This is a genomic window from Pseudomonas laurylsulfativorans, from assembly GCF_002906155.1.
In the GTDB taxonomy this organism is placed as follows: domain Bacteria; phylum Pseudomonadota; class Gammaproteobacteria; order Pseudomonadales; family Pseudomonadaceae; genus Aquipseudomonas; species Aquipseudomonas laurylsulfativorans.
Window position 1 is genome coordinate 1 of the sequence record NZ_MUJK01000021.1, and the last position, 53,777, is coordinate 53,777.

Here is a 53,777-nt window from a genome sequence, read left to right on the forward strand (position 1 = left end):
GTGAACGCCAAACTAATGAAATGGCTACCCCCCCGCTGCCCCCTGTGATCGCCCACTAAGCTTTCACAGAGGGCTCATCGGAGATCATTGCCATGAACAACGTAGCTATTGCCGCCATCGACCTCGGAAAACATTCCTTTCATCTTCATGCTCAAGATGATCGCGGCCACGAGGTTCACCGCAGAAAGTTTACGCGCGCAGCACTCACCCAATATCTGGCGAAACTGGAACCCTGCACCGTCGTGATGGAAGCCTGTGGCGGCGCCCATTTCATGGCGCAGGAAGTCGCCAAGCTGGGGCATACGCCCAAGCTTATTGCGCCACATCTGGTACGCCCTTACGTGAAGAGCAACAAAAACGACTTCGCTGATGCCGAAGCGATCTGCGAGGCGGCGACCCGGCCCACAATGCGCTTCGTGCACCCCAAAACCCAGGCTCAGCAGGCGCTGGCGATGCTCAATTCGGTTCGTGAGTCGTTCATCAAAGACCGTACCGCCACCGTCAATCGGATTCACGCAGCCCTGCTGGAGGTGGGTATCAGCCTGGCTCCCGGCTTCAAATCCATCAAAGAGCTTCCAGCATTGCTTGAGATGAGTTCATTTTCCGGCTCCATCAAAAAAATTCTGATGGGGTTGCATGAGCACTTCAACTATCTGGATGGGAAGGTCAAAGCGCTGGACAAGGAGGTGGAATGCCAAGCAGCTGAAGATGATCTGGCGGCTCGTTTGATGACCATGCCGTGTGTCGGCCCGATCACCTCCAGCGCCTTGGCTGCCGAGTTGGGCGATGGCAAACAGTTCAAATGCGGCCGAGGCTATGCGGCGTCGATCGGGCTGGTACCCAAACAGCACGGTACGGGCGACAAAACCGTGTTGCTCGGCATCAGTAAACGCGGCGATCGAAATCAGAGGCGCCTGCTCATCCAGTGCGCCCGTGTGTACTTGATACAACTGGAACGACAGAAAGGCGCCTTGGCGGACTGGGTCCGCCAACTATTAGCTTCCCGCCATCACTCCAATCTCGTGGTCTGCGCACTGGCCAACAAGCTGGCAAGAATCGCCTGGGCGATAGCCGCACACCACACTGAATTCGATGCGGGGCCAGCCGCGATGAACGCCTGACCCCGCTGTCACCCGAGCACCACCCACCTGGTTTTGCGATGCTGGATAACTGATGACGTGAACGGCCAACCGGCCTGACGACAACCCTGGGCTCCTACACGGCTGTAAGGCCGTTCAACTAATTAGGGTCGTTGGGCATCGATTCTCATCGAGGCGCGGGGCGACACCCCCACTCAGACGCCGGATAGATGAAAGCAAGCCAAACACGCATCAAATACAGTATTGCAGAAAAGGGGGTAACCATAGATGTAGGAGCCAGCTTGCTGGCGATGGTCTCAAGGGCGCGGCGTTTATCCAGTTCATGCGCGTTATCGTTAACGACCATCGCTGGCAAGCCAGCTCCTACAGGAGACCGCGTGTTGATCGAAATGATGTGAGGGCCAAACTGTAGGAGCCAGCTTGCTGGCGATGGACTCCAGTGCGGGGCGTTTATCCGGTTTATACGCGTTATCGTTAACGACCATCGCTGGCAAGCCAGCTCCTACAAGAGACCGCGTGTTGATCGAAATGATGTGAGGGCCAAACTGTAGGAGCCAGCTTGCTGGCGATGGACTCCAGTGCGGGGCGTTTATCCGGTTCATGCGCGTCATCGTTAACGACCATCGCTGCGATGCGGCGACCCGACAAGCCAGCTCCTACAGTTTGATTTGCGTCGGATCGCCGCATCGTCGCTCCCACAATCACGCTGCCGGTGGCGGTTTCGCCAGTTCAATCCCGGCAGCCCCCAGCCGCTTGAGAATCTCGAACAGCAGCTCGCTCTTGATCGCGCCGACCGTGCGCGGGCTGCCGACATAACCGGTGATGGTCAAGGTGATGCCTTCCGGTTTCAGCTGACTGAAGCGCAAGAATGGCGCGGGTTTATCCAGAATGGATTCATGCTCGGTGTAGCTGTCCATCAGCAGGTTTTGCACCCGCTCAGGATCGATATCCAGCGGGAACATCAGTTCGAGTATCACCACGCCCTGGGCGCTGCCGCCGAGGGTGACGTTGCGCAGGTTCTGGGAAATCAGGTGGGAGTTGGGCACGATCATGATCGAGCGGTCGGCCAGTTGTATTTCCGTGGCCCGCACGTTGATCCGTCGTATATCGCCTTCCACGCCGCTGATGCTGATCAGGTCGCCGACCTTCACCGGGCGCTCGGTCAGGAGGATCAGGCCGGAGATGAAGTTCTTCACGATTTCCTGAAGGCCGAAGCCGATGCCCACCGACAAGGCGCTGACGATCCAGGCCAGATTGGTCCACTGGATCCCCAGCGACGACAGCGTGAGCAGCACCACCGACACGTAGCCGATGTTGGCAAACAGGGTGCTCAGCGAGGCGCACATGCCCGGGTCCATCTCGGTTTTCGGCAGGAATTCGCGGTCCAGCCAGCGGCGTAGCGTGCGTATCAGGTAGACACCGATCATCAGTGTCAGGAAGGCACGCAGCAGGTTGTCCGGGACGATGTTCAGCTTGCGCAGCCCTTCACCGCCGAGAATGGCCGCGGTGCCGGTGAACAGTTGCCCGAGCGTGGTACCAACCCCACCGACAAACAATGCAATGACGCCGATCAGCATCAGGATGGCGCGGCCTGCGCCGGAAAACACGGTGCAGATCTGCTCCAGGCGCGGATTACTGATGCCCAGCAGCTGCTTGATGGCCTTGCCGGCAGGTTGGCGGGGCGAAAAAACGTAGTCGCAGGTGTCCTGGTAAACCTGTGTAAGCAGGTAGAAACCGGCAAAGATGATGAATATCCAGACCAGTTCATAGGTGATGAACCGGGCCATCGTCACATAGCCGATCACCAGCGCGAACAGCGACACCACCACGGCAGCGCCGGTAAACGTGTAGATCAGGCCGGCGAAGGTGGTGACGCCTTCGGGGGCTTCTCCGGCCACTATCAGGTCCCGGCGCGTCTTGCTGACGCGCAACAACAGCGCGCCGATCACCAGTGCCGCGACCAACGCCACGATGCCCCGTCCGAACAACACCACTTCGGCGCTCATGCCGGTGACATTGCTCATCTGCACCAGTGTTACCAGCACCAGCAGCAGGCTGGCCAGCAACCTCGGATAGGGCTCCATCGCCAGCGCCACCTGATCGGCAATGTCCGGCAGGCGCCATGAGGGGTGCTTGGTCGATAGCAGCGCGCGGCTCAAACCAGTGATCAGCACGCAGGTATAGGCCAGCTTTTCCAGATACTGCGCGAGATCGGCCAGCAGCGGGGTGTAGGGCAGTTGGCGAGTCCCGGCAAAGTGCAGCAGTTGCAGGGCGATGCCGGCGGTCAGCACCGTAGCCACTACCGATGCCAGTGCAAGGGAGCTGCGCCGCAACCGGCCTTCAGGCATTCGATGGATGCACAGCCATGCCAGAAACCGGCCGGCGAGCTTTCGCCCCACGGTCCAGATGACCAGGGCGAGCAGGAGCAGGGCAGCGGTAATCGCGCGTTGTCCGGGTTGCCAGGCGGCCCGGTGCGTGGCGTCGAGCTGCTCGATGAGCGTATTGAAACGTTGGCGGTCATCGTGCGGAAGATCGAACAATGGCGACCAGAACCCCGGATTCAAGATACTGCTGGTTTGCTGGGTCACTTCCGCTTCGATCAGGCTGCGACGAATACTGGCGATCTGGGTGATCAGCTCGGCGGCACTTATTTTCAGCGCGGCCAGGGTTTTGAGTTGGCCATCGATCTTGCTTTTTTGCTCGCTGAGGGTGTCTCGCTGGGTGGTAATGGCAGACGTTATCTGGGCGTTCTCGGCGAGCGGCACGGGCCCCAGCACGTTGAGTTGCGCCTGCAACTGCGCCTGCCCAGGCAGCAGCGATGTCGATAGGCGTTCAATATCCTGAATCAGTACCTGCACCAGGTCCTGTGAGCTTTCCAGCTGGGTGTAATTGCTCGCCTGGGAAACCTGCTGCTTGAGGCTGTTGAGCTGGTTTTGCAACCCCAGCAATTCACCGTCGGAGATGCTGATGACGGGGGCTGTGGGGGTGGGAGCAAGGGTTTCGGCTGTGGGCGCCGCCAACAGCCATCCCGGGCTGGCTAGCAGAAGCGCGAAGGCGACGCAGATCATTGACTTGAATACATTGCACATCGGCGTGCTCGACGGGTTGTTAGTCACTTAGCCAAAGAGGTTAGGTCATGACACGCACCCTGCAGCGTTGTTTTGTCGGAAGTGCCCGGGGCGGTTTTCACCCGGGCGCTACTCATGCTGTTGCCGCGCCGGGAAAAACAGTTCGAAGCAGGTGATGCCGTCGGCGCTGCTGACATGGCAGGCACCGTTGTGTAGCTGCATGATCGTCGCCACGATCGACAGGCCCAGGCCATTGGATTGGGCCGAGCGTTCGCGGGACTCATCGACCCGGTAGAAGCGTTCGAACAGCCGTGGCAGATGCTGAGCAGGGATGGTCGGGCCGTGGTTGCGCACTTGCACCTGGATGCCGTCGGTGGTCGGGTGGGCGTGGATGCACAGCTCGGAATGCGGGGCGCCGTACTTGATGGCGTTGGCGCATAGGTTGGCCAATGCACGACGCAGCAACATCGGCTCGGCCCAGATCACACCGCTGCCCCGGGCATTGATGCAGATGCCAACGTCGGTCGCCGGGCCTTCGAAATAGTCGGCCATGCGTTGCATTTCGTCGGCGGCATCCAGTTCCTGACGCTGGCGCAAGGCACTGCGTGGATCGGTGCGGGCCAGGAACAGCATGTTGTCGAGCATGCGCGCCAGGCGTTCGAGTTCTTCGACATTCGAGGCCAGCAGTTGCTGATAGGCGTCGGTGCTGCGGTTCTGCTGCAAGGCCACCTGGGTTTCGCCCAGCAGGTTGTTGATCGGTGTGCGCAGTTCGTGGGCCATGTCGGTCGATACCTGGCCCAGTTGGATGAAGCCTTTGTCCAGCCGGTCGAGCATGGCGTTGAAGGCGTCGATCATGGGCAACAGCTCCAGCGGCGCGCCCTGGCTGTCGAGGCGTTCGTTGAGGTTGCCGACGTCGATGCTCTGGGTGTGGCGGGCCAGGCGCCGCACAGGCAACAGGCCGCGATGCACCAGCACATAACCGGACAGCGCCAGCAGAATCGCCGCGACGCTGGCAAACAGGTACACATTGAAGCGGTATTCGGCGAGCACGGCGGTGCGCTCGGTCATCAGGCGCCCGGTCACCACTTGCAGGCTGCCCAGGTCACCCGAGTCGATGGTCGCCGCCAGGGCTGAAAACGGCACGCCATTGACGTTGGGCAAATGCTGCACGTCGTCCAGGGTCAGTCGATGATCCATGGCCACCGGGGTCAGCACCGGCATCTTCAGGTTGCCCGGGTTGACCACCAGCAACGGTGGCTGGCCTGGGGTGCCGATGGTCAGCAGGGCCTCGCGGTTGCCCATCATGTTCTGGAACAGCGCCGGCTTGGCCTTGATCAGGTCCAGGGTATTGCTGTCGTTGAGGAAGGTGCGCAACTGGTCGATGCGGGTGATCAGGGCAATGTCGTCGCGATGGATCAACTCGCGCTCCAGGTCGCGGTACAGCGCGACACCCAGCAGTGCCAGCGAGACAAACGCCAGCAGGGCAAATACCAGCGCCAGACGCAGGGTCAGGGAGTGGCTGAGGCGGGAGGCGGATCGCAGCGGTGTCATGGCATTCATGGGGGCGTTCAGGGTTGAGTGTCGAAGCGGTAGCCGATGCCGCGCACACTGTGGATCAGCTTGAGCGGGAACGGATCGTCGATTTTCAGGCGCAGGCGGCGCACCGCGACATCGACGACATTGGTGTCGCTGTCGAAATTCATGTCCCAGACCCGCGAGGCGATCATCGAGCGTGACAGCACCTCGCCCTGATGGGTGGCGAACAGGTGCAACAGGGCGAATTCCTTGTTGGTCAGGGTGATGCGGTTGCCGGCGCGGCTGACGCGACGCTTGAGCACATCGATCTGCAGGTCGTCGACGTGCAGGTGTTCTTCTTCCCGGGTAGGGCCACGCCGGGTCAAGGTGCGCAGGCGTGCCACCAGTTCGGCGAAGGAAAACGGCTTGATCAGGTAATCGTCGGCGCCCAGTTCGAGGCCTTTGATGCGGTCGGCAATGTCATCCCGGGCGGTGAGGAACAGCACCGGTGTGTCGGCTTCCTTGCGCAGGCGGCGCAGGACTTCCCAGCCATCCATCTTCGGCATCATCACGTCCAGCACGATCACATCGAAATCGTGCTCCAGGGCCAGGTGCAAGCCATCGACGCCGTCCCGCGCCAGGCTCACGGTGTATCCGAGTTCCTGCAGGCCGTTGAGCAGGTAATTGCCGGCCTTGGGTTCGTCTTCGACTACGAGGATGTTCATCGGGACCTGCCTGTTTCAGTCGGGCTACGGGGGCGCATCAGTGGCAAAAGTGTAGCCCGGCCAATCGTCAATACAGGCATTGGATCAGTTCTCACCAAGGCAACCCACGCCCTGGACCTGATAGTCCAGTTGGTGTTCACGACCCTGGTGGTCGAGGTAGTTGAACTGCGCGGGAACAATGCCGCACTTGCCGTTGAGGTCTGTCATGGACAGCACTTTGGCCACATCCACCGGGACATAGAAGCCGTCTTTGTCGTGGATGACCGGCGAGGTGGACTGGGTAGCGGCAAACGCCGAACCGGTGGCGAGCAGGGCGACAAAACCAGCAATCAACACTTTCATGACGAATCTCTCTCTGCAAGGGCTGGGTGGCTGCCGAAGGTTGGCCTGGCAGTGAGCTCAGGTTAACGAGGCGATCCGGACAGCCGACCAACAGCTTGATGACAAAGTTGTAATGAAACGCAGGTTGGAACACCGCACCCACTGTAGGAGCGAGCTTGCTCGCGATGGACTTAAAGGCACCGCGTTTATTCAGGTAGCACGCGTAATCGTTAGCGACCATCGCGAGCAAGCTCGCTCCTACAAGGGATTGCAGCGCTTTAAAACTGATCAACCCCCGGTTCCATGGCCTAAGCTTGTTTGCAGGCCCATGTTCGTCGAATACCTCGATGGGCAGCCGGCACCTATAAAAACAATGCAATCAGGAGATGCCCATGTCCGCCATGATCCATCGTTTCAGTCGCTGCATGGCCGCCGGTTTGACCGCAGCCGTGCTTGTCGCACCCGCCTTCGCGCTGGATACCGTGAAATTCATGGCCCCGGGTTCCGTGGGTGGTGGTTACGACCAGACCGCCCGGGTACTCGGCAAGGCCATGGTCGAAGCCAATACCGCCAAGTCCGTGACCTTCGAGAACAAGGGCGGGGCGGGCGGGACCCTGGGGCTGGCGCAATTCGCCAACAGCACCAAGGGTGACCCGAACGCATTGCTGGTGGTCGGCGCGATCATGGTCGCGGGCATCGAACAGAACAAACCGCAGATCAGCCTGAAGGATGTGACGCCCATTGCCCGGCTGTTCACCGAGTACAACGTGATCGCTGTGCGCAAGGAATCTGAATTCAAGACCCTTGATGACCTGATCAAGGCTTTCAAGGACAAACCGACAAGCATCACCTGGGGCGGCGGCTCCAAGGGGTCGGTCGATCACATCGGTATCGCCGAGCTTGCTGGCAAACTGGATGTACCAGTCAACAAGGTCAACTACGTGGCCTTTGGTGGAGGCGGCGAGGTGGTTGCCCAGGCGCTGGGCGGCCAGCTCAAGGTGATCACCGGCGGTTACGCCGAGCTTGGCCAATACATCAAGACCGGTCAGTTTCGTGTCCTGGCCATCGGGGCGCCGGAGCGCGTTCCCGGCATTGATGCACCGACCCTCAAGGAGAGTGGCTATGACGTGATCATCGGCAACTGGCGCGGCGTTTATGGTGCGGCGGGCCTCACCCCAGAACAGCGTAAAGAGGTGATCGACGCAGTCGTGGCCGCCACCAACAGCAAGGTCTGGCAGGACAATATCCAGGCCAATGCCTGGACGCCCAGCGTGCTGACCGGCGACGAATTTGGCAAATTCGTCGAGGAAGAACACGTGCGGTTGCGCGCCATGCTGGTCAAGGTCGGGCTGCTTTGAGATGGCCACACAACGCGCCGTGGTGCCGACGCAATTGGCGGTCGGCATCGGCCTGATCGCCATCAGCGTCATGTTGGCGATGGGGGCCTACCGTTTTCCGCCTGAAATGGGTTTCGTCATTCTCCCGGCCTACGTTTACCCCTATGTCGTGGCGGCGTTTCTCGGCGGTGTGGGCCTGTTGCTGAGTTATCAGGCGTTCAGCGGCGGTTTTCGCGAACTGAGTAACGACGAAACGGGCACGGTTCCCGGTGGAAAAGCCGGTGCGGCCTGGGTGACCGCGGGGCTTGTCGGGGTGGCGGTGCTGATCAACCTCATCGGTTTTGTGCTGGCCGCCGGGTTGCTGTTTGCCTGTTCGGCACGGGGTTTTGGCAGCCGTCATCCCGTGCGGGATTTGGCCATTGGCATTGCCTTGACCCTGCCGATCTACTGGCTGTTCAACGCCGGGCTCGGGGTTTCCCTGCCGCCGCTGATCAACGTCTGGATTTGAAAGGAGGGCGACACCGTGGACATTCTTTCAAGCCTGGCGATGGGTTTTGCCGCGGCGCTGACGCCGATCAATCTGATGTGGGGGTTCATCGGCTGTCTGCTCGGCACCGCCATCGGCGTGTTGCCGGGGATCGGTCCGGCGCTGACGGTGGCGCTGTTGTTGCCGATCACCGCCAAGGTTGATCCCACCGGCGCGCTGATCATGTTTGCCGGTATCTACTACGGCGCGCAGTTCGGTGGCTCCACCACCTCGATTCTGCTCAACACCCCTGGCGAATCGTCGTCGATGGTCACGGCCCTGGAAGGCAACCTGATGGCGCGCAACGGCCGGGCCGGGCCCGCGCTGGCAACGGCGGCGATAGGCTCTTTCGTCGCCGGCACCATCGCCACGATTTTGCTGACGCTGTTCGCGCCCATCGTGGCCAGGCTGGCACTGAATTTCGGCCCGACCGAATACTTCGCGATCCTGGTGCTGTCGTTCACCACCGTGTCGGCGGTGCTCGGTGCTTCCATGCTGCGTGGGTTTGCATCACTGGGCGTCGGGCTGACCATCGGTTTGATCGGCCTGGACTCGACCTCGGGCATTGCCCGCTACACCCTCGGCGTGCCCGAACTGGTGGACGGTATCGAGGTGGTGCTGGTGGCGGTCGGTTTGTTCGCGGTGGGCGAGGCCTTGTACAGCTTGCTCTATCAAACCGAAGCAAACGAAGGACGGCATCGCCTGACCTCATTGTGGATGACCCGCGCCGACTGGAAACGCTCGGTGCCTGCGTGGCTTCGGGGCACGCTGATCGGTTTTCCGTTTGGTTCGATTCCGGCCGGTGGTGCCGAGATTCCGACCTTTCTGTCCTATTCCACCGAACGCAAGCTCAGCAAATACCCCAAGGAGTTTTCCGCCAACAAGGGCGAGGGCGCCATCGAAGGCGTCGCCGGCCCGGAAGCGGCCAACAATGCCAGCGCGACTGGCTCGCTGGTACCGTTGCTGACCCTGGGCATCCCGACGTCTGCCACGGCTGCAATCCTGCTGGCGGCGTTCCAGAACTACAACCTGCAACCAGGGCCGATGCTGTTCGAAACCTCCGCCGACTTGGTCTGGACGCTGGTGGCCTCGTTGTACATCGGCAACGTGATTCTGTTGGTGTTGAACCTGCCGCTGGTGGGGCTGTGGGTCAAGCTGCTGCAAATCCCCCGGCCGTATCTGAATGCCGGCATCCTGGTATTCGCCACCATCGGCGTGTATGGCATGCGCCACTCATCCTTCGACCTGATCCTGATGTTGGCCATTGGCTGGGGCGGGGTGCTGATGCGGCGGTTCGACTTCCCCGTCGCCCCGGTGATCGTCGGCATGCTGCTGGGGCCGATGGCCGAGAAACAACTGCGTAACGCCTTGTCTATCAGCCAGGGCGACTGGACGGTGTTCCTCACGCAACCGATCTCGGCGTTCTTCCTCGGCCTGACGCTGCTGGTGCTGGTGGTGCCCCATGTGCTGCATAAACGCGGCATCAAGTTGCATGAGGATGATTGAGTCCCCCCCTGTGGGAACTGGCTTGCCCGCGAAGGCGGTGTGTCAGGCGACATTGATGTTGAATGTGAGGGCCTCATCGCTGGCAAGCCCGCTCCTACAGGGTCATGCAGTGGTTTGTGCGGTGAACCATTGCATGACCGGTGCGCAGGCCGGATGCGCCGCGGCCGAGGGTTGCAGGCACAACGAGTAAATCCCCCGGGTCTTCAATGGCTCGCCGAATGGAATCACCAGTTCGCCGCGCTGGATCGACTCGCCCGCCAGGGTCATGTCGGTCATCGCCACCCCAAGGCCCCGCGCGGCGGCATCGAGTGCCAGTTCGTCGAGGTTGAAGGGGATGTGCCGATAGTCCTGCAGCGCCTTGCCGCCGTTGGCTGACAGCCAGACCTGCCAGTCATTCTGGTCGCTTGAGCGGTGCAGCAAGGCGTACCCCGGCAAATCCTCCAGCGCCACCAATGGCCGGTCCGGGCTGCCCAGGCCCGGCGCGCACACCGGTACCAGCGCTTCCTCGAACAGGGTCAGGCAATCGGGCGCGGTGGACGGCTCAGGCAGGTAGATAATGTAGGCGTCGCTGTCACTGGCCGGCTCCACCACTTCGGTGGCCACGGTTTCGATTGCCAGGGAGACGTCCGGGTGATGCCGGTAGAAATCGCTCAGCCTGGGCAGCAGCCAGCGCACCGCCAATGACACGTGCATGCGAATGCGGAACGGGCGTTTTTGCGGCGCGAGCCGGTCTTCGAGTGTGCGCAACTGTTCGAGGATGCTGCGGGCGCTGGCCAGTACCTGTTCGCCCTCTGTGGTCAGTTGCAGGCTGCGGCTGCTCCTGACAAACAGCGGCACGCCAAAGTGGCTCTCCAGTTGCTGGATCTGCCGGCTCACGGCGCTTTGGGTCAGGCAGCGCTTTTGCGCCGCTTGGGTGAAGCTGCCCGAGTCCGCAACTTCGACCAAGGCCTGCAAGCCCTGCAGCGAGGGCACGTGGCGAATCTTGTCCATGCGTTTTCTGAATGCCTAGATGAATTAATAACGTTGGCTGTGCCTGTGAGGAGCCTTTAGATTCTAGTCATGGCTACCGTCATCGAAAACCACTCATGCGAATCATGCATGCAGCGCGGTTGATTCGCCACGGTTTGCAGAACAAGAAAACGAGGTGACGCATGGAAAATATCTGTGGCTGGATTGCGCAAGCGGGGAGTTCACCGCTGCGCGAGCAGCTAAAGAGCACGCAACAGGCCGACTGGCTGGTGATCGGCGCCGGCATCACCGGGTTGAGTGCCGCACACGCCCTTGCACACATGCATCCGCAGGCACGCATTGTGGTGGTTGACCGCCAGCGGGCTGCGCAGGGTGCATCGGCGCGCAATTCCGGGTTTGTTGTGGCCCATGAGCATCCCGCCGCTGGCGAGCTACTCGGTAGCGAAGGGTTCGCCGGGTATCAAGTGGACACGTCTATCGGCCGCGCCGCCGCCGATGAAGTGCGCAAGCAGATCGTCCGGTTGGGCATCGAATGCGACTTCAGGGAGTCGGGCTACTTCTTCGCCGTCAGCGATCCACGCAAACTGACCCACGTCGAGGCCAAGTTGCAGACCCTGCGTGCCGTGGGGGCCAGCGCGCAGTTTCTGCAAGGCGAGCCATTGATCGAGAAACTTGGCACCCGGCACTACCACGCCGGAATCTGGTGCGGTAACGGCAATGCGCTGCTGCAACCGGCCAAGTATGTGAAGGGCTTGCTCGATGCCTTGCCAGAGAAGGTCACGCTCTACGAGAACACCGATATCACGAGTATTGAGCGCCTGGGCGATGGCCGAGTTCGCGCCCGGGGCCAAAACGGCTGCGTCGAGGCCAGGCAGGTATTGGTCTGCCTGAACGCCTTCATCCCTCGCGCGGGTATCGATGACAGCGGCACATTCGCGATGGAGCTCAGCGCCAGCCTCACGCGGCCACTCAGCGATCAAGAGTTTCAAGCCCTGGGTGCACCTGCGTCCTGGGGCGTGTTGTCGACCCGGCCACTGGGCGCCACGGTGCGCCTGACCCCGGATCGCCGGGTGATGATCCGCAACACCGCGGAATACCGCTCGCGGGATTTGTCCCTGGGCGAATTGTCGACCCGCCGCCAGCACCATGTGCAGGGGTTGCAACGGCGTTTCCCGATGCTCGGCGAGCAGGACATCGAATACACCTGGACCGGCCATCTCAGCGCTTCGCGCTCCGGGCAACCGTACTTCGCAAAAGTCGAGGAGGGCGTGTTCGCCGTGGCCGGGTGCAACGGTTCGGGAGTGGCGCGCGGCACGCTGTGGGGCCGCTTGCTCGCGGAACTGGCCTCGGGCCGTGATTCACCGCTGCTGCGCTCGGTCATTGAACGGGCACAGCCCGGCTGGCTGCCGCCCAAGCTGTTGCTCGACATCGGTGCCATGCTGCGTATGCGCGTGGAAACGGTACGGGCCAGAAGCGAAATCTGACAACACCCGCTTCACAACAAGAACAAAAGCACTTCCCATCGAAGGTGATTCAACATGCGCGTCAATACGCTTTCCCTTGTGGCCCTGATCTCGACGTTTTCCGCCGCCACTTATGCCGACGAAACCGTCAACATTTCCAACTGGAACGGCTACATTGCCGACGACACCCTGGTCAACTTCAACAAGGACACCGGGATCAAGGCGACCTACGACATCCACGACAGCAACGAAGTGCTGGAATCGAAGCTGATGACCGGCAGCACCGGCTATGACGTGGTCAGCCCGTCGAACCATTTCCTGTCGCGCCTGATCAAGGCCGGCGCGATCCAGAAGCTCGACAAGAGCCAGTTGCCCAACTGGAAAAACCTCGACCCGGCGTTGATGAAGAAACTTGAAGTCAACGATCCGGGCAACCAGTACGGCTTTCCCTACATGTGGGGCACGGCGGGCATCGGCTACAACGTCGAGAAGATCAAGGCGATCTTCGGCAATACCGACGTCACCCGTTCCTGGAGCCTGTTTTTCGACGAGAACAACATCAAGAAACTCAGCGAGTGCGGCGTGGCGATCATCGACAACCCGACGCAGATCCTGCCGATCACCCTCAATTACCTGGGCTTGCCGCCCCACAGCCACGAACCGGCCGACTACAAGAAAGCCGAGCAGGCACTGCTGAAGATCCGGCCATACGTCCAGTATTTCCATGCGTCGAAGTACATCAGCGACCTGGCCAACGGCAACGTCTGCGCGGTGATCGGTTTCAACGGCGACATCGTGCAGGCCGCCGCCAGCGCCCGGGAAGCCAAGAACGGGATCGATATTGCCTACTCGATCCCGGACGAAGGGTCCACCTTGTGGCTGGACATGGTGGTCATGCCCAAGAACGCGCCGCACGAGAAGAACGGTTACGCCTACATGAACTACCTGCTGGAGCCGAAGGTGATCGCCAATATCAGCAACAGCATCCATTACGCCAACCCCAACAGCGCGGCGGATGCCTTCGTCGACCCGGTGGTGAAGCAGGACCTGGCGATCTACCCGCCGAAAACCGTGATGGACAAGCTGTTTACCGTCGAGGACTTGCCCGCAGCCATTGCCCGCCTCAGCACGCGCTTGTGGACCAAGCTGAAAACCAATACCTGATTACACACCTGTCACTGTAGGAGCGAGCTTGCTCGCGATGGCGTTATGTCAGACACCTATGATGTCGACTAACACTCCGCCATCGCGAGCAGGCTCGCTTGTATGTTTAGACTTGAAGGGGTGGGTGGGACTAAAGCTCGTCATCTGACTCTGACCAGTACAGACCGTGGGAGACTTCGTCCCACCCCTTCACCTAATGCGCCGATAAGGAATGCATCGGCTCGGACCGACGATAGAAACAAGCCAGCGCAACGGTGAACCCCAACAAGTCTTTAAACCCTAGCTCGGAGGGTGGGCCATGACAATCCTTGATTCTCAGGTGGTCGTTGGTGTGGATGTGGCGAAGGACGAGATTGTTATCTATCGATCCGACCTGGAACGAACCCGAAATGTCGCGAACAAGCGATCAGCCCTGAAGCAATGGCTCAAGACGCTACCTGCGAACAGCGCTATCGCGCTTGAAGCGACCAATATCTATCACCTTGATACAACGGAAATAGCCCATGAAATGGGCCATGACGTTTATGTCATCGATGGCTGTCGCCTCAACAAATACCGCGACGGAATAGGCATGAGGGCGAAAACAGATGCCTTGGATGCCGAACTGCTGGCGCGTTACTTGAGCAGGGAGTCCGACAGACTGAGGATCTGGAGTCCTCCGCCGAAGGCTTACACCCAACTCAAAAGCCTGCTTCGTCGCCGGGCTCAGTTGGTCCGGGGCTGTGTCGCACTCAAGCAAAGCTGGAAAAACGAACCCCTGCTCAAAGAACAGTTCAAGCAGCTTCTGGCCGCCATTGCCCAGTTCGAAAAAACGATTCAGAAAACACTCAAGGAGATTGCTGAGGACGCCGGGATGCAGGATCAGGTGAAGCGCTGCCAGGCCGTCGAGGGTGTCGGGCTCCTGACAGCCACAGCAGCGGCCACAGCGTTTTTGCGTGGAAAATTTGCTAACAGCGACGAATACGTGGCCTTCCTCGGCATGGATCCGCGGGTGAGGCAGTCAGGACAAAAGGATCAAAGGCGTCGACTCTCCAAGCGAGGAGACTCGGAGTTCCGGCGCCTGTTTCACAACAGCGCCATGGCCGCCAGCCGTTCGCCGATCTGGAAACCGTACTACGAGAGTTATCTGGCCAGAGGCCTAAAAGGTACTCAAGCCTTGGTTATCCTGGCACGCAAGCTGGCCAGAGTGATGTTCGCGTTGATGAAAAACCAAAGTGAATACAAGCCTAATTCTATGCTTGGGGGTTCCCCCCAAACATAGAATCTCCCACAGGGTCAGGCCTCGATGGCCGGGAAGTCGATGTCGGTCAGCGCGGCGTTGTTCAGGTAGTTGGTCAGCGTCTGCGACGCCACGTGGGCGATCACTTCGATGATCTTGCCGTCATCGATGCCGGCGGCACGGGCCGCGGCGATCTGATCGACCGTCAGGTGGCCACGGCTTTCGGTGACTTGGCGGGCGAGGGTGGCATAAGCGTTGAGTTCACCCTGACGCGCGCTGAGGATGTCCTGGCCCGACAGCCCGGCCTTGCCCGCGAACAGCGTATGGGCCGCCAGGCAGTAGTCGCAGCCGTTGACCTGGGACGTGGCGAGGAACACCGCTTCCTTTTCCGTGGCGCTCAGGGACGTCTTGCCCAGTGCCGCCGAGTTTTGCAGGTACGAGGCCAATACGGCCGGTGCGTGGGCCAGCACTTTGAAGACGTTGGGCAGAAAGCCGATTTTCTTCTGCACGCCTTCCAGCAGCGGGCGGGTGGTGTCGGTGGCGTGTTCCAGGTTGATTGCAGTGATGCGGCTCATGGTCAAACTCCGTCATTTGCAGCGCGGCATGCGCTGGGTACGGAGCAGATGTTAGGGACCGCGTCTGGCTTGTTGGGTGCGAATCGTCGAGGATATGCGACAGATCGTCCAGAACTGCTTTCGGGAGCCTGTCATGGATCGCTTGTCGACGTTGCTCACTCACTTCGGCGTCAATGCCGGCACCTTTCACAGCGGCACGTTTTGCGGCACCGCCGCCTACGACGGCCAGCAGGCCAGCGGTCATTTGCACCTGCTGCAGGCCGGTGAACTGCTGCTCAAGATGGGCGATCAGCCGGATCTGCAATTGACCGAACCGAGCCTGATCTTTTTCCCCCGGCCTTATCGACATCGTTTGTTCGCGTCTGAAGCGTCCGGCACACAACTGGTGTGCGCGACCCTGGATTTCGACGGCGGTGCGGGCAATGCCCTGGCGGCGGCGCTGCCGGATTACCTGGTACTCAAGCTCGATGAAATCCCGAGCCTGGCCGGGACCCTGGAATGGCTGTTCAACGAGGCGTTCGACGGTACCTGCGGGCGCGAAGCAGTGATGGATCGCCTGTTCGAACTGCTGGTGATTCTGTTGTTGCGGCACATCCTGAGCACCACTGGCCAGCAACCGGGCATGATGGCCGGCCTCGCCGATGCACGCCTGGCGCGGCCCCTGAGCCTGATGCATCAAACTCCGGCCAAGGCCTGGAGCGTGGCCGAACTCTCGGTCGCCGCCAACATGTCGCGGGCCAGTTTCGCCGAGCACTTTCGCCGGGTGGTCGGGCAGACGCCGGTGGATTACCTGGTGAGCTGGCGCATCAGCCTGGCGCAGAAGCGCTTGCGCGAGGGGCGGCCGATGGCGTTGATCGCCGAGGAGGTTGGTTATGAGAGCCCGTCTGCGCTGGCCCGGGCGTTTCGGCGCAAGACTGGGCTGAGCCCGAGGGAGTGGAAGGGCAATTGACCCACACATCCCCCTGTAGGAGCTGGCTTGCCAACGATGGCGCCCGAAAGTTCGATACACGGCTCAAGACCACTATTGCCGGTGCGTTTGCCAGTCTGACGACCGTATGTCGCAAAAAAAACAATTTGTGGGGATAGCCTTCAATTACTGCCCGATCCCGTCGATAACCTCTTGAAGCCATCCGCGCGGGGAAAACCGTGCCGTCAAACGTGCCAGAGAGGAACCACAGAGTGTCCATAAAACTGCGTTTAATATTGCTGATCGGCACCGGATTGCTCACTGCGTTGATCATGAGCCTGGTCAGTTACCTGGGAAACACCCGGATGGCCGGAGCCGTGGACGACAACAACGTCAGCATGGCCGCGCTGCGTAATCACCTCGAAGCCGACATGATGCACGACGCGCTGCGCGCCGACGTACTGTCGGCCATGCTGGTGGGCTTGAACAAAAGCGCCAGCAGCAAAGCCGAGGTGCGCAGTTCCATCGAAGAGCACGCCCAGCGCTTTCGCGAAGTGCTGGGGGAAAACCTCAAGCTGCCGGTCAACGACACCATCAAGGCCGGCCTGAACAAGATCAAACCCAGTCTGGACACCTACATCAGCACCGCCGAGCGCATCGCCGGGCTGGCGCTGGAGAACCCGGAAGCCGCGCAACAGGAAGTGGGCACGTTCAACAGCGCCTTCAGCCAGCTGGAAGACCAGATGGCCGCCCTCAGCGAGTTGATCGAAAGCGACACGCAACAGACCAGCCAAGGCACGGCGCAAGCGATCAGCAACGCCAACCTGACCCTCGGCGGCGTGCTGATCGCCAGCCTGTTGCTGCTGCTGACCCTTGGGCGTTCGGCGATCCTGAGCATCATGGGTCCGTTGCAAACCGCCAGCCGCATTGCCGAGAGCATCGCCCATGGCAACCTCAGCGAGCCGATTGTCGAGCCCACCCGCCATGATGAAGCCAGCGCCTTGATTCGTAGCCTGGCGACCATGCAACGGGATTTGCGCGGCATGATCGAGGTTGTGCGCAGCAACGCCCACGGCGTCAGCGGCATGAGCGCGCAACTGAGCAACGGTTGCCATGAAGTGGCGGGCAGCAGCCAGCAGCAAAGCGCGGCAGCCAGCACCATGGCCGCGGCCGCCAGCGAAATGACCGCGAGCATCGAGGAAATCACCCGGCATGCCGAGCGGGCGCTGGACATGGCCAATCAGGCCGAGTCGCTGGCCAAGGACGGCGGCCGTGTGATCCATCAGGTGGTCAGCGACATGGACGGCATCGCGCGTTCGGCGCAGCAGTCGGCGCAGGTGATTCGCACGCTGGACAAAGAGTCCGAAGGGATTTTCAACATCATCCAGGTGATCAAGGGCATCGCCGACCAGACCAACCTGCTGGCACTCAACGCCGCCATCGAAGCCGCCCGTGCCGGCGAGCAGGGTCGTGGTTTTGCCGTGGTGGCCGATGAGGTTCGCAGCCTGGCGGGGCGCACCAGCGCCTCCACCCAGGAAATCGCCAGCATGGTCGCACGCATCCAGCAAAGCACCCGCGAGGCGGTGATCAGCATGGAGGAGGGCGTGGCCCAGGTCGACAAAGGCATGGCCGTGACGGCCGATGTCGAGCGCGCCATCCGCGAGATCCTCGACGCCACGCTGCACACCACGCAACTGGTCAATGACATCAGCCGTACCATCGGCGAGCAAAGCCTGGCCAGCAACGAGATCGCCCATCAGGTGGAGATGATTGCCGGCATGTCCGAAGGCAACAGCAAGGTGATCGGGCAGACGGCATCGACGACCGATGAGTTGTCGAGCCTGGCGGGGCAGTTGTCGCAGTCGGTGGATCGGTTCAGGCTTTGAGATCGCAGGGCACAGTAGGAGCTGGCTTGCCAGCGATGGCGCCCGAAAGATCGATGCACGGCTCAAGACCGCTATCGCCGGCAAGCCGGCTCCTACAGGTCGGGGTTAAAGATATTTGTCTGTCACCGCACCTTCGGAGGCACTGGACACCGTCTTCGCATACTTGGCCAGCACTCCGCGCTTGTATTTCGATTCCGGCCGCACCCAGCGGCTCTTGCGCTCGGCCAGCACGGCATCGGAGACATCTACGGTGATCTGCCGGGTTTCGGCGTCGATCGTGATTTTGTCGCCGTTCTCGATCAGCGCAATGGGCCCGCCCTCAAAGGCTTCCGGCGTGATGTGACCGACCACGAAACCGTGGGAACCTCCGGAAAAACGCCCGTCGGTGATCAGCGCCACCTCCTTGCCCAGCCCCTTGCCCATGACCGCTGACGTCGGCGAGAGCATTTCGCGCATGCCAGGCCCGCCCTTGGGCCCTTCGTAGCGGATCACGATCACTTCGCCGGGCTGCACCTCGCCGTTGAGAATGCCGGCCAGCGCACCTTCCTCACCGTGATAGACCCGGGCCGTGCCTTCGAAGCGCAAGCCTTCCTTACCGGTGATCTTGGCCACGGCGCCGGTGGGCGAGAGGTTGCCGCGCAGGATGACCAGGTGGGAATCCTTTTTGATCGGTTGGTCGAACGGCCGGATCACGTCCTGGCCGGCCGGGTAGTCGGGCACGTTGGCGAGGTTTTGCGCCAGGGTCTGGCCGGTGACGGTCAGCACATCGCCGTGCAACATGCCGGCATCGAGCATGCGTTTCATCAGTGGTTGAATGCCGCCAATGGCCACCAGCTCGCTCATCATGTACTTGCCGCTGGGGCGCAGGTCGGCGACCACCGGGGAAATCTTGCCCAGTTCGACGAAGTCATCCAGGGTCAGTTCGACATCCACCGCATTGGCCATGGCCAACAGATGCAGCACGGCGTTGGTCGAGCCGGCGAGGGCGATCACCACGCGAATGGCATTCTCGAAGGCTTTGCGGGTCATGATGTCGCGAGGCTTGAGGTCGAGCTTGAGCAGCTCCATGACCTGCTGGCCGGCGCGGAAACTGTCCGAGGCCTTGTCGCCGCCAATGGCGTCCTGGGAGCTGGAGCCGGGCAGGCTCATGCCCAGTGCCTCGATGGCCGAGGCCATGGTGTTGGCGGTGTACATGCCGCCACAGGAACCGGGGCCGGGAATCGCCACTTCCTCGATCTGCTTGACCTGGATCTCGCTGATATCACCCCGGGCGTGTTGGCCCACGGCCTCGAACACGGAAATGATGTCGGTATGGCCCGCACCCGGCTGGATGGTGCCGCCATAGACAAAGATCGACGGGCGATTGAGCCGCGCCATGCCGATCAGGCAGCCCGGCATGTTCTTGTCGCAGCCGCCGATGGTCACCAGGCCGTCGAATCCCTCGCAACCGACCACCACTTCAATGGAGTCGGCGATCACCTCGCGCGACACCAGCGAATACTTCATGCCTTCGGTGCCGTTGGCGATGCCGTCGGAAATGGTAATGGTGTTGAAGATCACGCCCTTGGCGCCTGCGGCATTCGCGCCTTTTTCGGCTTCGAGCGCCAGCTTGTCGATGTGCATGTTGCAGGGCGTGACCATGGCCCAGGTCGAGGCGATGCCGACCTGCGGCTTGCTGAAGTCTGCATCGGTAAAGCCCACGGCCCGTAGCATGGCGCGTGCGGGGGCGGCTTCCACGCCGTCGATCACTTGAGAGGAGTACTTGCGCAGATCGTCTTTGTCGCTCATGACAATTCCTCAATGCCTCACCAGGGAAACCCGATGAGTATAGTCGCCCCTACGCCGGAGCCTGTAGGAGCAGGCTTGCCAGCGATGGCGCCCGAACGAACGATGCAAGGCCCAAGACCGCCATCGCCGGCAAGCCGGCTCCTACAAGTCGGGAACAGACGCGCGGGTAAGCCTTGTCGTGATATTCTTCGCGCCAACTTGGTTTGACCTATTCTGTTTGCATGTCCTCAAGACGTGCCGACCGAATCACTGTCGCTCAAGAAGCTGAAGCCAATAAAGATAAAAAGTCAGTTCAGAAGGGACATTAAACTGGGGTCGATGCAGTTCGTCGGCCTTGTGTGCCCACCCTGCAATCCTTGAGTGCCGCACCCGTGACTGCCGTGAAACATGGGGCTGTGCGCATGAGGATGGAAGGGCGGATGGCGTTTTATCATAGGTGCTACAGATGTTTAAGAAAGTGAACACGGCCCTGCTGGGGCTGGCTTTGTCGATGGGGATGACTTCCGTCCATGCGGAAGAGACAAAGAAAGTCGATGTGCTGCTGATCGGCGGCGGCATCATGAGCGCGACCCTGGGTGTCTGGCTCAATGAGCTGGAGCCTGCTACCTCGATGCAGATGATCGAGCGCCTCGATGGCGTCGCCCAGGAAAGCTCCAACGGCTGGAACAACGCCGGTACCGGCCACTCCGCCCTGGCCGAGCTGAACTACACCCCGGAAGACGAGAACGGCAAGGTGTCGATCCCGAAGGCCGTTGAAATCAACGAAGCCTTCCAGATCTCCCGCCAGTTCTGGGCCTGGCAGGTTCAGCAAGGCGTGCTGAAGAACCCGCGTTCGTTCATCAACTCCACTCCGCACATGAGCTTCGTGTGGGGCGATGACAACATCAAGTTCCTGAAAAAACGCTACGACGCCCTGCAAGCGAGCCCGCTGTTCGCCGGCATGCAGTACTCCGAAGACCCGGCCGTGATCAAGCAGTGGGTGCCGCTGATGATGGAAGGGCGTGACCCGAACCAGAAAATCGCGGCCACCTGGAGCCCGATCGGCACCGACGTGAACTTCGGCGAAATCACGCGTCAGTTCGTTGCGCACCTGCAAACCACGCCGAAGTTCGACTTGAAGCTGTCCAGCGAAGTGCAGGACATCACCAAGAACGAAGACGGCAGCTGGCGCGTCAGCTACAAGAACCTGAAAGACGGCAGCAAAACCGAAACCGACGCCAAGTTCGTGTTCATCGGCGCCGGCGGCGGTGCCCTGCACCTGCTGCAGAAGTCCGGCATTCCTGAAGCCAAGGAATACGCAGGCTTCCCGGTAGGTGGCTCGTTCCTCGTGACCGAGAACCCGACCATCGCCGAGCAACACCTGGCCAAGGCCTACGGTAAAGCCTCCGTAGGCGCACCGCCGATGTCCGTTCCGCACCTGGACACCCGCGTGCTGGACGGCAAGCGCGTGATCCTGTTTGGCCCATTCGCGACCTTCAGCACCAAGTTCCTCAAAGAAGGTTCGTACCTGGACCTGCTGACCACCACCACCACGCACAACGTGTGGCCAATGACCAAGGTCGGCATCAAGGAATACCCGCTGGTCGAGTACCTTGCAGGCCAGTTGATGTTGTCTGACGAAGACCGCATGAACGCCCTGAAAGAATACTTCCCGAACGCCAAGGCTGAAGACTGGCGCCTGTGGCAAGCCGGCCAGCGCGTGCAGATCATCAAGCGTGACGAAGCCGCCGGTGGCGTGCTGAAACTGGGCACCGAAATCGTCGCTTCGCAAGACGGCACCATCGCCGGCCTGCTGGGCGCCTCCCCAGGCGCATCGACCGCCGCACCGATCATGCTGACCGTGCTGCAGAAAGTGTTCAAGGACAAGGTCGCGACCCCTGAGTGGCAGGCAAAACTGCACCAGATCGTGCCGAGCTACGGCACCCAGCTGAACGGCAGTCCCGAGAAGGTTGCCGAGGAGTGGGCCTACACCGCCAAGGTGCTGGAACTGACTCCGCCACCAGCGGTGATCGCGCCGGCTGTGAAGCCAGTGACTGTCGATACGGATGCGAAAGCGCCGAAGGCTAGTGCTGCGAGTGATATGGCTCTGTAACCAGACGCCTGATACGAAAAAGCCCACTGAACCGGCAACGGTCAGTGGGCTTTTTTATGGTTCTTCACGCCATCCCGGGAAAGACAGATAACGCAATACCTGTAGGAGCCGGCTTGCTGGCGATGGACCCAAGTGCATCGCGTTTATCCAGTTTTCACGCGTTATCGTTGACGACCATCGCCAGCAAGCTGGCTCCTACAAGGGACCGTGACCGCCAATGACTGCCCTCGAAATACACCTGATCCCCTGTAGGAGCGAGCCTGCTCGCGAAAATCTCCAAGGCAGCGCGGTTATCCAATTTTCACGCGTTATCGTTAACGACCATCGCCAGCAAGCTGGCTCCTACAAGGGACCGTGACCACATCCAAAGGCCCCGGCTTTTTTGTGCGTGCGGCTTGTTCAAGACATCGAGGTATTGGCTGCGCTGAAGCGTTTGAGAATGTCCTGGTACATCTTTGTCCGCCGATGACCCTGGCCATATCCACCCGCGGCGGCAACGGTTCCGGCCTGGACGTGATCCAGATACTTGAAGATTTTGCCGGGCGATAGAAACACGACTTTGTAGCCAAGCCCGATCACGCGGTCTTGCAGCTCATAACCGGGCACACGATCGTCGATTTGGAAATGCAGGCCCTGTTGCTTCATCAGCCTGCAATTCCATAGGGTGCAGAAACTTTTCAGGTAAGTCTCGGTGTAGGGCTTCGGTTCTTTCGAGCGCAGGCCCAGGGACCGTTTCAGGCGGCGGAAATGGTGCTTGGCGAAGCGCGAAGTGAAGCGCCAGACGGTCCTTGGCAACCCGCGATTGAGTTGCTCGGTGCAGCCGACCGCGATGACTTTTCGATCCCTTGAGCAGTGGTCCATCATCATTGCAAAGACGTTGGCGTCGAAGACGAACGTGTCGGTGTGCATCAGGAACAGGTGATCGGTGTTGACCCTGGCCAGCGCCATGTCCAGCGCCTTGCCATGGGCGATGTGGCCCGGCTCTTTGCTGGGGGCATCGCGTTCGATCAGGTTGATCCAGTCCAGTGAGCGCAAATACTCGATGCTGGCGTCCGCCGAATCGTTATCGACCACCCAGACCGGGATTCCGGCTTTTCGTGCAGGCTCGCGTAACAGGTCCAGGCAGATCCTGGTCAGGTCAAGGGTTTTGTAATTCACCAGAACGATGCTGAACGGAGGTTTTGCCATCTTCGAAATGCTCGACTACCCGAAAGCATTGAAGATTAAAGAGGCAACCTTAGCCCAAGCTTAATTTCACACATTTACGACATAGCCCTGGATGTGGCGAGGGAGCTTACTCCCGTTGGACTGCATCCGCTGATGGTCGCGCGTCAGTTTGGCGACGACGATCACCATCTGCAGGCCTATGCGAAGTTGATGCAGTTGGCCTAAGGCACCCCTTTAACGGGTTACTGCCGGACGCCTTCGAACGTGCCTGTGCGCACTTCGCCGCTGCGCAGGTAGCGGGCGATCAGCACACCACCGGGTGTGCTGATTGAGTTCTCCAGCGTGTAGGCCGATGCCTGTGCGTTGTCGTCGAACAGGCGCTTGCCGCGCCCCAGCAGGATGGGGTGAATCATCAGCCGTAACTCGTCCACCAGGCCGGCGGCAAGTAGTTGGCGCACCAGGTCGCCGCTGCCTTGGGTCAGTAGCCGGGGACCGTCCTGGCGCTTGAGCGCGCTGATCGCGTCGATCAGGTTGCCCTCCAGCGCATGACTGTTCTGCCACTCCAGCGAATCGCCGCGATGGGTAGCCACATGCTTGGGTACGCCGTTGAACAGGTCGGCGATGCTGTGGTTGGTTGAGTCGGCCCGAATGTGCGGCCAATAGGCGGCGAAGATGTCGTAGGTACGACGCCCCAGCAGCAGCTCGAACGGCTGGGAGAACAGGTCCTGTACGGCCTGGCCGGTGGTTGTGTCGGCGTAGGGCACTATCCAGCCACCGAAGCGGAACCCGCCACTGGTGTCCTCTTCAGGACCGCCGGGCGCTTGCATGACGCCGTCCAGACTCACGAACGCGGCAACGGTGAGTGTGCGCATGTTCTTCTCCTGATAGGGGTTCTGGTTTAAGGGTTAAGGGTTAAGGCAGGGAAGTCTGCGACACCTTGAGACCGTTCCCTGAAAGATAGTCGAACCAGACGCCGTGAAATCGACAGCAAGCTGCGCGGGTTTTATTCCTTTGGGGAATGCATTGCATAAAATTAATGAATTTTTATTATCGGTTTGGGGGGCGTAGTTTGATTTGAGGACATGGAGAACCGCCGTGAAATCATCCTCTACCCAAACAGCTGAAAAATTTGATACCTCCCGGGCCAACGAGTACGCACAGCAGAGCCGTATTGCGTTGGCAGGGTATGACGCCTGCCACGACCTTGCCGCGTGCATGCTGGCGGCAAACCTGGGCAACACGCCTTCGGCCAACGTACTGGCCGTTGGCGCGGGTGGTACGGCCAGGGAAATCATTGCGATGGCCAAGCTGGAGCCCAATTGGCGCTTCATGGCCGTTGACCCTTCCGCGCCGATGCTGGAAGCCGCGACACAGCAGTTACAGGCAAACGACCTGCTGGACAGAACGGACGTGCATCTTGGGCCTGTTGAAGACCTGCCGGCCGATGAGTCATTCGACGCGGCGACCTTGATCGGTGTACTCCATCATCTGCCGGGCGATGACGCCAAGCGCGAACTACTACGCTCGGTTCGTGCCCGTCTGAAGCCCGGCGCCCCGTTGATTGTGGCGGGAAATCACTATGCCTATGCCAGCCAACCGCTGTTGCTTGCGGCCTGGGGGCAACGGTGGCGCCAGCATGGAGCCAGCCCGGACGAGGTGAAGATCAAGCTTGGGAAAATTCTTCAAGGCGCCGATCCCCCACATTCCGAGGCGGCGGTGCAAACGCTATTGCACGACTGCGGATTCACAGACGCCACGCGTTTCTTCAGCAGCCTTTTCTGGGGAGCCTGGCTGACGTGCAAGACTGGCTGAAGGTGACCGATGTCTCGTGCTCGCCGCCTGGTCAGACTGACCCTCATGTCGAGGTTCAGTCTGTTGCCATGCAAGCGTTTTAACCTTGAAGCGCTTCCACCAGCACCTGTACCAAGTGCCCACCTTCCGGAGTCGCCCAGCCAGTTCGGCAATCAGTTGGTGGGTGGTGGTCAAGGTCACACCGCCCTTATCCGGTTCACACGCGTTATCGTTAACGACCATCGCCAGCAAGCCGGCCCCTACACCTGCAGTTCGCCAATCATCGGCACATAGTTCCTGGCAGGCGCATCGAGATCCAGTCGGCCCTCCTCGAATAGCTGAAGCACCGCCGTGGCGGTGATCGCTTTCGACGTGGACAACATTGCGAAAACACTGTCGGTCGTCATTGCAGGGGCTTGACCGAGCGTCCGTTGGCCTGATGCACCCTCATAGACGAGGCCGTCGCGCCCGACTATGGCTGCGACTACGCCCGGAACGCGCTGCGGTCCAGCCGTGGCAGCATCGAGCAGGTGGTTGAGTGATGAAGTGAAACCTGGATTCATTATTTTTATTCTCCTTACACCCGGCCCCTCGTCCGCGTAGCTGGAACTTAGGGTGCGGGTGTGCAGTGGCAGGACTGATTGGCCCGACGTGAAGCGTTGAACATCGGGGCCAATGGAGAGTAAAAAAATAAAATCCGAGGGTTTGTCGGCTGCCGGCAAAGGGTGTCGGAATCAGGTACTTATTTAAGTGCCGAGGAGGTGGGCGATACGCGAGCGACTGCCGCCAGGTCGGTGGCCTCGGTTGCCCGCAAGGCACCCTGCAGAGTCCCCATCACCATCTCATGCAGCAGTTTGCGGCGTGCTCCAATGCCGGCCCGGGGCTCCCCGACCCAGGCCGGTAGTTGATTGAGCAGGGACACGACGCTGCTTACAGTCGCGCGCCGGGTGGCGCCAGCCGGTTTACCGGTGAGTTGCTCTATGGCCTCCAGCAGATGCTCTTCATAGCGTCGGCGCAGGGTCAGAATCAAGGCTTGCTGTTCGCCGCTCAAACAATGGAGGTCGTACTCAGCCAGGCGGAAATGCGCGGCCATGCGCTCGTGGAGCCGCAGGTGCGCCTCAAGCAGGCCGTGCAGGCGTGCAGTGGGGGCGGATTTGCGCCGGGTCACCAGGCTGACGCCATCAAGCAACGCTTCGTAGAGTTCCTCGATCAGTTCAAACAGCAGTGCCTCCTTGTTTTCGATGTGGTTGTAGAGGGAGCCGGCCGTGATTCCCAGGCAAGTGGCCAGGTCGCGCATGCTGACGCGGCTGAAACCATGCCTGGCGAACAGTTCGACCGCCTTGTGCCGCGTTTCCAGGTAGCGCGTGTTGCGCTCTTCGTCGACAGGTACGGCAAAAAGGGATTTGGAGGGCTGCATGTTGCTCATCCACCTCATACGCGAAACTGCCCCAAAAGCCGATTGAGCTGACCCGCAAGTTGGCCCAGTTCCTGGCTCGCCTCGTTGGACCGGTCTGCTGCCTGGGCATTTTCGTGGGCCAGAGAGGCTGCGCGGGTCACATTCTGGTTGATGTCTTCGACCACGTGTGACTGCTCAAGAGTGGCGCTGGCGATCGAGGCGTTCAGTTCAGTGACATTGCGCAGCGCGCCGAGTACCTGGTGCAGGCTTTCAGCCGTTTGGTGGGCCTGTTCCACGGTTTGTCGAGCGGCCTGGCTGCTGGCATTGATGACATCCACTGCGGCTTGCGAGTTGCCGTGCAGGCGCTCGATCATGTCCTGGATTTGCGCGGTGGACTGCTGGGTACGCTGGGCCAGCAGGCGCACTTCGTCTGCTACTACAGCGAAGCCGCGACCCTGTTCGCCAGCTCGCGCCGCCTCGATGGCAGCGTTCAGCGCGAGCAGGTTGGTCTGTTCGGCGATGGCGCGGATCACTTCCAGCACGCTGCCGATCTGGGTGCTTTCCCGGGCCAGGCTCTGGATCACCTCGACGGCCTGGCCGATGGTATCGGACAACTGGTCGATCTGGAGCAAGCTACTGTCGATATTGTGTTGGCCCCGGCGTGCCTGCTCTTCGGCCTGGCGCACTTCGTTGGCCGCGTGCTCGGCGTTCTTCGCCACTTCCTGCACGGCGTAGGAAACCTCATGGATGGCGGCGGCTACCAGCTCCATCTGCTGCGATTGCTGCTGGCTGTGGTTCTGGCTATCGGCGGCGATTTCACCCAGCGACTTCGACGCCTGGTCGAGGCTGTCAGCGGACTGTATGGATTGGCCGATCACCCCACGCAGGTTGTTGGTGAACACGTTGAAATGGCCGCTCAAGTCTGTCAGCTCATCGCGCCAGCGGTTATCCAGACGGCGGGTCAGGTCGGCCTCGCCGCTGGCGATGTTCTTCATGGCATCGACCACCCGCGCCAGTGGCGAGGCGATGCTGCGAGCAATCAGCAGGATCAGCGCACTGAGCAGCAGGGCGATCGTCACCAATATGACGAAAGCCTGAAGCAGCTGGCGGCGGAACTCGGCTTGCACGTCGTCGATGTAGATGCCCGAGCCGACAATCCAGCCCCAGGGCTTGAACAGTTCGACGTAGGAAACCTTCTCCACTGGCGCGTCGGAACCCGGCTTGGGCCAGCGGTAGTGCACCAGGCCGGCGCCATCGCGTTTGGCCGTGGCGACCATTTCGTCGAACAGTGCCTTGCCGTCCGGATCAAGCGTACCGGCCATGCGCTTGCCCTCGAGCCTGGCATTGGGGTGCATGACCATTCGCGTGTCGAGGTCTTCGAGCCAGAAGTAGTCCTCGCGGTCGTAGCGCAAGTCGCGCATGACCGCGATGGCCTGCTGCTGCGCCTGCTCACGACTGAGGCCCTGGCCCTCCAGGCTTTGGAAGTGGCGCAGGATGCCGCTGGCGGTCTCGACCACGTGGCGGGTTTTCAGCGCCTTGGCCGTATAAAGGTCGTCGTGGCTCTGCTTGAGCATCAGGCCGGCGAGAATCAGCAGCATCAGGATGGAGGTCAGCAAAATCAGCCACAGACGGCGGCTAATGGAAATATTGCGCAAGCCGGGCATGGGCAACTCCGCGAGAGGGAAGGCAGGTGAAAGCCGGACGCGGCAGTTGCGTCCGGCTGGAGCGGGTCAGAGTGCGTAGTGGCTCAGTTCGCGGGCGATCAACAGGCGCTGGACCTCGCTGGAGCCTTCGTAGATCTGGGTGATGCGCGCGTCGCGGTAGTAGCGTTCCACCGGGTAATCTTCCAGGTAACCGTAGCCGCCATGGATCTGCATGGCGCTGGAGCACACGCGTTCGGCCATTTCCGAGGCGAACAGCTTGGCCTGGGAGGCTTCGGACAGGCACGGTTGCCCGGCGCTTTTCAGGCGCGCCGCATGCAGGACCATCAGGCGGCTGGCGTTGAGCCGGGTGTGCATGTCGGCGAGCAGATTGGACACGCTCTGGTGCTCGATGATCGGCTTGCCGAACTGGATGCGTTCGCGGGCATAGCCCAGGGCTGCCTCGAAGGCGGCGCGGGCGATTCCCAGGGCCTGGGCGGCGATGCCGATGCGACCGCCTTCAAGGTTCGACAGGGCAATGGCCAGGCCCTTGCCGCGTTCACCCAGCAGGTTGGCCTCGGGGATGGTGCAGTCGTTCAGGGTCACCGCGCAGGTATCCGAGGCCTTGATGCCCATCTTGTGTTCGCTGCGGTCGACCACGAAGCCGGGGTTGTCGGTCGGTACCAGGAAGGCCGATAGCCCCTTTTTGCCCAGTTCCGCATCGGTGACGGCGAAGACGATGGCCAGCCTGGCGCGCTTGCCGTTGCTGACGAACTGCTTGGCGCCATTGAGTACCCATTGGCCGTCGCGCAGTTCGGCACGGGTACGCAGGTTGTGCGCTTCGGAGCCGGCCTGTGGCTCGGTGAGGCAGAAGCAGCCGATCGCTTGACCACTGGCCAGCAGCGGCAGCCAGCTGTCCTGTTGCGCGGGGGTGCCGTATTTCAGCAGGGGGCCGCAGCCCACCGAATTGTGGATGCTCATCAGCGCGCCAAGGGCACCGTCGCCGGCCGAGATTTCTTCAACGGCCAGGGCGTAGGCCACATAGTCGGTATAGCTGCCGCCCCAGGTGTCCGGTACGACCATGCCCAGCAGGCCCAGCTCGCCCATCTGCGCCACCACGGCGTCATCGATCCAGCCGGCCTTCTCCCAGGCCTGGGCGTGCGGCGCGACTTCGCTGCGGGCGAAGTCGCGCGCCATGTCGCGGATCATGCGTTGTTCTTCGGTCAATTCGATATCGTGCATTGCAAAGTCTCCTGCCGATCAGGCGGTGAGTACGGGCTTGCCGGAGGCGCGTTGAAAGTCGTTGAAGAAGGCTTGCACCCGGGCAGGTACCAGCTCTGTCAGGGTTGGCGGGTTCCAGCGTGGGCACTTGTCCTTGTCGATGATCAGGGCGCGCACACCTTCCATCAGGTCGCCCTTGTCGAACCACTGGTAGTCCAGGTGCAACTCAAGGGCGAAGCATTCGGCCAGGCTCAGGTAGCGACCACGGCGCAACAACTCGAGCGTCGTGGCCATCGCCAATGGCGAGCGGCTGTCGAGCAGCTTCACTGTCTGTTCGGCCCAGTCTTGCAGCTCTGGGCGTTGTTCGCGCTGCAGCGCAGCGCGAATGGCCGGAACATCAGGCAAGGCGAAATATTCGTCGATCGCCTGGCGACAGGCCTTGAGCTCGGACCCGGCAAGACGCTCGGTGGCCATGTCGGCGAGCAGGTCCTGCAAGTCTTCGTCGGGCGCAGCGGTCCAGTTCAGGTAGTCGAGACAGGCATCCAGCTCGGCCAGCCGCTCGCTGGGCAGGTAGTAGTCGGCAAGGTTCGCATAGAGGGCATCGGCGGCACGCACCTGGCAGCCGGTGATACCCAGATAGGTTCCCAGTTCGCCTGGCAGGCGCGGCAGGAAATAGCTGCCACCGACATCCGGGAAAAAGCCGATGCCGACTTCCGGCATGCCCATCCGCGTGCGCTCGGTGATCACCCGCAACGAGGTGGCCTGGGCCAGGCCCATGCCGCCGCCGAGGACGAAACCATCCAGCAGTGCCAGCACTGGCTTGGTGTAGCCATGCAGGTACTCGTCCAGGGCGTACTCCTCCTCGAGGAACAGCTCATGCTGGTTGTCGCAGGCCTTGTAGCTGTCGTACAGCATGCGGATATCGCCACCGGCGCAGAAGGCCTTTTCACCGGCGCCGCGAAGGGTCACGGCGACGATCTCCGGATCGTGCTCCCAAGCCCACAGGTGCCGGCAAAGCAGACGCACCATGGGCAGGTCCAGGGTGTTCAACGCGCTTGGCCGATTCAGCGTCAGGTGGCCGACACGGTTGCGTACGCTGGCCAGCACCGGGGCTTGCTGCTCGCTCATGCTCAGGCTTCCCCGCGGAACAGGTTGATGATGGCGGAGAAGTCCAGGCCGCCGTTACCTTGCAGGCTGAAGGTCTGGTACAGCTGCTGGGCTACAGCGCCGAGCGCTACCGGTTGACGCGCGTGCCTGGCCGCTTCGGTGGCCAGGCCCAGGTCCTTGAGCATCAGGTCGCTGCCAAAGCCGCCGCTGTAGCCGCGTGAGGCCGGCGCGTTTTCCAGCACACCCGGGAACGGGTTGTTGACCTCCGAACTCCAGCAGCGACCGGTGGAGGTATTGATGATCCCGGCCAGCACCTTGGCGTCCATCCCCAGGGCTACACCCAGGGCCATGGCTTCGGCGACGCCGACCATGGAGATGCCGAGCAGCATGTTGTTGGCGATCTTGGCCACCTGGCCGTTGCCTGCTGCGCCGCAGTGCACGATGTTCTTGCCCATGGCCGAGAGGATCGGCAGGGCCTGGTCGAACACGCTGTCCGGGCCACCGACCATAAAGGTCAGGGTGCCTGCCGCCGCGCCGCCGGTGCCGCCGGATACCGGCGCGTCGAGCATCGGGTTGCCTTGGGCAAGGGCGTATTTGGCCACCTCGCGGGTGCTCAGCGGGTCGATGGTCGAACTGTCGATCAACAACACGCCGGGGCCGATATTGGCCAGCAGGCCGTCCTTGCCGCGATAGACCTGCTTCACATGCTCGGCGGTCGGCAGCATGGTGATAATCACCTCAACCCTGGCCTTGGCCACGGCGGCGGGGGAGTCGGCGGCGCTGGCGCCAGCCTCCACCAGGGCGGCGACTGCCTGGGGGAAGGGATCGAAGACGGTCAGGCTGTGGCCAGCCTTGAGCAGGTTGCGGGCCATTGGGCCACCCATGTTGCCGAGGCCGAGAAATCCGATATGCATATTGGCTACCTTTACGATAGGGGGCAGTGGCGCAGGCAATCCTGCGCGCGCTTGTCGTCGGCCGACGCGAGGCGCCGGCCGGCAAAGGTCATTTCAGGGTGATGGTGGTGTTCACCGCGCCGCCGGTGTCGTCCTCGTCGAACCAGCGCTGGGTGATCGTCTTGGTCTGGGTGTAGAAGGTCACCACTTGTTTGCCGTAGGGGCCCAGGTCACCCAGCTTGGAGGCACGCGAACCGGAGAAGGAGAACAGCGGGACCGGTACCGGGATTGGCACGTTGATGCCTACCTGGCCGACGTCGATCTCTTCCTGGAAGTGACGCGCGGCAGCGCCGGAGCGGGTGAACAGGGCAGTGCCGTTGCCGTTCGGGTTGGCGTTGATGATCTCGATCGCCTCGTCCAGGTTGGCGGCGTGCATGACGCACAGCACCGGGCCGAAGATTTCTTCGCGGTACACGGTCATTTGCGCGGTGACGCCGGAGAAAATGGTCGGGCCGACGAAGTTGCCGTCCTGGTAGCCCGGTACGCTCGGGTTGCGCCCATCCAGTTCGAGCCTGGCGCCTTCTTCGATGCCACTGGCGATCAGACCGTTGACGCGCTCCAGGGCGGCGCAGGAAATCACCGGGCCGATGTCGGTGCCCGGCTCGGTGCCGCCATTGATCTTGAGGGTCTTGGTTCGTTCGATCAGGTCCGGCAGCCAGGTTTGCGCTTCACCGACGAGGATCACCACTGGCAGGGCCATGCAGCGCTGGCCGGCAGCGCCGAAGGCGGCGCCCAGCAGGTTGTTCAGGGTCTGCTGCCGGTTGGCATCGGGCAGGACGATGGCATGGTTCTTCGCGCCCATCATGCACTGCGCGCGCTTGCCGTTCTGGGTGGCGCGGTTGTAGACGTGGGTGCCGACCTTGGTGGAGCCGACGAAAGACACGGCCTTGATGTCCGGGTGATCGCAGATCAGGTTCACCGCGTCGACGCCGCCGTGGATGACGTTGAGCACGCCCTTGGGTACTCCGGCTTCCAGCGCCAGTTCCACCAGGCGCATGGTCACCAGCGGGTCCTGCTCGGATGGCTTGAGGACGAAGGTGTTGCCGGTGGCAATGGCCATCGGGAACATCCACAGCGGGATCATTGCCGGGAAGTTGAACGGGGTGATGCCGGCGCACACGCCAAGCGGCTGCAGCAGGGTGTAGGTGTCGACGCCGTTGGCCACGTTGTTGGCCAATTCACCCATCTGCAAATTGCCGATGCTGGCAGCATGCTCGACCACTTCCAGGCCGCGGAACACGTCACCCTCGGCATCAGGCAGGGTCTTGCCTTGCTCGGCGGTGAGCAGAGCAGCCAGTTCCTTGATGTTCTCGCGGATCAACTGCTGGTACTTGAGGAAGACACGGGCACGTGCACCGATGGGGGTCTTGCGCCAGGTCTTGAAGGCTTGTTTGGCGCTGGCAACGGCGGCGTTCATTTCCTCGGCGGTGGCGAAGGGGACACGTGCCAGGACTTCCTGGGTGGCCGGGTTGACCACGTCGCGCCACTGGGTGCTGCGCGATTCGACGAATTCGCCGTTGATGAGAAGCTTGACGCTGGGAATGGTGGAAGAGGTCATTTACGGGTCCTGCCTGCTTTTTTCAGGTCGAATGAGGCCCCTCAGCGTGGTTTGGCCGAGCGGTCGGGTTTGGGTTAGAAAGGGCCGGCGTGCCGGCCCGGGGGGTTAGCCCTTGAGTTGCGGGAAGTCTTCTTCGAAGTATTCCTGCGGGCCACGTGCGTCGCCCTGGCGACGCTGCACTTCCATTTGCCGCAGTTCCACCCGGCGGATCTTCCCGGAGATGGTCTTGGGCAGCTCGCTGACAAATTCGATGCGCCGTACCCGCTTGTAGGGCGCCAGGTGCTCGCGGGCGAACGCGAGGATGCTGCCGGCCAGTTCGTGACTGCCCTGTGCGTCATGGGCCAGGATCAGATAGGCCTTGGGTACTGCCAGGCGCACCGGGTCGGGGCTTGGCACCACGGCCACTTCCATCACGGCCGGGTGCTCGATCAGTGCGCTTTCCAGCTCGAAGGGGCTGATGCGGTAGTCGGAGGCCTTGAACACATCGTCGGCACGGCCGACGAAGGTGATGTAGCCCTCTTCGTCGATCTGTGCGGTGTCGCCAGTGCGGTAGTAGCCGTCGCGCATCACTTCGGCGGTCTTCTCCGGGCTGTCCTCGTAGCACAGCATCAGGCCGAGTGGACGGACGTCCAGTGGCAGGGCCACTTCGCCTTCGTTACCCGGCACGCCATCGGGGTCGAGCATGGTCACCCGGTAGCCCGGCAGCGGACGGCCCATGGAGCCCGGCTTGAGCCGCTGGCCAGGTGTGTTGCCGACCAGTGCGGTGGTTTCCGACTGGCCGAAGCCGTCGCGCAGCAACAGGCCCCAGGCATGCAGGATTTGCTCGATGATTTCCGGGTTGAGCGGCTCACCGGCGCCCACCAGTTCGCGCAGGCGCAGGCGGGTCTTGTAACTGGCCAGGTCTTCCTGGATCAGCATGCGCCACACGGTAGGCGGCGCGCACAGGCTGGTGACGCCGTAGCGCTCCAGCACGTCGAGCAGGGCTGGCGCGCTGAAGCGTGCGGTGTTGTGGATAAAGATGCAGGCCCCGGCATTCCACGGTGCGAAGAGGCAGCTCCAGGCGTGCTTGGCCCAGCCCGGGGACGAAATGTTCAGGTGCAGGTCGCCCGGCTGCAGGCCAATCCAGTACATGGTCGAGAGGTGGCCGACCGGGTAGCTCTGGTGACTGTGCAGCACCATCTTCGGCTTGGAGGTGGTGCCGGAGGTGAAGTACAGCAGCATCGGGTCGGTGGCCAGCGTGCGCCCCTCTGTTTCGAACTGCTCGGAATGCTCGCTGGCGGCGCTGTGCGGGGTCCAGCCGGCGGGGGACGGACCGACGCAGATGCGGCTGCAGCCTTCACCCAGCCCGTCGAACTTGTCGACATGGGCGCTGCCGACGACCAGGTGGCGAACATGGCCACGCTCTATGCGGTCGCGCAGGTCATCAGGGGTCAGCAGCGCGGTAGCGGGAATGACGACGGCACCGAGTTTGAAGGCGGCCAGCATGGTTTCCCACAGGGCGACATCGTTACCGAGCATCAGCAGGATGCGTTCCCCGCGGCGCACACCGAGGGCACGCAGGTGATTGGCTACCTGGTTGGAACGCGCGGCCAGTTGCTGGAAGCTGTAGCGTTGTTCGCTGCCGTCCTCTTCGACGATCCACAGGGCATTGGCCTGGTTACCCGCGGCCATGGCATCGAAGTAATCCAGCGCCCAGTTGAATTCGCTCAGCTGCGGCCAGCGGAAGTCACGCACGGCGGTGGCGTAGTCGGTACGGTGGGCCAGCAGGAAGTCACGAGCGGCCAGGAAGGGTTGGCAGTTGTTCATTGGAGTCTCCCGAGACGCGCGCGGGTACCTGAAACTGGGGAGGCGACGGCAAGCAAGGATGGCTTCACGGTGGGTGCCCTGTTTATTTTTATTGGGACTGACCGGGTTCATGGCCAGGCGGTTGAACCGAGTATAGGCAGGCATAAATCAAATAAGAATGCTCAAAAAATCCCGTATGTTGTGCAAAAAAGCATAGGCCTGCGGCTAATGCCGATCAGTTAAGCCTTCTCGCTTGACCTTTGGCCGCAAGAAATCAAAATCCGATGCCTGTACTGGCATCGGATTTTTTTATGCGTCTCGCTCGGGCCCTGGAACTGACCCACAACATCGCCTCCACTCCCAATTCAATCGAGGGACTGGATTCTTTACTCGATCCGTCTTTGGTCGAGCTGGCCCTTGAACAGGCCGGTGTGGCGACCCTGCGCAAGCGGCGTTTGCCGCTGGAAATGATGCTCTGGTGCGTGATTTCCATGGCCTTCTTTCGACGCATGTCGGCATGGGATGTGGTCAGCCGCATGAACATCATGCTGCCGGGCCAACGTCCGCTGGTGGCACCCAGCGCTGTGGTTCAAGCCCGTCAGCGGTTGGGCTGCGAGGCTGTTCGACAGGTCTTCCATCTGACTCAGAAAAGTTGGCATGAGGCCGTGGATCACCCAACTTGGGCCGGCTTGCGTTTGCTGGGCGTCGACGGTGTGGTCTGGCGAACACCGGATACCCCGGAAAATCGGGCGCGCTACGACTCGGCCAGCAATCAGCATGGCGACACTGGCTTTCCTCAGGTGCGCATGGTCTGCCAAATGGAATTGACCAGCCACATGCTGATCGGCAGTGCGTTTGATGGCTATCGCAGCAACGAAATGAAGCTGGCCGAACAACTGATCGACACCACGCCCGATCACTCGTTGACCCTGTTCGATCGAGGCTTTTACTCCTTGGGTTTGCTGCACCAATGGCAGCAAGCAGGCACCGAGCGGCATTGGCTGATGCCACTGAAAAAAGGCACGCAGTACGAAGTGGTTCAGCGTTTGGGGCGCCAGGATGCGGTTGTCTTGTTAAGTACTTCGCCGCAAGCCCGCAAACAATGGCCGGGGCTGCCCGAGCGCCTGACTGCGCGACTCCTGAGCAAAACCGTCAAGGGCAAGGTGTGTCAGATCCTGACGTCGATGGCCGACCCGCTGCGCTTTCCGTCCGACGAAATCGTCGACCTGTACAGCCAGCGATGGGAGATCGAATTAGGGTTTCGCGAGATGAAACAGACGCTGCTTAACAGCAGCTATACGCTGCGCAGCAAGACACCCGAGATGATCGAGCAGGAACTGTGGGGGGTGTTGCTGGGCTACAACTTGTTGCGCTATCAGATGGTGGAAATGAGCCGTCACTGTCCAGGTATTTACCCGTGTGAAATGAGTTTTAGCGCGTGTACCTGGGCGATTTTAGGGTTTATCAACAGTGTCTCGGCCGACCGCTCCGGGAACATCCCCAAGTACCTGGGCGAGCTTCATGCCTCAGCCCTGCACTATGTCCTGCCTCATCGGCGAGAGGAGCGTATTTATCCTCGCGCCATCCGGCTCAAATCGCCGAAGTATCCGATCAGAAATAAAAATGCCAGTCAGCTTAACTGACTGGCATTAAGGCCTGCGGCACGGTTTAATCGACAAAATGCACAAGGCGGGCGCTGCCCGCACCGTCAAACGATGCAAGCAGCGCCCGCCTTGTGCGGGTCCTTACCAGAGCGCCAGGGTATAGCTGAGGATCAGGCGGTTCTCGTTGAGGTCACTACCGAAGTGAGCGGTGCGCACCGTAGCGTTGCGCCATTTCAGACCGATGTTTTTCAGCGGGCCGCTCTGCACCACGTAGCCGATGTCGGTGTCGCGCTCCCATTCGTGGCCGTCGGGCTTGCCGACGCCCAGGTCGATGCTGTCGCCAGATAAGTAGCGGGTCATGAAGGTCAGGCCGGGAATGCCGAGCGCCGCGAAGTTGTAGTCGTAGCGCGCCTGCCAGGAACGCTCGTCCTTGTTGGCGAAGTCGTTGATTTGCACGAAGTTGACCAGGTAGGCGTCGCTGCCATTGACGTAGGCAAAGCCGGTGTCGCCGCTCATGCGTTGGTAGCCGAGACCGAAGGCATGACCGCCGAGGGTATAGGTGAACAGGGCGCCGAAGGCGTTGTTGTCGATGTTGCTGTTGCCATCGTCGGTGGAGCGGGCGTAGCGCAGGTCGCTCTTGAGCGTCTGGCCTGCGCCCAGCGGCAGCACGTGGACCAGGCTGAACTGGTGCTGGTGATAGAAGTCGTCCAGGCCGCCATAGTTGTAGCCCGTGTTCAGCCGGTCGTTCCACTGGTAGGCCAGGCCGGCGAAATTGAAGGCGTCGCTGCGGGCCTGGCCACTGACAATGCCCTTGGCGCCGGTGGTAGTGATCGCCATTTTCTCGTAGTCCGAGGAGTCGCGCTGGTTGACCCGATCCACGCGCCCCGCATCGAAACTCAGGCCTTTGATTTCCTGAACGTTCAACTGGCCACCGCGAAAGGTTTGCGGCAACAGGCGCGAGTCATTGGCCAGCAGTACCGGCAACTTCGGGGCCAGGGTGCCGAGCTTGAGCACGCTGTTGGATGCTTTGAACTTGGCCGTCAGGCCCAGTTCGCCATACTCGTCCTTGGCGCGCCTGGGCGGCTCGTTATCGCGCTTGAGCAGGCCGGAGCCGGCGCGATCGGGGCTGGAGTCGAGCTTGATGCCGAGCTGGCCGAGGGCATCGATACCGACGCCGATCATGCCGTCGGTATAACCGGATTCGTAGCGCAGCAGGAAGCCCTGGGCCCATTCTTCCTGCTTGGACTGGGCGGCATTTGCCTGGCGGTAGTCGCGGTTGAAGTAAAAGTTGCGCGTTTCCAGCCTGGCCGTGCTGTCTGCCAGGAAGTCGGCGTGAGCCTGTGCAGCGAGGCCGCTGCCGGCCAGGAACAGAGTGAGGGTGGTGGGTTTCATTGGATGCCTTTTGTTGTTTTTGTTGTCGACGAGCCGCTCCCGCGCCATTTGGCGTTGGCGAGGGAAGGGCACTTTTGGGGTGTCCTGCGCCGAACGGCGCAGGGCGGGCATAAAAAAGCGCGAAGCAAAGGAGCGGGCTCGCGCTCGGGGCTTGAACCCCGGAAAAAGCGGCGTCAGTGACTGCTGGCCATGGCAGCTCCAAGGCCGGTCTGGGCACGGACGAACTGATCGGCATAGGCGGCGCGCTCGCGGTCAGCGCGTTCGCTGCGGTCAAGCCTGGAAGCGACCACTATGACCAGGAAGGCCAGTGGCATGGAGAACAGCGCCGGCTGGTCGTAAGGGAAGAGTGCCTGGGCATGACCCAGTACACCGACCCATACCGACGGCGAGCCGATCACCAGGGCCAGGGCGCTGAACAGACCGGTCAGGCCGCCGTAGAGGGCGCCGCGGGTGGTCAGGCCACCCCAGTACATGGCCATGATCAGTACCGGGAAATTCGCCGAGGCGGCGATGCCGAACGTCAGGCCGACCAGGAAGGCGATGTTCTGGCCCTCGAACAGAATGCCGAGGGCAATTGCAACGATACCCAGGCAGATGGTGGCGATGCGCGACACGCGCATTTCCTGTTTCTCGTCGGCGCAACCCTTCTTCAATACCGACGCGTAGAGGTCATGGGAGATGGCCGAGGCACCGGCCAGGGCCAGGCCGGCTACTACCGCGAGGATGGTGGCGAAAGCCACGGCAGAGAGGAAACCGAGAAACAGGTTGCCGCCCACCGCCTTGGCCAGGTGCATGGCCACCATGTTGCCGCCGCCAATCATGGCCCCGCCGAGCTTGCCATCGACGTAGTACTGGGGGTCCGTGCCGACGATGACGATGGCGGTATAGCCCAGGACGCAGACCACGAGGAAGAAGAAACCGATGAACACCGTGGCGAACAGCACCGATTTACGCGCCTCCTTGGCATTGGGCACCGTGAAGAAGCGCATCAGGATGTGCGGCAGGCCGGCAATGCCGAAGACCAAGCCGAGGGACAAGGACACCGCGTTGATCGGGTCGGCCAGCAAGGTGCCCGGGCCCATGATCTGCACGCCGCTGGCATGCACGGCCACAGCCTGGGCGGCCAGGTTCTCGAAGCTGAAGTCGAAACGACTCAGGGCCATCAGCACCAGGGTGGTGCCGCCCGCCAGGAGCAGGACTGCCTTGGTGATCTGTACCCATGTGGTGGCGAGCATGCCGCCGAAGATCACGTAGACCAGCATCAACAGTCCGACCACCACCACCGCCGTGCGGTAATCAAGACCGAACAACAGTTTGATCAGTTGACCGGCACCGACCATTTGCACCACCAGATAGCAGCACACCACGGTCAGCGATCCGAGGGCGGCGAAGCTGCGTACGCGGGTTTGATCAAGGCGGTAGGAGACAATGTCGGCGAAGGTGTAGCGCCCCAGGTTGCGCAAGCGCTCGGCCATCAGGAAGGTGACGATAGGCCAGCCGACGAAGAAGCCAATGATGTAGACGAAGCCGTCGTAACCCTTGGCGAATACCAGGCTCGACAGGCCCAGCAGGGTTGCCGCCGACATGTAGTCACCGGCGATGGCCAGGCCATTCTGGAAGCCGGTGATACCGCCGCCAGCGCTGTAGAAATCGGCGGCTGAGCGGGTGCGCCGCGCCGCCCACCAGGTGATCAGCAGGGTGGCGAGGACGAAGACGAAAAACATGCCGATGGCGTGCAGGTTGAGCGGTTGCTTCTGCGCAATGATGGGCTCGGCGTGGGCCAGCACTGGGCTGAGAGCAAGAAGGGCGGACAGGCGTTTCATGCGCGGGACTCCTGGAGGATCTGCGAGCTGAGCACGTCGAAGCGGGTGTTGGCGCTGTGCACGTACCAGGCGGTGAGTAGCCAGGACAACAGGATGATCGTCACGCCGATGGGCATGCCGAGGCTGAGGTGGCTGCCGTCGTACAGCGGCAGGTGCAGCCAGGCAGGAGCGAAAGCCACCACCATGATGAAGCTGTAATAGATTGCCAGGACCGCGCCGCTCAGTGTCCAGGCCAGCAGTGCACGCTGGCGTGCGAGGCGCTGGAACTTGGGGTTGGCCCTGACCCGTGCACAGGTCTGGGCGTGGTTCGGATGGTCAGTCGTCATGGTGAGGCTCCGTTTTTCTAGTTGTTTTTGTTGTTCGGCCTTTTAAGGGGCGTACGGGTACCCGGGCGGCGACCCGATGCGGGACGCCACCTGAATGCAGATGTGCTGGAGTTACTGCCGCCCGGATGACCTTCCGGTGGCGAGGGGGCGGTGTGGGAGGGCGGCGCGGTGCCGCTGCGCAGCGTGCCGACGGCGGGCGAAAATCGTGGTCGCGATTACGTTGTTCCGCAGCTGTTTTTGTCCGGCGTGCAGGCCGGCGTTTATCCATGCGCTCATGCTGTCAGCCCTCGATATTTATTATTGGGAGGGGGCTTTCCTGGCCCGAAAACGACGCTGGTCAATTTGGGTGAGATGCGAGTATATAAGGGCATATTTCCCTTATGTATTGGCGGAAAAGCTCGATGGATATGCAAAAATGCACAACGAAGAACCCACTGAACTGGGACGACTTGCGTTTCTTCCTCGAAGTTGCCCGTGCTCGCACCGCCAGTGGTGCGGCCCGCCGCCTCGGGGTGGACTACACCACGGTGTCGCGGCGTATCCGCGCACTGGAGCAGTGTCTGGGTGCCCTGCTGTTCGAGAAGTCGCGAACCTCCGGTTTTGTCCTGACCGTGGAGGGGCAGCGTCTGGTCGGGCACACCGAATCCCTGGAAAGTACGCTGCTGGTAGCCTGCGAGCAGGTTTTCGGCACCACCGGGGGACTCGCCGGGCATCTGCGCATCGGCTGTACCGAAGCCTTCGGGACCTGTTTCATCACTGCGCAGATGAGCCACTTCCTTGAGCACTACCCGAACATCTCGGCGGACATTTTGCCGGTCCCGCACTTCATCAACCTGTCACGGCGCGAGGCGGACATCGCCATCACCCTGGAAAGGCCCGAGCGCGGTCCCTATGTGTGCTCGCGATTGTGCGACTACCGCCTGCGCCTGTATGCGACGCCGGAGTACCTTGCCAATCATCCGCCGATCGGCTGTCGCGAGGACCTGGCCGGCCACCCGTTCGTGACCTATGTCGAGGACCTGGCCTTCAGCTTCAAGCTGCTCTACCTGAACGACCTGATGCCCGGCGCCAACAGCCGCCTGCGCAGCACCAGCGTGGTGGCCCATTACCACGCAGCCCTGGAAGGGCGGGCGCTGGCCATCCTGCCTTGCTTCCTTGCTGGCCCCGATCCCCGCTTGTGCGAAGTGCTGCCGGATGAAGTGGAGGTCACGCGACAGTTCTGGATGTACTACAGCGAAGATCTGCGCAAGCTGAAGCGGGTCACCCTGGTGGCCGAGTATCTGCGCGCCTGCGCGGAACTGAATCGTCCGTTGCTGATGGGCGAGTCGCACGTGATGGGCTATCTGCCGTCACCCTGAGGGGCGAGTTGTGCCGCCAGACGTAAATCCGCAACGACACTCGGGAAGACATGGAGCAAACCCTGCACCTGCAGGCGCAGGGTTTGGACTGGATCTGTTGGGATCACCCAGGATCGAATCGACTTTCGCTACGGTGCGGCTGGGCACTGCGAAAACGGGGATATGCTCACCCCAGACACGCTGGCCAAGGTCTGCACGCTCGCCAGAGGCGCAGAACGAGGCTGAGGAAATTGAAAGAAACAGACATCTGGCAAAAGTGCTTGCTGACGTTCAGTTCTACAATGGAGAGCGAGGAGAATCGTTACCTGAAACGATGATGTCAAACACAACCAATGAAAATGATTTCGTTTTATCACCGGAATGTTAAGAGACTGCTTCCGAGACTAAAAAATTTCACCATGAAGTTAGCATCGCCCAATGCATTGCTTAGTGTCGAATATTTGGTTGGCGTGACGCTTAAGACGTATAGCTTCGGTAGCTATCGCTTGTCTCGGGAGCTTCGCTCACGAAAACCAGCGTGAATCCAGAACAGAGCAAAAAATTGGCTAATACTACGTGCGGTGTGTTCTCAGGTTCGGGTGTCGGCACAAAAGGTTAATTGGTTTCCGCGTACCGCTTTTATTGGTCAATTTAGAAGGATTATGTCTGGAGATTGTGAAATGGATTCTTTCAGGAATAAAAGCGCCGCAAAGCAAGCCATACCCACCAGTTCAAATAATCCGCGCTCGACCAAATGGCACCGCATGTACTTTTTTCTTGCGGGATTCGACGTGCTGGTGGTTGTGCTGAGCGTGCTATTGAATCACCTGATCGTCGATACCTATCACCGCTCCATCAAGGCAAACCAGTCGTGGGTCCAACAGCTGTCGAACTATTCAACGCTGGGCAGCCTGGCTTCCACAGTCAATGCGCCGGGCAATAATGTGTTCGATACACATAATGTTGAAGCCGAATCGCGGAACATGAATGAGGCCTTGCGCGCCTTCAACGAGCATTTGGCAATGGCCAAAAAACAGTTGGAAGTACGGATCGCCAACGAGGCTGAACACAGTGCGGATATACAAGCCTTTACCCTTGCATTGAAGGATGAGGTGGGTGCAGTTGATGCCGCGATGGTCGAAATGGTGAACGAGGCCTTGCTGATCTTTTCCTACTTCAGGGAGGGGCAGTCGGAAATTGCCGGCAAACGCATGGCAACGATGGACAGGAAGTTTGCCCTGTTGCTCGCCTCACTCAGTACCGTGCGCGATCGCGTTGGCCTGATTCAAAGCAAGCTCCTGGAGGAGGAGCTTGAGTCGGTCGAAGAACTGCGCCGGGTCGAATACGCGATCATGGTGTTCGTGCTACTGATGGTCAGTGCGGCCGTTATCTACGGGGGCAAGATCAGGCGCGAAATGGAGTCGCAAGCAGCCGAAAGGGAAGGTTATCTGGCAGTGCTGCGCGAAAGCGAGAAGCAGGCCCGCCAGCAAGCATCGCTGCTGGACAAGGCCCAGGATGCCATTGTCGTTCACGGGATGGATAACCGCATCCTGTACTGGAACAGAAGTGCCGAGCGTCTCTACGGTCTGTCGAAGGAAGAGGCACTCGGCAAATCGGCACAGGAGTTGATCTACCAGGGTAGCGCCGCTTTCAATGCGGCCACTAACAGCCTGATAGAAACGGGTGACTGGGCGGACGAAGTTACACTTCGACGTCGGGATGGCTGCACCATCACGCTCGAAAGTCATCGAACCCTGGTGCGAGACGATGATGGCCAGCCGCAATCCGTTCTGTCGATCAATACTGACATCACCCACCGTAAGACCGCTGAGCAAGAGGTCCAGCGTTTGGCCTTCTACGATCAGTTGACCGGGCTGGCCAACAGGCGGCTCATGTTGGACCGGTTACAGCATCTGCTGGCGGGCAGCTCCCGTAGCCTGCATACGAGCGCGATAATTCTCATTGATCTGGATAACTTCAAGGCACTGAACGACACGCTGGGGCATGACAGAGGCGACATGTTGCTGCAGCAAGTTGCTCTGCGCCTTTGCGGCTGCATACACGAGAGCGACACCGTGGCTCGCCTGGGCGGAGACGAATTCGTCGTCCTGCTGGATGGCCTTAATGAGAATCCTCCAGAAGCAGCTATCCAGGCCAAGGCTATTGGCGAAAAGATTCTCAACTCTCTGAACATTTCCTACCAGTTGGATGGATATGAGCACCACAGCACCCCCAGCCTCGGCATTGCGCTGTTCCAGGGGCAGCTGAGCACAGTGGACGATATTATGAAGCGCGCTGACCTGGCGATGTATCGCGCCAAGGCGGCGGGCCGCAATACCATGCGCTTCTTCGATCCGGAAATGCAGGCGGTTGCCACGGCACGCGCCAGACTGGAAGTAGACTTGCGCCAAGGCTTGCAGGACAACGAATTCCTTCTTCATTACCAGCCGCAGGTGAATAGTGAGGGCCGTATCATTGGCGCAGAGGCACTGATGAGATGGCAGAATCCTGAGCGCGGAGTCGTGTTTCCAGGCGAGTTCATTCCATTGGCAGAGGAAACGGGGTTGATTCTGCCGATAGGCCGTTGGGCGCTGCAGGCAGCCTGCACTCAGCTGGTTGCCTGGGCAAAGCGTTCGGAAACCGCCCGACTGGGTATGGCTGTGAATGTCAGCGCCCGCCAGTTTCACCATCCGGACTTCGTCGAGGAGGTACTGCAAGTACTGAAATACACGGGGGCCGATCCGAAGAAATTGAAACTGGAACTGACCGAAGGCCTGCTGGTAGAGGATATGGAAAGTACTGTCGCCAAAATGATCGAGTTGAAAGAGATCGGCATAGGCCTTTCGCTGGATGACTTCGGAACCGGCTACTCGTCACTGTCATACCTCAAGAGCCTTCCGCTGGATCAACTCAAGATCGACCAGTCCTTCATCAGAGATGTGCTGGTTGATCCCAGCGACGCCGCCATCGCCTGCGCGATTGTGAGCCTGAGCCAGATATTGGGGCTTTCGGTGATTGCAGAAGGTGTGGAGACAGAAGCTCAGCGCACCTTTCTGGTCAAGCATGGCTGCCAGACCTTCCAGGGCTTCCTGTTTTCCCCGCCACTGCCAGCCGAACAATTTGAGGGGTATGTTCACGAAAGATTAGTGGCGAGCACTGATTTCCCACGGACCAAGACGAAATCGCCATAACTTCGTAGGTGCCTGGGAACGTCCGCTTTTGGCTGTGGATTCAACCCAATGCGGACGATGAGAGGTTGACTCAAAGGTGGCTCGCACCCGCAATTGCCTTTGCAGATTGCTGTCCAGCCCTTGGCGATCAACGCGGATGGCCGCTCTTGCTGGATCATCCCCGGCATCGCAGTGGCTGACGCGCTCCTGATCGATGGTCGGCAACTGCAATCGTCCTTTATGGTTCCGGCAATGATGGCTCAGGGCAACGAATTGATCGCACCTTTGACGGCTCACATTGAAGCCTCGCTACCGGCGACCATCAGCGTCAGCACACTCGCGTCCGATTTCGGCCTGTCGGAGCGGACCTTGTCCCGCCACATCCACTTCCTGCTCCTCAGGCGCTCTGGCGCAAGCGTTGGTGGCTGCTGAAAAACGGCAGGGCGCGCTCTACGGCCAGGCCGATGCGAGCCTGGAGCAAGTCGCAACTGATGCGGTAATTGCTGAAGTCGGACTCACTGGCGTACACGCCCAGTGGCAGGGTCAGCGATTGGAAGAAGCTGAACAGTGGTCGTAGCTGGTGATCGATCACCAGCGCGTGACGAGGGCTGCCGCCTGTAGCGGCGAGCAGCACCGGCGTGTCGATCAGGGCGTCCTGGTCGATCAGGTCGAACAGGTGCTTGAGCTGGCCCGGATAGGCGCCGCGATAGACCGGCGAAGCGACAATCAGCAGATCGGCGTTTTCGATGGCTTGCAGCTGGGCCTCGACTTCGCCCGGCAGCTCTTTGCGGCTGAGGGCGCCACCCACGTCGCGGGCGAGATCGGCAAGCTCGATTACCCGGCCAACAATATTCAGACGGTTTGCGACCTCGTCGAGAATGGCCTGGCTGAGTACCTGGGTACGCGAAGGGCGGTAGGCACCGCCGGATACGGCGTGCAGCTTCAGCCTTTGGTCGATGCGCTGCGCGAAGCGGTGCTGTCCGAGGGCGTGATCCACGCCGATGAGACCCCGGTTCAAATGTTGGCGCCGGGTGAGAAGAAAACTCACCGCGCGTATGTTTGGGCCTACAGCACCACGCCGTTTTCGGCGCTCAAGGCCGTGGTTTACGGCTTCAGTCCAAGCCGTGCCGGTGAGCATGCGCGTAACTTCCTCGGCTCTTAGAATGGCAAGCTGGTGTGCGACGATTTTGCAGGCTACAAAGCCGGTTTTGAGAAAGGCATGACCGAGATTGGCTGCATGGCTCACGCACGCCGGAAGTTTTTCGATCTGCACGTGGCAAACAAAAGCCAGTTGGCCGAACAGGCGCTGCGCTCGATTGGCGGCTTGTACGAAGTTGAACGCCTGGCACGAGACATGAACAATGAGGATCGTTGGCGAATACGCCAGGAAAAGGCAGCACCGATAATCAAAATGCTGCATGACTGGATGTTGGCCCAGCGTGATCTGGTGCCCAACGGATCGGTAACAGCCAAAGCCCTGGATTACAGCCTTAAACGCTGGGTAGCGCTGACGCGCTACCTGGACGACGGGGCTGTGACCATTGGCAACAACCAAGTCGAAAACCAGATCAGGCCGTGGGCACTTGGGCGCTCCAACTGGTTGTTCGCCGGATCGCTACGCAGCGGCAAACGGGCGGCAGCAATCATGAGCTTGATCCAGTCTGCGCGGATGAATGGGCATGATCCGTATGCGTACCTGAAGGACGTTCTTACTCGCCTGCCAACGCAGCGGGCGAGTGAAATCGCTCGACTGCTGCCGCATCAGTGGGGCACTGTTAATTTATCGGAGATGGCAAACTCGTTTTAGAGTGGCTGAAAGCGAAATGACAAAAGAGACGGCACGTTACATCTTGATCACAGGCGCGGCAGGTTCCGGCACCACGACCTTAGCGGATGCTTTAGCAAAGGAACTGAGCACAACTCACCTGGAAGCAGATGATTTTTTGTGGCTGCCGAGTAACCCGCCATATCAGCATCTGGCAGACAAAACGCAGCGAGGAGAGCGCTTGCTACAAGAAATGCGCGCTCATGGCCGTGCCGTGGTTGCCGGATCAGTAATGGGCTGGGGTCAACCGCTTGAGAATGAATTTGATCTTGTGGTGTTCCTTTATCTTCCTGTTGAACTCAGGTTAGAGAGACTAAAACGTCGAGAGGCAAAACGCTTCGGTCAAGCAAAGCCGGAGTTTCTGGCTTGGGCAGCTCAGTATGATGAGGGAGGCGTCCCTGGACGGAGCTTGGCCCGGCATCAGGAATGGCTGTCTGTGCTTACTTGTGCTGTCTTAAAGCTTGAGGGGGACATGTCCGTTACAGATCGGGTACGGCAAATACTGGATGCCGTCGACGGGCTGAACCACACACCGTCGGTCATGTGAACGTGTGTTGGCTATCCGCTTACGGCTGATCAACCTGCTACCACAATGGAATTCGAATTATTCAGGGCTTTGTCCGTACTACCCGGCCGACCGCCGATTGCTCTGCGCCAGTTCGCCCGGGCCGTCCGGAACTGGGCCGGTCAAGCCGGGTTGCCGGGGGCAGCTAACGACTGAGGATTCAACCGGTCGCTGCCGACGAAGTTCCAGGCTATTGGCCATTCCTGGCATGCGCTACCTTCACGCGAATCCCATCAAAATACTGGGACTTCAGCTCTGTCGTTAACGGCCCAAGGATGGGGTTTGCCTTGAACCGGGCCAACAGATGCTCAATCACCCGATCTACCTTGGCGTAGGCCGCGTTGACGCTTGAAGGCACCAGCGGATCAAACTCAATCCCTTGCATCTCGATATCGAGTCGTTTCAACAGGGGTTCGGCGTCCAGGATCTGGTGGCGTATTTCATCCGGTGAGCATTGCATCGTCGACCTCCTTGTATTGCCGTGAGTACAGACACACCTCTTGTTAACTGCATGTCGGGTGACGCAGTCAGGTAGGGCGGCAGCTGTCTTAAAAATGAAACAAAATTGTCGCGTAGAAATATTACTGAAATGTTTCAGTCCTATGATCGAGAGAAGTTTTTCTCAGGTTGCCTCTCTCATGCGTCGAGCTGTGTTCAATCAAAAAGGGGGCGTTGGCAAATCAAGCATCGCCTGCAATCTCGCGGCTGTCAGTGCTGCCGAAGGCTACAGGACGCTCCTGGTGGATCTCGATCCCCAGGCTAACTCGACCCAATACCTGACCGGACTGACAGGCGATGACATCCCCATGGGGATCGCCGATTTCTTCAAGCAAACCTTGTCCAGTGGCCCGGCCAGCAAGAAGAATCGGGTGGCCATCACCGATACTCGCTACGACAATCTGCATCTGGTCACGGCAAGCCGCGAGCTCGCGGACCTGCAGTCAAAGCTTGAGTCCAAATTCAAGATCAATAAGCTTCGCCGCTTGTTGGTGGAGCTGTCCGAAGATTACGAGCGCATTTACATCGATACGCCGCCGTCCCTGAATTTCTACACGTTCAGCGCACTCATCGCCGCCGACCGCGTGCTGATTCCGTTCGATTGCGACAGCTTTTCTCGTCAGGCGCTCTACAGCGTCATCGCGCAAGTGGCCGAGTTGCAAGCTGACCATAATGAGTCGTTGATCGTGGAAGGCGTGGTGGTCAACCAGTTTGTGGCGCGTGCCAGCTTGCACCAGATGCTGATCGACGAATTGGTGGCCGAAGGCTTGCCGGTGTTGCCGGATTACTTGAGTAGCACGGTCAAAATGCGTGAGTCCCATGAGACGTCGGTGCCCATGATCCACCTGGCACCGCGCCATAAGCTTTCATTGGAATTCGTCAGCCTGTTTTCCGCTTTGGAGCGGGCCAGTTGATTGCAAAAGCAATGGTGAAGTTTCAGCAACTGGCGATGGGGTAGCGCGCGATGGCGAGTATTTCGCGGTTTCTTCAAAGCGAGCAATGGCCGCAATTGGCTGTGGATTCAAGCGATCGTCACCTATCGGATTAAAGCCAATACAGGAGAGCAAGGGTATACAACCAGCCGATGCAGAGGGTGATAGTCAAGTAGACAACCACGAGCATCAGGGAGTGACTCCACATGATACTGACCTCCCATAACCACGGTTTGAGGCGCTTCAGGGGCGCCTGACAAACCGAATAAACACAGCTCAAGCCGTACTGCAGCATTCGCGCTGCTCCTGAAACGGCGGGCACTTTACCGTGCCAAACGAACAGAACACACAGCAGTCACCGGGGGTCGGGCGTAGCAGGGTTTTGCAACTGCCACACTCGTAGAAGAACTGGCAGGCATCCGTGGGCATGGCCTCCTGCTTGGCGAAGCCGCATTGCGGGCAGGTCAACACGGACTGGAGGATGACGGCGCTCATGGTTGCCTCATTTGTGCACGGTGGAGGGATAACCCGCATTCGTCGTCGCCTTGGTCAACGCCTCAGGATCCGCCGATCTGTTGGGCCATCGTTTTCTCCATTGAATCGATCTAACCTAGAGTCACTCTACACTCCGTACCCGGGTACAGAATCAAGGGGCGTGTGATGGCGACAGGGCTGAGTATCGGCAAGTTGGCGCAAGCTGCCGGGGTGAATATCGAGACTATTCGCTATTACCAGCGACGCGGCTTGCTGGATGAGCCGCCAAAGCCGCTCAGCGGTTATCGCTGCTATCTACCGGAGCAGGTCAAACGGTTGCGCTTCATCAAGAGGGCGCAGGCGTTGGGGTTTACGCTGGATGAGGTGGGCGCACTGCTGACACTTGATGCGTCCTGCACCTGTCGCGAAACTCGAGCACTGGCCGTGCGCAAACTGGCCCTGATCGAGCAAAAGATGGCCGACCTTGCAGCCATGCAGCAGGTGCTGGGCAGACTGGTGGGGCAATGCGATGCAGGCGGCGGAGCCACTTGCCCTATCATCGATGCGCTGAACGGGGAGTGAATGCATAGCTTTGACACCAGCCCGCCTAAATCACTTCAGAGCGTGTTGAGGATACTGGGAATGACATGTTCTACATGTCACTTCGAGTATCACGGCGCTGTCTAAACAATTGGAGGGTGTCCCGATTTTCCACGCCCCGTCAGGCTATCGTGACCGGTCAGTAACGACCTACCCCGATAGCTGTATGTACGGACATCGGTCTACTTTTTATTCTTCTCTCTGTCCTGATGTCGATGCGTGATCGCACAAGATGTGGGGCGATTTAAACATAATTAAAATTTTGGTTGCTGCAAGTGGCGTTAATTGCTCTGCATGCAAGCAGTCTATATGTGGACTGGACGCTGCAAGTATTTATGCGTCGCTTTCCTACAACGGGGTTAAACCCAATGCGGCAGCAAAGCAAACGCTGGGTGACGATACATTTTCCGCCTGGCAACTGTATTTGAGCTATCACTACTAAGTCACCCGTCTCGGTACTGCTACAGGCTACGCAGGCACCATGAGACATGCTGGCAAACGCTTACGTTTCGGATGCGAATGCGGCGCTGCCAAGGGCGTTTGTACCCAAATGAAGGCATCGCTTTACTTGAATCAAATGTGGGTGGTTTTCCGAACTACCCACCTTAGCTAACGGACACTCCACACCAGGAATCCAATTCAAGAATATCGTTGAGTCGAGATTGAACGACAGGCTTCACTCAACCAACCCTTCTCGAACGATTTCGAAAAAGGTCGTCAGGATTCGCCGCGAGCTCTGCGCCCGTAGGCACACCAAGGTCTCGGTAAAGCACCGCTGGCAGTCGCTGATCGGCAATCCGCGAAGCCGGGAATCAGAGCCCAACTCGGCCGCCGAGACCACACCGACGCCCATACCGATCGCCACGGCTTCGCGTGCTGCCTCACGTCCCTCCACTTCGATCGCCTTGCGAATGCGCAGGCCTGCCGCTGCCATCTCCTCTTCGAGGGATAGCCGGGTGACCGAGCCTTGTTCGCGCAAGATCAGCGGTATGTTGTCCAGATCAGCCAGGCAAATGGAGGTTCGTTGAGCCCAGGGATGGTCATGGGCGACGAAGGCGAGCATGGGGTCACTGCGCAGGTGTAGCGTCAGCAGACGGTCGTCTTCGATGTGCCGCCCCAGCAGGGCAATGTCTGCCTGGTGCCCGAACAACCGCTGCAGGACCTCATCGGTATTGGCTGTTTCAATCTTCACGTCGACACCGGGGTAACGACTGCAGAAGCGAGCGACATAGGGCAGTACGTGCACCGGCGCATCCACGGCGAGGTTCAGGGTCCCGGTCGACAGGGTTCGATAGTCCATCAGCATGTCGTGGGCATCGACGCTGATATCGAACAGTCGTTGGGTCAGGCCGAACAATCGCTCGCCCACTTCCGTCAGGCGCACCAGACGCTTGTCGCGATAGAACACCATCACGCCGTAGTAATCCTCGAGCTTGCGCACCTGGTCGGACACCGCTGGCTGGGACAGGCAGAGCTGCTCGGCTGCGCGGGTGAAGCTGCCATTCATGGCCACGGCGTGGAATGCCTTGAGTTGCGTATGGGAAATCGCCATTGGGGACCTTGCTATAGATTTGGCTTATTCATGCATTCGATAAATCGATTTTATTTATGAAAGATGAACTGCAAGCATGGTTTTCGCAAGTCCCCTGACCGCTGTCTGAACAGCGGCGCCGCTGGCATTGACCTGGAGTGCTCTATGGAAATTGAACGTTTCGCCGCGATAAAACGCCGTTCGGACATGGTCCGGTACGACAACCACCTCTACATCGGTGGCCAGGTTGCCAGCGACCTCAGTGGCGATATCGAGGCGCAGACCCATGAGGTGCTCGCAGGTATCGAGCAGCTTTTGCTCAGTGCCGGCAGCGACCGTACTCGGGTGCTATCGGTGCGCATCTTGCTGGCCCATCGCGAAGACTATGAAGGGCTGAACAGGGTCTGGGATGAGTTTTTTCCCGCAGGCCATGCCCCCACGCGTGCCTGCACTCTCGCGCAGTTGATCGATCCCGGTTGGCGCGTGGAAATGATTGTGGTCGCCGCGTGCGCCTGATGACGTCCTGACTCTTGACCCGAACCGATCAACGGAGATGACCCCCATGCGACCCTACTGGCTCGACCAAGCCCTGAAAAACCAACCCGCCACGCCTTGCCCGCCACTGCAGCAGGACACCCGCGCCGATGTCTGCATCGTTGGTGGCGGTTACACAGGTTTGTGGACCGCGATCATGATCAAGGAACAGAACCCCGAACTGGACGTGGTCATCGTCGAAGCCGACATTTGCGGTGCCGGCGCCAGTGGGCGCAACGGCGGCTGCGCGCTGTCCTGGTCGGCCAAGTACTTCACCCTGGAGCGCTTGTTCGGCGTGGAAGAGGCGGTACGCCTGGTCAAGGAATCGGAGCAGAGCATTTACGCCATCGGCGACTTTTGCGAAAAGTACGCGGTGGATGCTGACTACCGTCTCGATGGCACGCTCTACACTGCGACTAACCGCGCCCAAGTGGGTTCGACCGACGGGGTGATAGCGGCATTGGAGCGCAATGGCATCAACTCTTTCTCCAAATACGCGCTAGCTGATGTGCAGCGTATGGCGGGTTCGACCCGGCACATTGAAGGCTGGTTTTCGCCAGCAGCTGCCAGTGTGCAGCCGGGCAAGCTGGTTCGCGGTCTGCGTCGGGTCGCGCTGGAACTTGGTGTGCGAATCTTTGAAGGCTCACCGATGACCGGCCTGGAACAAGGGCTGCCGGCCACCATCAAGACGCCCGGCGGGCAAGTGGTCGCCAATCACGTGGTGCTGGCGATCAACGCCTGGATGGCGCGGTCTTTTCCAGCATTCGAGCGTTCAGTGGCCATCGTCTCCAGCGACATGATCATCACTGAACCGCGACCTGATCTGCTCGAGCGAATCGGCCTGACCAGCGGGGTCACCGTACTCGACTCGCGGATCTTCGTGCACTACTACCACAACACTCCGGACGGCCGGATCATGCTCGGCAAAGGTGGCAACACCTTTGCCTACGGCGGACGCATTCTGCCGGTATTCGACCAACCTTCGCCTTACGCAGGGTTGTTGCGTAACACCCTGACAGAGTTCTTTCCGGAGTTTGCCGATGTCGGCATTGCCGCCACTTGGAACGGCCCGTCCGATCGCTCGGTCACCGGGCTGCCTTTCTTCGGTCGTATGGGCGCAAGGGGCAATATCTACTATGGTTTCGGCTATTCCGGCAGCGGCGTCGGTCCCTGTCATATGGGAGGACAGATCCTGTCATCGCTGGTCTTGGGCCTGGACAACCCCTGGACACGCTCGCCACTGTTGCAAGGCCCGCTCGGCCATTTCCCACCGGAGCCCATTCGTTACCTGGGCTCACTGATGGTGCGCAACGCCGTTCGCCGCAAGGAGCAAGCCGAAGACCACAACCAACGGCCACGTCGACTGGACGTGCGTCTGGCAAAATTCGCCGCGGCTGCTGGCAAGGCGGACAAGGGATAACGCCTCGATCACCCAGCGAAACGTTGGTTCATCACAGATTACCGGGAAACTGTAGGAGCCGGCTTGCCGGCGATGGACTCAAGTGCAGCGCGTTTATCCAGTTCACACACGTTATCGTTGACGACCATCGCGAGCAGGCTCGCTCCCACAGAAGAGCACTACATAGTCCTCCCCGGGCGACCAGCAAGCGCTCGTGAAGCAACTCTTTGAGTAATCGAGTTGCACTTCAAAACCCATCTCGCTAACCTTCGTCCCGTCGCTGCCAATTCAGCGAACGGGTGTGGTAGCCCGGTTTCTTCATAGACCCAGAACGCCTCAGGGCGTTTTTTTGTGCTGGCTGCTTTGTGGCGGCTGTGCATGGGAGGCTTCGGCCTGCCGGGTTCCTATGACCGGTCTACCACCCTGTGTACAGCCGTCTCCCTATTTTGCGTGGTAGCGGATGGGGAGAGGCTCACTTCATAGGAGCTTCACAGTGATAAAACCAACTCCGAATCCCCCTGAAACGGACGGTCAGATCGACTCCGATTCCGAACCCTCATCCCGCAAGCCTGCAGCGGCCACGCGACGTCCAAGCCCAATCTTCACCATCGCCCCCAACGTCAACAATGAAACCCTTCTGGTTCACGCCTGTGAAACCCTTGCTTCAGCCAGTGTCATGGCCAGTGAACTGGCGTTTATCCTTTCTGGCCCAAAATGCAATTTGGCGCTGGGGATTCAACAGATGATTGCCTTGGCAGAGTTGTCGGTGAACCGAGTGCTGGATCAGGTAGATCCGCAGTAGCGGGCGAGGGCATTTTTGGGTTCTTCACGCAATCCCGGGAAAGGCAGATAACGCAACACCTAATGAAATGGCTACCCCCCCCCGCTGCCCCCTGTGATCGCCCACTAAGCTTTCACAGAGGGCTCATCGGAGATCATTGCCATGAACAACGTAGCTATTGCCGCCATCGACCTCGGAAAACATTCC

44 protein-coding genes and 2 pseudogenes are annotated in these 53,777 nt (G+C 60.3%); 22 read left to right on the top strand and 24 right to left on the bottom strand.

Annotated elements, in window-relative coordinates:
* Positions 1 to 92: 92 nt before the first annotated feature.
* Positions 93 to 1,121 (top strand): IS110 family RNA-guided transposase, encoded by a 1,029-nt coding sequence (locus B0D71_RS30555; protein ID WP_103392895.1) that lies wholly within the window; start codon positions 93 to 95, stop codon positions 1,119 to 1,121.
* A gap of 680 nt (positions 1,122 to 1,801) precedes the next feature.
* Here the strand turns inward: B0D71_RS30555 and B0D71_RS30565 are convergent.
* From B0D71_RS30565 to B0D71_RS30580, 4 genes are all read right to left on the bottom strand, one after another.
* Positions 1,802 to 4,189 carry a DUF3772 domain-containing protein gene (locus B0D71_RS30565; protein WP_103397990.1) on the bottom strand — a complete coding sequence of 796 codons (2,388 nt, stop codon included), beginning with the start codon at positions 4,187 to 4,189 and terminating at the stop codon, positions 1,802 to 1,804.
* A gap of 108 nt (positions 4,190 to 4,297) precedes the next feature.
* Positions 4,298 to 5,728: a heavy metal sensor histidine kinase gene (locus tag B0D71_RS30570; RefSeq protein ID WP_103397991.1), complete on the bottom strand. Its 1,431-nt coding sequence runs from the start codon at positions 5,726 to 5,728 to the stop codon at positions 4,298 to 4,300.
* Between the two features lie 8 nt (positions 5,729 to 5,736).
* Positions 5,737 to 6,408: a heavy metal response regulator transcription factor gene (locus tag B0D71_RS30575; protein WP_046040381.1), complete on the bottom strand. Its 672-nt coding sequence runs from the start codon at positions 6,406 to 6,408 to the stop codon at positions 5,737 to 5,739.
* An 84-nt stretch (positions 6,409 to 6,492) separates the two neighbouring features.
* Complete coding sequence (locus tag B0D71_RS30580; protein WP_103397992.1) at positions 6,493 to 6,750, bottom strand: DUF2790 domain-containing protein; 258 nt, start codon at positions 6,748 to 6,750, stop codon at positions 6,493 to 6,495.
* A gap of 371 nt (positions 6,751 to 7,121) precedes the next feature.
* On the opposite strand from B0D71_RS30580, the gene B0D71_RS30585 reads away from it, so the two are divergent.
* Genes B0D71_RS30585 through B0D71_RS30595 form a run of 3 tightly spaced genes read left to right on the top strand, consistent with a single transcriptional unit; the run spans position 7,122 to position 10,098 of the window.
* Positions 7,122 to 8,087 carry a Bug family tripartite tricarboxylate transporter substrate binding protein gene (locus B0D71_RS30585; RefSeq protein ID WP_103397993.1) on the top strand — a complete coding sequence of 322 codons (966 nt, stop codon included), beginning with the start codon at positions 7,122 to 7,124 and terminating at the stop codon, positions 8,085 to 8,087.
* Position 8,088: 1 nt separating this feature from the next.
* On the top strand, positions 8,089 to 8,574 hold the full coding sequence (locus B0D71_RS30590) for a tripartite tricarboxylate transporter TctB family protein (RefSeq protein WP_103397994.1): 486 nt from the start codon (positions 8,089 to 8,091) through the stop codon (positions 8,572 to 8,574).
* Between the two features lie 15 nt (positions 8,575 to 8,589).
* Complete coding sequence (locus B0D71_RS30595) at positions 8,590 to 10,098, top strand: tripartite tricarboxylate transporter permease (RefSeq protein ID WP_103397995.1); 1,509 nt, start codon at positions 8,590 to 8,592, stop codon at positions 10,096 to 10,098.
* 102 nt (positions 10,099 to 10,200) lie between these two features.
* On the opposite strand, the gene B0D71_RS30600 is transcribed toward B0D71_RS30595, so the two are convergent.
* Complete coding sequence (locus tag B0D71_RS30600; RefSeq protein WP_103397996.1) at positions 10,201 to 11,088, bottom strand: LysR substrate-binding domain-containing protein; 888 nt, start codon at positions 11,086 to 11,088, stop codon at positions 10,201 to 10,203.
* 161 nt (positions 11,089 to 11,249) lie between these two features.
* Between B0D71_RS30600 and B0D71_RS30605 the strand changes: the two genes are divergently transcribed.
* The 3 genes from B0D71_RS30605 to B0D71_RS30615 all read left to right on the top strand — a co-directional run bounded on the left by B0D71_RS30605 (position 11,250) and on the right by B0D71_RS30615 (position 14,955).
* Positions 11,250 to 12,551, top strand: a complete 1,302-nt coding sequence (locus tag B0D71_RS30605; protein WP_103397997.1) for an NAD(P)/FAD-dependent oxidoreductase — start codon at positions 11,250 to 11,252, stop codon at positions 12,549 to 12,551.
* Positions 12,552 to 12,605: 54 nt separating this feature from the next.
* Positions 12,606 to 13,694, top strand: coding sequence for a polyamine ABC transporter substrate-binding protein (locus B0D71_RS30610; protein WP_103397998.1), 1,089 nt, complete (start codon positions 12,606 to 12,608; stop codon positions 13,692 to 13,694).
* A 298-nt stretch (positions 13,695 to 13,992) separates the two neighbouring features.
* The gene (locus B0D71_RS30615) at positions 13,993 to 14,955 is read left to right on the top strand and encodes an IS110 family transposase (protein WP_103393606.1); all 963 of its coding nucleotides are present in this window, start codon (positions 13,993 to 13,995) and stop codon (positions 14,953 to 14,955) included.
* 14 nt (positions 14,956 to 14,969) lie between these two features.
* Here B0D71_RS30615 and B0D71_RS30620 read toward each other — a convergent pair whose 3' ends face one another.
* Positions 14,970 to 15,488 carry a carboxymuconolactone decarboxylase family protein gene (locus tag B0D71_RS30620; protein ID WP_103397999.1) on the bottom strand — a complete coding sequence of 173 codons (519 nt, stop codon included), beginning with the start codon at positions 15,486 to 15,488 and terminating at the stop codon, positions 14,970 to 14,972.
* Positions 15,489 to 15,621: 133 nt separating this feature from the next.
* Between B0D71_RS30620 and B0D71_RS30625 the strand changes: the two genes are divergently transcribed.
* The 3 genes and pseudogenes from B0D71_RS30625 (at position 15,622) to B0D71_RS32555 (ending at position 18,281) form a co-directional block, all read left to right on the top strand.
* The gene (locus tag B0D71_RS30625; protein ID WP_103398000.1) at positions 15,622 to 16,437 is read left to right on the top strand and encodes an AraC family transcriptional regulator; all 816 of its coding nucleotides are present in this window, start codon (positions 15,622 to 15,624) and stop codon (positions 16,435 to 16,437) included.
* 230 nt (positions 16,438 to 16,667) lie between these two features.
* A pseudogene (locus tag B0D71_RS32550) lies at positions 16,668 to 17,423 on the top strand (MCP four helix bundle domain-containing protein); the annotation flags it as partial.
* A 132-nt stretch (positions 17,424 to 17,555) separates the two neighbouring features.
* Positions 17,556 to 18,281, top strand: coding sequence for a methyl-accepting chemotaxis protein (locus B0D71_RS32555; protein ID WP_420825157.1), 726 nt, complete (start codon positions 17,556 to 17,558; stop codon positions 18,279 to 18,281).
* Positions 18,282 to 18,386: 105 nt separating this feature from the next.
* Here B0D71_RS32555 and ilvD read toward each other — a convergent pair whose 3' ends face one another.
* The gene (gene ilvD / locus B0D71_RS30635) at positions 18,387 to 20,069 is read right to left on the bottom strand and encodes a dihydroxy-acid dehydratase (protein WP_103398002.1); all 1,683 of its coding nucleotides are present in this window, start codon (positions 20,067 to 20,069) and stop codon (positions 18,387 to 18,389) included.
* Positions 20,070 to 20,514: 445 nt separating this feature from the next.
* Between ilvD and mqo the strand changes: the two genes are divergently transcribed.
* A complete protein-coding gene (gene mqo, locus B0D71_RS30645; RefSeq protein WP_103398004.1) occupies positions 20,515 to 22,161 on the top strand; it encodes a malate dehydrogenase (quinone) in 1,647 nt (548 codons plus the stop codon).
* Between the two features lie 399 nt (positions 22,162 to 22,560).
* Here mqo and B0D71_RS30650 read toward each other — a convergent pair whose 3' ends face one another.
* Both B0D71_RS30650 and B0D71_RS30655 read right to left on the bottom strand, forming a co-directional pair.
* A complete protein-coding gene (locus tag B0D71_RS30650) occupies positions 22,561 to 23,349 on the bottom strand; it encodes a glycosyltransferase family 2 protein (RefSeq protein ID WP_103398005.1) in 789 nt (262 codons plus the stop codon).
* 221 nt (positions 23,350 to 23,570) lie between these two features.
* Positions 23,571 to 24,200, bottom strand: a complete 630-nt coding sequence (locus B0D71_RS30655) for a dihydrofolate reductase family protein (RefSeq protein WP_103398006.1) — start codon at positions 24,198 to 24,200, stop codon at positions 23,571 to 23,573.
* A gap of 223 nt (positions 24,201 to 24,423) precedes the next feature.
* Here B0D71_RS30655 and B0D71_RS30660 point away from each other — a divergent pair, with 223 nt between their 5' ends.
* The gene (locus tag B0D71_RS30660; RefSeq protein ID WP_103398007.1) at positions 24,424 to 25,140 is read left to right on the top strand and encodes a class I SAM-dependent methyltransferase; all 717 of its coding nucleotides are present in this window, start codon (positions 24,424 to 24,426) and stop codon (positions 25,138 to 25,140) included.
* A gap of 239 nt (positions 25,141 to 25,379) precedes the next feature.
* Here the strand turns inward: B0D71_RS30660 and B0D71_RS30670 are convergent, their stop codons facing one another.
* The 8 genes from B0D71_RS30670 to B0D71_RS30705 form a co-directional block, all read right to left on the bottom strand.
* On the bottom strand, positions 25,380 to 25,682 hold the full coding sequence (locus B0D71_RS30670; RefSeq protein ID WP_240635745.1) for a serine hydrolase domain-containing protein: 303 nt from the start codon (positions 25,680 to 25,682) through the stop codon (positions 25,380 to 25,382).
* A gap of 179 nt (positions 25,683 to 25,861) precedes the next feature.
* Positions 25,862 to 26,554, bottom strand: coding sequence for a TetR/AcrR family transcriptional regulator (locus B0D71_RS30675; RefSeq protein WP_103398008.1), 693 nt, complete (start codon positions 26,552 to 26,554; stop codon positions 25,862 to 25,864).
* Positions 26,551 to 28,179 (bottom strand): methyl-accepting chemotaxis protein, encoded by a 1,629-nt coding sequence (locus B0D71_RS30680; RefSeq protein ID WP_103398009.1) that lies wholly within the window; start codon positions 28,177 to 28,179, stop codon positions 26,551 to 26,553. Before B0D71_RS30680 ends, B0D71_RS30675 begins: the two co-directional genes overlap by 4 nt.
* A 66-nt stretch (positions 28,180 to 28,245) precedes the next feature.
* A complete protein-coding gene (locus B0D71_RS30685; protein ID WP_103398010.1) occupies positions 28,246 to 29,397 on the bottom strand; it encodes an acyl-CoA dehydrogenase family protein in 1,152 nt (383 codons plus the stop codon).
* An 18-nt stretch (positions 29,398 to 29,415) separates the two neighbouring features.
* Positions 29,416 to 30,504 carry an enoyl-CoA hydratase/isomerase family protein gene (locus B0D71_RS30690; protein WP_103398011.1) on the bottom strand — a complete coding sequence of 363 codons (1,089 nt, stop codon included), beginning with the start codon at positions 30,502 to 30,504 and terminating at the stop codon, positions 29,416 to 29,418.
* A 2-nt stretch (positions 30,505 to 30,506) separates the two neighbouring features.
* Positions 30,507 to 31,397, bottom strand: a complete 891-nt coding sequence (gene mmsB, locus B0D71_RS30695; protein ID WP_103398012.1) for a 3-hydroxyisobutyrate dehydrogenase — start codon at positions 31,395 to 31,397, stop codon at positions 30,507 to 30,509.
* A gap of 88 nt (positions 31,398 to 31,485) precedes the next feature.
* Complete coding sequence (locus B0D71_RS30700; RefSeq protein WP_103398013.1) at positions 31,486 to 32,994, bottom strand: CoA-acylating methylmalonate-semialdehyde dehydrogenase; 1,509 nt, start codon at positions 32,992 to 32,994, stop codon at positions 31,486 to 31,488.
* 105 nt (positions 32,995 to 33,099) lie between these two features.
* Positions 33,100 to 34,800: an AMP-binding protein gene (locus tag B0D71_RS30705; RefSeq protein WP_103398014.1), complete on the bottom strand. Its 1,701-nt coding sequence runs from the start codon at positions 34,798 to 34,800 to the stop codon at positions 33,100 to 33,102.
* Positions 34,801 to 35,090: 290 nt separating this feature from the next.
* On the opposite strand from B0D71_RS30705, the gene B0D71_RS30710 reads away from it, so the two are divergent.
* Entirely contained in the window at positions 35,091 to 36,422 is a 1,332-nt protein-coding gene (locus B0D71_RS30710) for an IS4 family transposase (RefSeq protein ID WP_103394672.1), read from the top strand.
* 102 nt (positions 36,423 to 36,524) lie between these two features.
* Here B0D71_RS30710 and B0D71_RS30715 read toward each other — a convergent pair whose 3' ends face one another.
* The 3 genes from B0D71_RS30715 to B0D71_RS30725 all read right to left on the bottom strand — a co-directional run bounded on the left by B0D71_RS30715 (position 36,525) and on the right by B0D71_RS30725 (position 39,924).
* Positions 36,525 to 37,775: an OprD family porin gene (locus tag B0D71_RS30715; RefSeq protein ID WP_103398028.1), complete on the bottom strand. Its 1,251-nt coding sequence runs from the start codon at positions 37,773 to 37,775 to the stop codon at positions 36,525 to 36,527.
* A gap of 173 nt (positions 37,776 to 37,948) precedes the next feature.
* Positions 37,949 to 39,598: a cation acetate symporter gene (locus B0D71_RS30720; RefSeq protein WP_103398015.1), complete on the bottom strand. Its 1,650-nt coding sequence runs from the start codon at positions 39,596 to 39,598 to the stop codon at positions 37,949 to 37,951.
* Complete coding sequence (locus B0D71_RS30725) at positions 39,595 to 39,924, bottom strand: DUF485 domain-containing protein (protein WP_103398016.1); 330 nt, start codon at positions 39,922 to 39,924, stop codon at positions 39,595 to 39,597. Before B0D71_RS30725 ends, B0D71_RS30720 begins: the two co-directional genes overlap by 4 nt.
* Before the next feature lie 407 nt (positions 39,925 to 40,331).
* Between B0D71_RS30725 and B0D71_RS30730 the strand changes: the two genes are divergently transcribed.
* Both B0D71_RS30730 and B0D71_RS30735 read left to right on the top strand, forming a co-directional pair.
* A complete protein-coding gene (locus B0D71_RS30730) occupies positions 40,332 to 41,282 on the top strand; it encodes a LysR family transcriptional regulator (protein WP_240635746.1) in 951 nt (316 codons plus the stop codon).
* Positions 41,283 to 41,941: 659 nt separating this feature from the next.
* Positions 41,942 to 44,452 carry a putative bifunctional diguanylate cyclase/phosphodiesterase gene (locus B0D71_RS30735; protein ID WP_103398018.1) on the top strand — a complete coding sequence of 837 codons (2,511 nt, stop codon included), beginning with the start codon at positions 41,942 to 41,944 and terminating at the stop codon, positions 44,450 to 44,452.
* Between the two features lie 376 nt (positions 44,453 to 44,828).
* Here B0D71_RS30735 and msuE read toward each other — a convergent pair whose 3' ends face one another.
* Entirely contained in the window at positions 44,829 to 45,389 is a 561-nt protein-coding gene (gene msuE, locus B0D71_RS30745) for an FMN reductase (protein ID WP_103398029.1), read from the bottom strand.
* Here msuE and tnpC point away from each other — a divergent pair.
* Both tnpC and B0D71_RS30755 read left to right on the top strand, forming a co-directional pair.
* Positions 45,363 to 46,238: pseudogene (tnpC, locus tag B0D71_RS30750) on the top strand (IS66 family transposase); the annotation flags it as partial. The gene msuE and the pseudogene tnpC sit on opposite strands and share 27 nt — an antisense overlap.
* 16 nt (positions 46,239 to 46,254) lie before the next feature.
* Positions 46,255 to 46,803 carry an AAA family ATPase gene (locus B0D71_RS30755; RefSeq protein ID WP_103398019.1) on the top strand — a complete coding sequence of 183 codons (549 nt, stop codon included), beginning with the start codon at positions 46,255 to 46,257 and terminating at the stop codon, positions 46,801 to 46,803.
* A 208-nt stretch (positions 46,804 to 47,011) separates the two neighbouring features.
* Here B0D71_RS30755 and B0D71_RS30760 read toward each other — a convergent pair whose 3' ends face one another.
* Positions 47,012 to 47,281 carry a hypothetical protein gene (locus B0D71_RS30760; protein ID WP_103398020.1) on the bottom strand — a complete coding sequence of 90 codons (270 nt, stop codon included), beginning with the start codon at positions 47,279 to 47,281 and terminating at the stop codon, positions 47,012 to 47,014.
* Positions 47,282 to 47,459: 178 nt separating this feature from the next.
* On the opposite strand from B0D71_RS30760, the gene B0D71_RS30765 reads away from it, so the two are divergent.
* Positions 47,460 to 48,233: a ParA family protein gene (locus tag B0D71_RS30765; RefSeq protein ID WP_103398021.1), complete on the top strand. Its 774-nt coding sequence runs from the start codon at positions 47,460 to 47,462 to the stop codon at positions 48,231 to 48,233.
* A gap of 294 nt (positions 48,234 to 48,527) precedes the next feature.
* On the opposite strand, the gene B0D71_RS30775 is transcribed toward B0D71_RS30765, so the two are convergent.
* On the bottom strand, positions 48,528 to 48,746 hold the full coding sequence (locus B0D71_RS30775; protein WP_103398023.1) for a GDCCVxC domain-containing (seleno)protein: 219 nt from the start codon (positions 48,744 to 48,746) through the stop codon (positions 48,528 to 48,530).
* A 165-nt stretch (positions 48,747 to 48,911) separates the two neighbouring features.
* On the opposite strand from B0D71_RS30775, the gene merR reads away from it, so the two are divergent.
* Positions 48,912 to 49,307, top strand: a complete 396-nt coding sequence (gene merR / locus B0D71_RS30785; protein WP_103398024.1) for an Hg(II)-responsive transcriptional regulator — start codon at positions 48,912 to 48,914, stop codon at positions 49,305 to 49,307.
* A gap of 694 nt (positions 49,308 to 50,001) precedes the next feature.
* On the opposite strand, the gene B0D71_RS30790 is transcribed toward merR, so the two are convergent.
* Positions 50,002 to 50,877, bottom strand: coding sequence for a LysR substrate-binding domain-containing protein (locus tag B0D71_RS30790; RefSeq protein ID WP_103398025.1), 876 nt, complete (start codon positions 50,875 to 50,877; stop codon positions 50,002 to 50,004).
* A 144-nt stretch (positions 50,878 to 51,021) separates the two neighbouring features.
* Here B0D71_RS30790 and B0D71_RS30795 point away from each other — a divergent pair, with 144 nt between their 5' ends.
* The 3 genes from B0D71_RS30795 to B0D71_RS30805 all read left to right on the top strand — a co-directional run bounded on the left by B0D71_RS30795 (position 51,022) and on the right by B0D71_RS30805 (position 53,591).
* A complete protein-coding gene (locus B0D71_RS30795) occupies positions 51,022 to 51,372 on the top strand; it encodes a RidA family protein (RefSeq protein ID WP_103398026.1) in 351 nt (116 codons plus the stop codon).
* 46 nt (positions 51,373 to 51,418) lie between these two features.
* Positions 51,419 to 52,810 carry an FAD-dependent oxidoreductase gene (locus tag B0D71_RS30800; RefSeq protein ID WP_420825156.1) on the top strand — a complete coding sequence of 464 codons (1,392 nt, stop codon included), beginning with the start codon at positions 51,419 to 51,421 and terminating at the stop codon, positions 52,808 to 52,810.
* Positions 52,811 to 53,282: 472 nt separating this feature from the next.
* On the top strand, positions 53,283 to 53,591 hold the full coding sequence (locus tag B0D71_RS30805) for a DUF6124 family protein (RefSeq protein ID WP_205886079.1): 309 nt from the start codon (positions 53,283 to 53,285) through the stop codon (positions 53,589 to 53,591).
* Positions 53,592 to 53,777 lie beyond the last annotated feature (186 nt).

Coding starts and splice junctions, on each gene's coding strand:
- ilvD (WP_103398002.1), bottom strand. CDS start 20,069: ATGAGCGACAAAGACGATCTGCGCAAGTACTCCTCTCAAGTGATCGAC.
- B0D71_RS30775 (WP_103398023.1), bottom strand. CDS start 48,746: ATGAGCGCCGTCATCCTCCAGTCCGTGTTGACCTGCCCGCAATGCGGC.
- B0D71_RS30600 (WP_103397996.1), bottom strand. CDS start 11,088: ATGGACAAGATTCGCCACGTGCCCTCGCTGCAGGGCTTGCAGGCCTTG.
- B0D71_RS30650 (WP_103398005.1), bottom strand. CDS start 23,349: ATGGCAAAACCTCCGTTCAGCATCGTTCTGGTGAATTACAAAACCCTT.
- B0D71_RS30555 (WP_103392895.1), top strand. CDS start 93: ATGAACAACGTAGCTATTGCCGCCATCGACCTCGGAAAACATTCCTTT.
- B0D71_RS30685 (WP_103398010.1), bottom strand. CDS start 29,397: ATGCACGATATCGAATTGACCGAAGAACAACGCATGATCCGCGACATG.
- B0D71_RS30790 (WP_103398025.1), bottom strand. CDS start 50,877: ATGGCGATTTCCCATACGCAACTCAAGGCATTCCACGCCGTGGCCATG.
- B0D71_RS32555 (WP_420825157.1), top strand. CDS start 17,556: ATGGCCGCGGCCGCCAGCGAAATGACCGCGAGCATCGAGGAAATCACC.
- B0D71_RS30720 (WP_103398015.1), bottom strand. CDS start 39,598: ATGAAACGCCTGTCCGCCCTTCTTGCTCTCAGCCCAGTGCTGGCCCAC.
- merR (WP_103398024.1), top strand. CDS start 48,912: ATGGCGACAGGGCTGAGTATCGGCAAGTTGGCGCAAGCTGCCGGGGTG.
- B0D71_RS30605 (WP_103397997.1), top strand. CDS start 11,250: ATGGAAAATATCTGTGGCTGGATTGCGCAAGCGGGGAGTTCACCGCTG.
- B0D71_RS30800 (WP_420825156.1), top strand. CDS start 51,419: ATGCGACCCTACTGGCTCGACCAAGCCCTGAAAAACCAACCCGCCACG.
- B0D71_RS30795 (WP_103398026.1), top strand. CDS start 51,022: ATGGAAATTGAACGTTTCGCCGCGATAAAACGCCGTTCGGACATGGTC.
- B0D71_RS30675 (WP_103398008.1), bottom strand. CDS start 26,554: ATGAGGTGGATGAGCAACATGCAGCCCTCCAAATCCCTTTTTGCCGTA.
- B0D71_RS30715 (WP_103398028.1), bottom strand. CDS start 37,775: ATGAAACCCACCACCCTCACTCTGTTCCTGGCCGGCAGCGGCCTCGCT.
- mmsB (WP_103398012.1), bottom strand. CDS start 31,397: ATGCATATCGGATTTCTCGGCCTCGGCAACATGGGTGGCCCAATGGCC.
- B0D71_RS30590 (WP_103397994.1), top strand. CDS start 8,089: ATGGCCACACAACGCGCCGTGGTGCCGACGCAATTGGCGGTCGGCATC.
- B0D71_RS30655 (WP_103398006.1), bottom strand. CDS start 24,200: ATGCGCACACTCACCGTTGCCGCGTTCGTGAGTCTGGACGGCGTCATG.
- B0D71_RS30575 (WP_046040381.1), bottom strand. CDS start 6,408: ATGAACATCCTCGTAGTCGAAGACGAACCCAAGGCCGGCAATTACCTG.
- B0D71_RS30705 (WP_103398014.1), bottom strand. CDS start 34,800: ATGAACAACTGCCAACCCTTCCTGGCCGCTCGTGACTTCCTGCTGGCC.
- B0D71_RS30610 (WP_103397998.1), top strand. CDS start 12,606: ATGCGCGTCAATACGCTTTCCCTTGTGGCCCTGATCTCGACGTTTTCC.
- B0D71_RS30680 (WP_103398009.1), bottom strand. CDS start 28,179: ATGCCCGGCTTGCGCAATATTTCCATTAGCCGCCGTCTGTGGCTGATT.
- B0D71_RS30565 (WP_103397990.1), bottom strand. CDS start 4,189: ATGTGCAATGTATTCAAGTCAATGATCTGCGTCGCCTTCGCGCTTCTG.
- B0D71_RS30670 (WP_240635745.1), bottom strand. CDS start 25,682: ATGAATCCAGGTTTCACTTCATCACTCAACCACCTGCTCGATGCTGCC.
- B0D71_RS30710 (WP_103394672.1), top strand. CDS start 35,091: ATGCGTCTCGCTCGGGCCCTGGAACTGACCCACAACATCGCCTCCACT.
- B0D71_RS30585 (WP_103397993.1), top strand. CDS start 7,122: ATGTCCGCCATGATCCATCGTTTCAGTCGCTGCATGGCCGCCGGTTTG.
- mqo (WP_103398004.1), top strand. CDS start 20,515: ATGTTTAAGAAAGTGAACACGGCCCTGCTGGGGCTGGCTTTGTCGATG.
- B0D71_RS30620 (WP_103397999.1), bottom strand. CDS start 15,488: ATGAGCCGCATCACTGCAATCAACCTGGAACACGCCACCGACACCACC.
- B0D71_RS30700 (WP_103398013.1), bottom strand. CDS start 32,994: ATGACCTCTTCCACCATTCCCAGCGTCAAGCTTCTCATCAACGGCGAA.
- B0D71_RS30760 (WP_103398020.1), bottom strand. CDS start 47,281: ATGCAATGCTCACCGGATGAAATACGCCACCAGATCCTGGACGCCGAA.
- B0D71_RS30735 (WP_103398018.1), top strand. CDS start 41,942: ATGGATTCTTTCAGGAATAAAAGCGCCGCAAAGCAAGCCATACCCACC.
- B0D71_RS30730 (WP_240635746.1), top strand. CDS start 40,332: ATGCAAAAATGCACAACGAAGAACCCACTGAACTGGGACGACTTGCGT.
- B0D71_RS30690 (WP_103398011.1), bottom strand. CDS start 30,504: ATGAGCGAGCAGCAAGCCCCGGTGCTGGCCAGCGTACGCAACCGTGTC.
- B0D71_RS30615 (WP_103393606.1), top strand. CDS start 13,993: ATGACAATCCTTGATTCTCAGGTGGTCGTTGGTGTGGATGTGGCGAAG.
- B0D71_RS30725 (WP_103398016.1), bottom strand. CDS start 39,924: ATGACGACTGACCATCCGAACCACGCCCAGACCTGTGCACGGGTCAGG.
- B0D71_RS30580 (WP_103397992.1), bottom strand. CDS start 6,750: ATGAAAGTGTTGATTGCTGGTTTTGTCGCCCTGCTCGCCACCGGTTCG.
- B0D71_RS30625 (WP_103398000.1), top strand. CDS start 15,622: ATGGATCGCTTGTCGACGTTGCTCACTCACTTCGGCGTCAATGCCGGC.
- B0D71_RS30570 (WP_103397991.1), bottom strand. CDS start 5,728: ATGAATGCCATGACACCGCTGCGATCCGCCTCCCGCCTCAGCCACTCC.
- B0D71_RS30765 (WP_103398021.1), top strand. CDS start 47,460: ATGCGTCGAGCTGTGTTCAATCAAAAAGGGGGCGTTGGCAAATCAAGC.
- B0D71_RS30755 (WP_103398019.1), top strand. CDS start 46,255: ATGACAAAAGAGACGGCACGTTACATCTTGATCACAGGCGCGGCAGGT.